General features: G+C 48.4%; 44 protein-coding genes and 2 tRNA genes. 36 read left to right on the top strand and 10 right to left on the bottom strand.

Annotated features, from left to right (window positions below; genetic code table 11):
* Positions 1–31: 31 nt before the first annotated feature.
* A tRNA-Lys gene (locus KTH89_RS19730) sits at positions 32–104 on the top strand.
* 38 nt (positions 105–142) lie between these two features.
* On the opposite strand, the gene KTH89_RS25260 is transcribed toward KTH89_RS19730, so the two are convergent.
* Positions 143–361, bottom strand: a complete 219-nt coding sequence (locus KTH89_RS25260; RefSeq protein ID WP_408639972.1) for an Abi family protein — start codon at positions 359–361, stop codon at positions 143–145.
* Positions 362–627: 266 nt separating this feature from the next.
* Here KTH89_RS25260 and KTH89_RS19725 point away from each other — a divergent pair, with 266 nt between their 5' ends.
* Both KTH89_RS19725 and KTH89_RS19720 read left to right on the top strand, forming a co-directional pair.
* Complete coding sequence (locus KTH89_RS19725) at positions 628–5,997, top strand: fibronectin type III domain-containing protein (RefSeq protein WP_238722838.1); 5,370 nt, start codon at positions 628–630, stop codon at positions 5,995–5,997.
* 17 nt (positions 5,998–6,014) lie between these two features.
* Positions 6,015–6,827 carry a hypothetical protein gene (locus KTH89_RS19720; protein ID WP_238722837.1) on the top strand — a complete coding sequence of 271 codons (813 nt, stop codon included), beginning with the start codon at positions 6,015–6,017 and terminating at the stop codon, positions 6,825–6,827.
* Between the two features lie 132 nt (positions 6,828–6,959).
* Here KTH89_RS19720 and KTH89_RS19715 read toward each other — a convergent pair whose 3' ends face one another.
* Positions 6,960–7,904: a DUF4397 domain-containing protein gene (locus KTH89_RS19715; protein WP_158345755.1), complete on the bottom strand. Its 945-nt coding sequence runs from the start codon at positions 7,902–7,904 to the stop codon at positions 6,960–6,962.
* Between the two features lie 202 nt (positions 7,905–8,106).
* Between KTH89_RS19715 and KTH89_RS19710 the strand changes: the two genes are divergently transcribed.
* Together KTH89_RS19710 and KTH89_RS19705 are read left to right on the top strand one after the other, a co-directional pair.
* Entirely contained in the window at positions 8,107–8,688 is a 582-nt protein-coding gene (locus tag KTH89_RS19710; RefSeq protein WP_238722836.1) for an HdeD family acid-resistance protein, read from the top strand.
* A gap of 141 nt (positions 8,689–8,829) precedes the next feature.
* Positions 8,830–8,909, top strand: a tRNA-Leu gene (locus KTH89_RS19705).
* 103 nt (positions 8,910–9,012) lie between these two features.
* Here the strand turns inward: KTH89_RS19705 and KTH89_RS19700 are convergent.
* Positions 9,013–10,857 carry an EAL domain-containing protein gene (locus KTH89_RS19700; RefSeq protein WP_330656725.1) on the bottom strand — a complete coding sequence of 615 codons (1,845 nt, stop codon included), beginning with the start codon at positions 10,855–10,857 and terminating at the stop codon, positions 9,013–9,015.
* 288 nt (positions 10,858–11,145) lie between these two features.
* Between KTH89_RS19700 and KTH89_RS19695 the strand changes: the two genes are divergently transcribed.
* From KTH89_RS19695 to KTH89_RS19680, 4 genes are all read left to right on the top strand, one after another.
* Positions 11,146–11,496, top strand: coding sequence for an Hpt domain-containing protein (locus tag KTH89_RS19695; RefSeq protein WP_158345758.1), 351 nt, complete (start codon positions 11,146–11,148; stop codon positions 11,494–11,496).
* 14 nt (positions 11,497–11,510) lie between these two features.
* Entirely contained in the window at positions 11,511–13,655 is a 2,145-nt protein-coding gene (locus KTH89_RS19690) for a diguanylate cyclase (RefSeq protein WP_158345759.1), read from the top strand.
* A gap of 556 nt (positions 13,656–14,211) precedes the next feature.
* Positions 14,212–14,622, top strand: coding sequence for a DUF2871 domain-containing protein (locus KTH89_RS19685; protein ID WP_275061815.1), 411 nt, complete (start codon positions 14,212–14,214; stop codon positions 14,620–14,622).
* Positions 14,612–15,061, top strand: a complete 450-nt coding sequence (locus KTH89_RS19680) for a hypothetical protein (protein ID WP_158347585.1) — start codon at positions 14,612–14,614, stop codon at positions 15,059–15,061. Before KTH89_RS19685 ends, KTH89_RS19680 begins: the two co-directional genes overlap by 11 nt.
* Here the strand turns inward: KTH89_RS19680 and KTH89_RS19675 are convergent.
* A complete protein-coding gene (locus KTH89_RS19675) occupies positions 15,039–15,716 on the bottom strand; it encodes an LrgB family protein (protein ID WP_238722833.1) in 678 nt (225 codons plus the stop codon). The two genes, KTH89_RS19680 and KTH89_RS19675, sit on opposite strands and share 23 nt — an antisense overlap.
* A gap of 3 nt (positions 15,717–15,719) precedes the next feature.
* Entirely contained in the window at positions 15,720–16,139 is a 420-nt protein-coding gene (locus KTH89_RS19670; protein WP_158347589.1) for a CidA/LrgA family protein, read from the bottom strand.
* Positions 16,140–16,329: 190 nt separating this feature from the next.
* On the opposite strand from KTH89_RS19670, the gene rpe reads away from it, so the two are divergent.
* Positions 16,330–17,001: a ribulose-phosphate 3-epimerase gene (gene rpe, locus KTH89_RS19665; RefSeq protein ID WP_158347591.1), complete on the top strand. Its 672-nt coding sequence runs from the start codon at positions 16,330–16,332 to the stop codon at positions 16,999–17,001.
* 50 nt (positions 17,002–17,051) lie between these two features.
* Here the strand turns inward: rpe and KTH89_RS19660 are convergent, their stop codons facing one another.
* The gene (locus tag KTH89_RS19660) at positions 17,052–17,942 is read right to left on the bottom strand and encodes a VIT1/CCC1 transporter family protein (RefSeq protein ID WP_158347593.1); all 891 of its coding nucleotides are present in this window, start codon (positions 17,940–17,942) and stop codon (positions 17,052–17,054) included.
* Positions 17,943–18,149: 207 nt separating this feature from the next.
* Between KTH89_RS19660 and dhaS the strand changes: the two genes are divergently transcribed.
* Positions 18,150–18,710: a dihydroxyacetone kinase transcriptional activator DhaS gene (gene dhaS / locus KTH89_RS19655; protein ID WP_158347595.1), complete on the top strand. Its 561-nt coding sequence runs from the start codon at positions 18,150–18,152 to the stop codon at positions 18,708–18,710.
* On the opposite strand, the gene KTH89_RS19650 is transcribed toward dhaS, so the two are convergent.
* Entirely contained in the window at positions 18,695–18,943 is a 249-nt protein-coding gene (locus KTH89_RS19650) for a hypothetical protein (RefSeq protein WP_238722832.1), read from the bottom strand. The genes dhaS and KTH89_RS19650 overlap by 16 nt on opposite strands.
* Positions 18,944–19,151: 208 nt before the next feature.
* On the opposite strand from KTH89_RS19650, the gene KTH89_RS19645 reads away from it, so the two are divergent.
* Both KTH89_RS19645 and KTH89_RS19640 read left to right on the top strand, forming a co-directional pair.
* Entirely contained in the window at positions 19,152–20,870 is a 1,719-nt protein-coding gene (locus tag KTH89_RS19645) for an oleate hydratase (protein WP_158347600.1), read from the top strand.
* Positions 20,871–20,982: 112 nt separating this feature from the next.
* On the top strand, positions 20,983–21,570 hold the full coding sequence (locus KTH89_RS19640) for a manganese efflux pump (RefSeq protein ID WP_158347602.1): 588 nt from the start codon (positions 20,983–20,985) through the stop codon (positions 21,568–21,570).
* Between the two features lie 123 nt (positions 21,571–21,693).
* Here KTH89_RS19640 and KTH89_RS19635 read toward each other — a convergent pair whose 3' ends face one another.
* On the bottom strand, positions 21,694–22,113 hold the full coding sequence (locus KTH89_RS19635) for a helix-turn-helix domain-containing protein (RefSeq protein WP_238722831.1): 420 nt from the start codon (positions 22,111–22,113) through the stop codon (positions 21,694–21,696).
* A gap of 138 nt (positions 22,114–22,251) precedes the next feature.
* Positions 22,252–22,722 carry a CYTH domain-containing protein gene (locus KTH89_RS19630; RefSeq protein ID WP_238722830.1) on the bottom strand — a complete coding sequence of 157 codons (471 nt, stop codon included), beginning with the start codon at positions 22,720–22,722 and terminating at the stop codon, positions 22,252–22,254.
* Between the two features lie 169 nt (positions 22,723–22,891).
* On the opposite strand from KTH89_RS19630, the gene KTH89_RS19625 reads away from it, so the two are divergent.
* The 13 genes from KTH89_RS19625 (at position 22,892) to pfkB (ending at position 36,155) form a co-directional block, all read left to right on the top strand.
* Positions 22,892–23,443, top strand: coding sequence for a DJ-1 family glyoxalase III (locus tag KTH89_RS19625; RefSeq protein ID WP_238722829.1), 552 nt, complete (start codon positions 22,892–22,894; stop codon positions 23,441–23,443).
* 21 nt (positions 23,444–23,464) lie between these two features.
* Positions 23,465–24,208 carry a DUF975 family protein gene (locus KTH89_RS19620; protein WP_238722828.1) on the top strand — a complete coding sequence of 248 codons (744 nt, stop codon included), beginning with the start codon at positions 23,465–23,467 and terminating at the stop codon, positions 24,206–24,208.
* Positions 24,209–24,303: 95 nt separating this feature from the next.
* Positions 24,304–24,522, top strand: coding sequence for an alpha/beta-type small acid-soluble spore protein (locus KTH89_RS19615; protein ID WP_238722827.1), 219 nt, complete (start codon positions 24,304–24,306; stop codon positions 24,520–24,522).
* 352 nt (positions 24,523–24,874) lie between these two features.
* On the top strand, positions 24,875–26,167 hold the full coding sequence (gene tig, locus KTH89_RS19610) for a trigger factor (protein ID WP_238722826.1): 1,293 nt from the start codon (positions 24,875–24,877) through the stop codon (positions 26,165–26,167).
* A gap of 35 nt (positions 26,168–26,202) precedes the next feature.
* Positions 26,203–26,784, top strand: coding sequence for an ATP-dependent Clp endopeptidase proteolytic subunit ClpP (gene clpP / locus KTH89_RS19605; protein WP_158347616.1), 582 nt, complete (start codon positions 26,203–26,205; stop codon positions 26,782–26,784).
* Positions 26,785–26,943: 159 nt separating this feature from the next.
* Complete coding sequence (gene clpX / locus KTH89_RS19600) at positions 26,944–28,254, top strand: ATP-dependent Clp protease ATP-binding subunit ClpX (RefSeq protein WP_238722825.1); 1,311 nt, start codon at positions 26,944–26,946, stop codon at positions 28,252–28,254.
* Between the two features lie 35 nt (positions 28,255–28,289).
* A complete protein-coding gene (gene lon, locus KTH89_RS19595) occupies positions 28,290–30,608 on the top strand; it encodes an endopeptidase La (protein ID WP_238722824.1) in 2,319 nt (772 codons plus the stop codon).
* Between the two features lie 12 nt (positions 30,609–30,620).
* Complete coding sequence (gene yihA / locus KTH89_RS19590) at positions 30,621–31,211, top strand: ribosome biogenesis GTP-binding protein YihA/YsxC (protein WP_238722823.1); 591 nt, start codon at positions 30,621–30,623, stop codon at positions 31,209–31,211.
* A complete protein-coding gene (locus KTH89_RS19585; RefSeq protein WP_238722822.1) occupies positions 31,201–32,151 on the top strand; it encodes a metal ABC transporter substrate-binding protein in 951 nt (316 codons plus the stop codon). The genes yihA and KTH89_RS19585 overlap by 11 nt, the downstream gene beginning before the upstream one ends.
* Positions 32,152–32,154: 3 nt before the next feature.
* Positions 32,155–32,919, top strand: coding sequence for a metal ABC transporter ATP-binding protein (locus KTH89_RS19580; RefSeq protein ID WP_238722821.1), 765 nt, complete (start codon positions 32,155–32,157; stop codon positions 32,917–32,919).
* On the top strand, positions 32,916–33,749 hold the full coding sequence (locus KTH89_RS19575; protein ID WP_158347626.1) for a metal ABC transporter permease: 834 nt from the start codon (positions 32,916–32,918) through the stop codon (positions 33,747–33,749). The genes KTH89_RS19580 and KTH89_RS19575 overlap by 4 nt, the downstream gene beginning before the upstream one ends.
* A 167-nt stretch (positions 33,750–33,916) precedes the next feature.
* Entirely contained in the window at positions 33,917–35,038 is a 1,122-nt protein-coding gene (ytvI, locus tag KTH89_RS19570) for a sporulation integral membrane protein YtvI (RefSeq protein WP_238722820.1), read from the top strand.
* A gap of 124 nt (positions 35,039–35,162) precedes the next feature.
* Complete coding sequence (pfkB, locus tag KTH89_RS19565) at positions 35,163–36,155, top strand: 1-phosphofructokinase (protein WP_238722819.1); 993 nt, start codon at positions 35,163–35,165, stop codon at positions 36,153–36,155.
* Here pfkB and KTH89_RS19560 read toward each other — a convergent pair.
* A complete protein-coding gene (locus KTH89_RS19560; RefSeq protein ID WP_238722818.1) occupies positions 36,097–37,896 on the bottom strand; it encodes a glycoside hydrolase family 2 protein in 1,800 nt (599 codons plus the stop codon). The two genes, pfkB and KTH89_RS19560, sit on opposite strands and share 59 nt — an antisense overlap.
* Positions 37,897–38,169: 273 nt before the next feature.
* Between KTH89_RS19560 and KTH89_RS19555 the strand changes: the two genes are divergently transcribed.
* The 10 genes from KTH89_RS19555 to putP all read left to right on the top strand — a co-directional run bounded on the left by KTH89_RS19555 (position 38,170) and on the right by putP (position 50,925).
* A complete protein-coding gene (locus KTH89_RS19555) occupies positions 38,170–41,571 on the top strand; it encodes a DUF4214 domain-containing protein (protein WP_238722817.1) in 3,402 nt (1,133 codons plus the stop codon).
* Positions 41,572–41,845: 274 nt separating this feature from the next.
* Positions 41,846–42,568, top strand: coding sequence for a WecB/TagA/CpsF family glycosyltransferase (locus tag KTH89_RS19550; RefSeq protein WP_158347633.1), 723 nt, complete (start codon positions 41,846–41,848; stop codon positions 42,566–42,568).
* Complete coding sequence (locus KTH89_RS19545; protein WP_158347635.1) at positions 42,565–43,428, top strand: YitT family protein; 864 nt, start codon at positions 42,565–42,567, stop codon at positions 43,426–43,428. The genes KTH89_RS19550 and KTH89_RS19545 overlap by 4 nt, the downstream gene beginning before the upstream one ends.
* Before the next feature lie 187 nt (positions 43,429–43,615).
* Positions 43,616–44,704, top strand: coding sequence for a PucR family transcriptional regulator (locus KTH89_RS19540; protein WP_158347658.1), 1,089 nt, complete (start codon positions 43,616–43,618; stop codon positions 44,702–44,704).
* An 18-nt stretch (positions 44,705–44,722) separates the two neighbouring features.
* Entirely contained in the window at positions 44,723–45,415 is a 693-nt protein-coding gene (ftsE, locus tag KTH89_RS19535) for a cell division ATP-binding protein FtsE (RefSeq protein WP_158347637.1), read from the top strand.
* The gene (gene ftsX / locus KTH89_RS19530; protein ID WP_158347639.1) at positions 45,405–46,313 is read left to right on the top strand and encodes a permease-like cell division protein FtsX; all 909 of its coding nucleotides are present in this window, start codon (positions 45,405–45,407) and stop codon (positions 46,311–46,313) included. The genes ftsE and ftsX overlap by 11 nt, the downstream gene beginning before the upstream one ends.
* Positions 46,314–46,322: 9 nt before the next feature.
* Positions 46,323–47,492 carry a murein hydrolase activator EnvC family protein gene (locus KTH89_RS19525; RefSeq protein ID WP_158347641.1) on the top strand — a complete coding sequence of 390 codons (1,170 nt, stop codon included), beginning with the start codon at positions 46,323–46,325 and terminating at the stop codon, positions 47,490–47,492.
* A gap of 64 nt (positions 47,493–47,556) precedes the next feature.
* On the top strand, positions 47,557–48,882 hold the full coding sequence (locus KTH89_RS19520; RefSeq protein ID WP_238722816.1) for a S41 family peptidase: 1,326 nt from the start codon (positions 47,557–47,559) through the stop codon (positions 48,880–48,882).
* A gap of 28 nt (positions 48,883–48,910) precedes the next feature.
* Complete coding sequence (locus tag KTH89_RS19515) at positions 48,911–49,273, top strand: ArsR/SmtB family transcription factor (RefSeq protein ID WP_158347645.1); 363 nt, start codon at positions 48,911–48,913, stop codon at positions 49,271–49,273.
* 95 nt (positions 49,274–49,368) lie between these two features.
* The gene (gene putP / locus KTH89_RS19510) at positions 49,369–50,925 is read left to right on the top strand and encodes a sodium/proline symporter PutP (protein WP_158347647.1); all 1,557 of its coding nucleotides are present in this window, start codon (positions 49,369–49,371) and stop codon (positions 50,923–50,925) included.
* Positions 50,926–51,282: the final 357 nt, after the last annotated feature.

Genomic DNA, 51,282 nt, shown 5'->3' with positions numbered 1-51,282 from the left:
TAGCGGAAGATCCGCTTATATAGGGCATTGTGGGATATTAGCTCAGTTGGTAGAGCACTTGACTTTTAATCAAGTTGTCCGGGGTTCGAATCCCCGATGCCTCAGTTGTTAAAAAAGCTGTGACCGCAGTATATATGCGGGTTCACAGCTTTTTGTTATTCTGAGAAAAGAACATATATTCGTCTTGGTTATTGCCGTCAAAATGTCGTATCTCAATCCACAGGGCTACAAGACTCTGACACCACATCTTAATCATAAGAACGCGAAGTTTCTGATCAAAGTAGTAAATCTGCTCTAGACGCTCAAAGGTTGTACCATCAAAACATTTATCTGTCTGTCTTTTTATCCATAAATGGTAGATAGTATGCAGAGAAACGATAGTAACTTACCTGTTCAAGAAATTTTTGGCAGCTCAGATGGTCTTTAATTATGAGGAGTTAGGGGAGTTGAAGGGCCGAAGGTCTTTGTTCTTTCGATAGTAAAGAGCAGCACGCAAAAAGTGTGACTGCCGTGTGATTATTCATTGACAGTTATTGTAAAAAAATGGTAGTATAGATCGTATAAACAGTGTTCATTAGAATACTGTTTTTTCGTTTTATAAGTAAATGAGGGAAAGGAATGAGGGATTTGAGGAAATTAATAGCCTGGATGCTGGTGCTGCAATGTTCGTTGCAGTTATTCGCCGCTCCACCCGCTTATGCGTCTGTGGCGCCGGAGACGCCGGGAACGCATACCGAAGCGGGGCAGGACGGTTTGAACAATGTGCTGCCCAGCGAGACGCCGGCGGGAGCACAGACAAATCAGGGGCCGGAGAGCACACCGGCTGTCACGCCAACTGCCACGCCTACAGTCACGCCGGCTGTATCGCCTGCAGTGACGCCTACTGCCACACCGGCTGCCGCACCGGAAGGCGGATCACCAGCGGTGACGCCGGAAGGAACAGCCTCTAATGGGGCGGTTACCAGTGAAATGCGGCCAGCTGCGCCGGAGGAACAAAAGACAGGAGATACCGGAAATAATAAGAATACAAAGGTTGACAATACCTGTGCATTAACAGTGGAAATAGGTTTCCTGCTGCCGGAGGCGAAAAAAGAGCTGCATGTCTCTATACAGCCTGGGCAGGGGGAAGCGCTGGTGAAGACATTGGCCCCGATTACCGCCGAAGGCACAATCAATAAGCAGGCGGCAGTATTCGAGCAATTGCCGACGGGAAAATACAGTTTAAAACTGTGGGGTCCCGGGTATGAAACTTATACCCAGCAGCTTTCGTTAGACACAGAGGGGCTGTCCTACCGGGCCGTGTTCATGAACAGCCACGAGATGGACGAGTCCTACCGGGCGCAGGAAGCGCATCCCGGAGTGATCGGATATGGGGACGTGAACGGCGACGGGAAGATCGATGATTCGGACAAGGACAAGCTGATAGCGGCTTTGAAAGGGCAGGAAGCCGGCGGCTCCTGTGACCTGAACGAGGACCAGCAGGTGGATCTGGCGGATCTTCAGTATTTTACCGCCAACTATCAGGCGGCTCCCCTGGAAGCCGTGCCGTATCGGACGGTTCTAACTTCCGGGATGCAGGTGCAGGTTACTGAGCCGAACGTGACGGTTCATGGGGAACTAAAGGATATCCTGGAGGATAACGGATCCTACGTAAGCATGGGACTTGGCGCAGATCAAGATATTACTCCGGAACAGCCGGTTCAGCTTGAGATTGAGACCGGTTCTGTTGTCATGGAAGGATTTGCGATACATCCGCCGGTAAACTCGGATAACCGGATTCAGGAGGCAGAGATTACGCTTACGCTGGAGGACGGCAGTACGCTTAACTGTCCCGTACGGACTAAGGCGGCCTATTTCCGGGCCAGATCGTTAGGGCCTGAAGCGGTTATCGAAGCGGACGGAACGATTGTTGTAAATCTGGGTAATCAGATCGCGGTGAAAAAAATCACGATCAAAGTGACAGATACCAGCAGCAAGAAGCTGGCGGATATCGCTCAGGTGGAATTTTTGAACCAGATGGAAGACCGGATTCCGGCGCCCCAGATGAATATTCCGAAGAATCTGACTGCAGAACCGGGCAGCCGGGAGATTACGGTCAAATGGAGCCGTGAGACCAATGTGACCGGGTATGAGGTGAAAGTGACCAGCGGGGATAATACCCAGATCTTTTTCACTGCACAGAACAGTCTGAAGATCACCACTTTGAATAATGAGAAGCTTGAAAATAAAGTGGCTTATGAGATCAGCGTCCAGTCTGTCAATGATGAGTGGCGAAGCGGCTACTCCGAATCCATTGAAGCGGTTCCGGTGGCCACCAAAGTGCCGGACCCTCCCGAAAATGTCTCGGTAGCCAGTCTGTACAGAGGATTAAAGATTTCGTGGAAGAATATGAAAGATACGGACTCCTATACCCTGTACTACAAGAAAGACGGAGAGAGCCAGTATCAGGAGGTTTCCGGAATAAAAACAGTCACTTATAATCTGGAGGGGCTTAATAACAATACAAAGTATTATATTTATCTGACCGGCACCAATGAGGTGGGGACCAGCAAGGCGTCTGCCATTTACACGGGAACCACGAAGAACAGCCAGGTCAAGGTTACCAGGTACCAGCTGATTAACCGTCAGAAAGAGGGAAGCCCGCTGACGGATCATATCGAAAGCGTCACCACGGACGGATATCTGCAGGGCCAGTACCCGGACGGGTTTGATCCGGCCTGGGTGGTGGACGGCGATTATGACACCTATTATTATTCCAACTCCAATGCACAGCTGGCGGGAGTGACGGTTACTTTTGACCGGGAATATACGATGGATCATCTGATCCTTTCCGCTTATCAGGGGGAAGGATACGGTTCATTTGCAAAATGGCAGATCACTGTATGGGATGCGCAGGGGGCCGAGAACGTGTATGGCAGCGGGGATATCGGTAAGGGTGTTACGACTGCAGGCGTGTCCGGGGCGTCGAATACCATTCAGGTAAACTTCCCGAAATCAGAGGTGAAGAAGATCCGGGTACGCTATACCAGGTATTACGCAGATCCCGTCACCATATCGGAACTGAACTTCTATGAATACAGCCCGTTGGAAGACGAGATCAACGCCCTCTGGCAGGATGATCTGCATATGATACTGAAAGATTCGGTTACGCTTGACGGCCTGAACGATCTGAGAGACCGGGTGAGCGCGCCTGACGCGGTGAGCGGCGATCCGCACCCGAAGAAAGACCTGCTTCTGCGGGAGTTGGATAATGCGGTGGCGGTTCTGAACGATACCGGTCTGGACGCGCCGTTGTCCATCGATACAGCCGTTTCCTCCGCGTATGACGGCCAGACGGGATTTGCCGGCGGATTGAATTCCGGGCAGTCCCTTGGGGTTGTGGCCAGAAGCGGGGAAGTGCTGAATGTCTATGTGGGAAGCGCCGGTAAGAAAACAGGAGATAACACGAATCTGCGTCTGGTAGCCACTCAGTACCATGCGGAGGCCAGCGCCTGGAGCAAGACCGTGGTTGAAACCCTGAAAGTGGGTATGAACGAAGTGGCAATTCCCCAGATCTCCAGCCTTAATATGGAACTGGGCGGTTCCTTGTACATAGAATATAAGGGGAACAACGCGAACGAAAAATACAGCGTCCGGGTAAGCGGAGGAACAGCCATACCGGTACTGGATCTGTCGAAAACAGCAGAAAGTGACCGGATGGCGAAGATCACGGCATATGTGGAGAAGTTAAATTCCTACACGGACGGATTGGAACAAAGACATCAGCAGGAGCATGAAAAAGAAGGTACGAACTGTAACTTTGCTTACCGGCCTCAGGATTGTATCAATAATGAGACGGAAATCGTTCTGGACCGGGTGCTTTTGTCCGTGCCGGCCACACAGATTCTGGCAGGGCTTGGAACAGGCACGATAAATGAGCAGGCGCAGCAGTTGAACCGTTCCATGGACGCCATGGAACGTATGGTGGACCTTTTTTATCAGCATAAAGGACTGGGTACCTATACCCAGGAGCAGAAGAACAATCCGGACTTTATGGCGGCCTATGGCAATAAGAATAACCTTCCGGTCACCAGACTGAATATCCGTTACATGAGAATGTTCAGCGGCGCGTTTATGTACGCCGGAGGAAAACATATCGGAATAGAGTTCGGCTCTGTCAGCGGCCTGTCCGCTTCCCCTTCCCTGGTCAGTGAGGAAAACGGGAAATGGTCCGAGGGCAGATTCTTCGGCTGGGGAATCGCTCATGAGATCGGACATGAAATCAATCAGAGCCAATACGCCATAGCTGAGATTACCAACAATTATTTCTCGGTGCTGTCCCAGGCTCATGATACCAACGACAGCGTCCGCTTCCGGTACGAGGATGTCTATGAGAAAGTGACTTCCGGCACGGCGGGAAGGGCGTCCAATGTATTTACGGCGTTGGGTATGTACTGGCAGCTGCATCTGGCTTACGATAAGGATTATAACTATAAGACGTATGAGGATTACGAGGAACAGTTCAAAAACCTGTTTTTTGCCCGGGTTGACGCGTACGCCCGGAATACGGCTATTGCCCCGGCACCCGATGGTGTGAAGCTCACTCTGGAAGGAAAAGACGTGGATAATAATCTGATGCGTCTGTCCTGCGCGGCCGCCCAGAAGGATCTGCTTTCCTTCTTTGAACACTGGGGAATGACGCCCAATGAGACGACCCGGGCTTATGCCGCCCAGTTTGAGAAGGAATCCAGGCCGATCTGGTATATCAACGATGAGGCCAGAGCCTACACCATCGAAGGAAATGCCTCCACAGCCGCTCAGGCGTCGGTACAGGCATCTTTGGAGCATCAGGGCAATGCAACTCAGGTGAAACTGAATCTCAGTCTACAGGGCGCGGATAAGTCGTCCATGCTGGGGTATGAAATCAGCCGCAATGGAAAAGCGGTGGCATTTGTCACAGCCGATCAGGATCAGTATACGGATACCATTGCAACGGTGAATAACCGGGTATTTACCTATGAAGTGACGGCCTATGATAAGTGGCTGAATGCCGCGAAGCCGGTAACGCTTGAACCGGTTAAGATCTCCCACGACGGAAGTCTGGACAAGACGAACTGGATCGCGCAGACGAATATGTCCTCCGAGGAAGATACGGCAGAAGTGGGAAGCGATGACAATCCGGAGCCCGGAGTGGTTTCGGCTGTCGATAAAATTATCGACCAGGATTATGAGAATGTGTATTCCGGATCGGTGAAAAGCGGCAACGCTGTGATAACGCTTAATTTCCAGGAACTGCTTACGGTTGCCGGCTTCAAGTACACAGCCGGAGCAACCGGAACTCCGATTAAAGATTATGAGATTCAGGTAAGCGCGGATAACCAAAATTGGGAAACGGTGAAGACCGGAACCTTTGTTCTGGATGAAAACCGGACGGCGTTGGTTTATTTTAACAAGGAGAATGACAGCTGGCTCTATACCTATGACGCCTCTTATCTGCGCCTGACGGCAAAGAATCAGAAACAGGTATCCGTATCCGAAGTGGACGTATTAGGGCCCTCCGGTGATAATGTGGAGTTGACAGAGGAAGGAATCGGGATATTAAAATCCGATTACGTGCTGGATCAAAGTACAGGAGACAAAATCCCGAAGGGGTCCCTGATCTTCACCGGCGGCTATAAAGGAAATCCGGCCTACAATGCGCTGAAGCTGTATAACCAAAAAGATGAGCTGATCGAAGGAGTACAGGTAATCTTTGCGGATGTACCGGCCCATGGCGAACTTGGAGAGACGGAAAACGGTTATTGGGTTTATTATATAGAGCCGGATCAGCTGAATAATGTCATGACGGAAGGAATCAGCAAGATCCGGGCCGAACTCTACCGTGTGGACGACGCCAACACGAATCTGGGTGAAAGACTGGTAAGCGACACGCTGTGGACTACCATGCCGGTTAATCTGCCCGATATCGAACTGAATGGGACCGGGTCCCGGTATCAAATGGAGGATCAAACGAAATGAAGGGAAGGAGAATATCAATGAAAAATAGAATGATCATGATGTTGGTGCTTCTTCTCGTACTGACAATCACAGCGCCGGTAACCGCCTATGCGGATGCCGGCGGGACAGGCCCATTACAATACGAGGTAACCAACCGAAATGAAATCCATATAAACCTGCAGAACCTCACAGATGAAACGATGCGGTCTTTGGATATAGAATTGAAACTGGAGGCGGCTACAGGGAGCGCGGGAGAAATAAAATTCGACTATTCCAACCAGATTAAAAGCCGCGCCCTTGTATATGAAGCGGCTTATGATGAGCAGACCGGTCTGCTGCATCTGATCGTATCCGGCAGAGAGTACCTGTTGGATGAAGGCCAGACAGTGCTGGAGTTAGGAATCATTACGGTGGCCGATGAGAATCAGGCCGGAGTAAATCTAAAGATAACTCCGGAAAAATTAAATACTGCGGGAAATACCCGTGAGGTTCAGAAGCTGGCGGCTGAGCAGATGCCTGGGGCATCGACGGTTGTGATACCTTCCGCCGATGATCAAAAGCCAGGTGAAAGCCCGGCTCCAACGGCAAGCCCCGCTCCGACCGAAGCGCCTCAGGTGACGGCAAGTCCGTCCCCCACGCCGGTTCCGACCGTAACACCCCAGACAACGCCGACGGTAACAGAAAATCCGAAGCAGAACTCTACCGCATCCGGCAGTAATTCCACGGATCAAACACGTACGGTCAGCGCGGCAACCACAGGAGACTATAACCCGATCGCCATATATATCGTGATCGGAGTGCTGGCCATCGCCGCGATTGCTGCCGTGATTGTCATGCGCAGAAAGAAATAATACAGCATACATAGGATGCACCCCGGCGCGCAGGTAACGATAGCGGCCGGGGTGCATTTTATTTATCCCATTGAAAAGTGCGCCTATGGAATAAAAGCCATCAGGGTTAAGATTTTACGGAAGGCGTCCTTCCTAATTCTGGACCATCACAATCCTTAAGTTGAACGCAGACCAGGTATTCCCAATCACATATGCGGTATACATTTCACCCGCGTTGATAGTAGTCACAAAGGACAGCAGAGGTTCGCCGGAATTAAAGGGCGGCCGGGCATTCGTGATTATGATGACCGGTATTTCCCGCAGCACGTTTCCGTAGCGGGCCGTGTTCGTCATATAGAATTCATATTCACCGGGCCTTGCCTGTTTAAACGGCGTAACTTCTTTGAAGCGCACGTCGGTAAACACCACGTCCCCGCCGTACAGCATCAGATCATAGGCCGAATTATTGTAGGACATATTGGCCATGCGGAAACAGCCGGTGTTGCGCGGCATATTCTGGCAGCCCAGGTCCGATACGCGGACCAGATCCAGACCGTTAGAAGAGTCGATCACTACCATAGTGATCTTTTCCCCTGCGACAAAAGGCAGCGTCTGATTGTAGAAAACCATGCGGGGGCCTACCGCGCTGACGATAGTGACAGGACGGAAGCCATCGGAAATCGTTTCGTAAGAAGAGATGTTTCCGAAGCGCAGGTTACTGGCGGCCATACGGTTGCCAATGGATATGTTCAGGGGCAGGTTATTGGTTGCGGCATTCAGGAAACGTACCTGACAGGTACCCGGGCGGTTCGGGCGAATCGGTCCGGGGAAGCTGGGAAATGGGCCGGGGGCTACCGGTCTGCCGCCTTCCGGCGCGATCGGAGTCTCAGGGATATTCTCCCACGGGTTATCCGGGAACGTGAAACCGGGATCAACGGGCCTTCCTCCTTCCGGGGCAATGGGGGGTACAGGGATATTGGCGTCCGGGCCGGGATATACAGGGGCGCCGCCCTCAGGAGCGATCGGCGGAACCGGCCGGTCGACTCTGCGTTCTTCTTCGTTCTGCATCTCTTCTTCGTAATTCATATTCTCTTCCATCAAAATAGACTCCTTATAATAGTATTCTTATTATCATATGAGAAAAGAGATAATTGGTTCCAGGCCCGGTGCAAATAATTCATAGGAAAGTGCCCGGACTGTTGGGCAAATGGTTGATGTTTGACACAAAAAAGAGTATGATGAACCCAAAGAAAGAACACTGGGCGCATGCCGCCGGGGGAACTCGTGAAGGAGGAAATGTATGGAGATTTTAAATGATTTTAAAAAGCATTTTGTTCTGGTTTCAATATTATATATTGTATTGGGAATCGTGCTGATCATCTGGCCATCCCTGTCTCTAAAACTGGTCTGCTACTTTTTCGGAATTATGACCGTTCTTTATGGGGTGGTTCAGCTGTTCCGGTATTTCAGCATCAATAAAGAATTCCGCACCTTCCAGCTGGATTTGTTTGTCGGAATCGTCTGCCTGGTGTTCGGTATCTTCGCGTTGGCGAAGCCGGCGATCGTAGCTTCCATCCTGCCGGTTATCGTTGGAATCTTTTTCCTGATGGAGGCCGTGATCAAGATCCAGAATGCGCTGGGGCTCAAAAAAGGCGGTTATGACCAGTGGTGGACTGCGTTGGTTGTGTCCGTTCTGGTAGCTGTGCTGGGGATTCTGCTTCTGATCAATCCGTTTGGCGCTATGAAGACCTTCGTGATTGTGATCGGAATCTGTCTGATCGCTGATGGGGCGGCCAGCTTCTGGAGCGTCTATTGTGTGTCTAAGCGGGTGAAGGAATATAAGAAGATGGAAGACGTCATGAACGATATGCTGAACCAGTGAGCTGCGCTTTGAAAAAATAGATTTGAAAAAATAGGATTTGAAAAAATAGAATAAAACATATGAAAATAGCTCTTGAAATATGCCGGGGCGGGATGGTATAATATCCGGGTAGCGCTATTCGTTATCCGGATAGCATTTTGCGCGGGCATGGCGGAATTGGCAGACGCGCTAGATTTAGGTTCTAGTGGGAGACCGTGCAGGTTCAAGTCCTGTTGCCCGCATAATTGTGAGAGTCACATCATATGTGTACAAAATAAGGGAGTCCGATTTTCGGACTCCCTTATTGATAGCTAATTTTAGGATAGCGATATGACAAATTTACTTTTAGGAAGGACAGGACGAAGAACGCAGGAATTCCTCTGTCTCATCCGCGGTGATCGGGCGGGCATAGAGATAACCCTGGATCATATGAATACCGCAGTCCCGGACAAAAGCGTCCTGTTCGGGAGTTTCCACGCCCTCAGCCAGCACCTTCATACCTAGCTCCAGGAAAGTATTGGTGATATTTCTTACCATGATTGCCGACTTCTCCTGCTCCGTGGCAGACCAGACCAGGCTCTTATCCAGTTTAATGGTGTCGAATGGAATATGTACGACAGTATCCAGATTGGAATATCCCACGCCAAAATCATCCAGGCCCAGCCGGATTCCCAACTGGTGCATCTCATCCACAAAATGGGAAACCACCTGAGGGTTGTCCGCAATGGCGCTCTCCGTAAATTCAATTTTAATTTTAGAGTAGGGCGTCCCGTTTCTTTGGATCGTCTCACAAACCCGCTCGATCAGATCGGGCTGTGAGAACTGAATTGCTGAAAAATTAACATGAATTCGTTCTATATCGATATGCTGCTCCGCCAGACGATTGATAAATTTGCACACCTTATCCAGAATGTGATAGGTGAGTTCCACGATCAGACCGGATTCTTCCGCCAAAGGAATGAATTCGGAGGGATAAATCGGCCCCAGCGGCGTATGATTGAGCCGCATCAGGGACTCGGCGAACAGATAGCGGCCGGTCGAGACATCCAGGATCGGCTGGTAATACAGTTCAAAACTATTGTTGGCACAAACCTCTTTCAGAATTTCGACAATCTGATGTTTCCGTTGAATTTCATCCAGCATCTTCTGATCACAATAACAGATACCGTCTTTATTTGCCGACTTTGCTCTGGACACCGCATACTCAATACCATGGATCAGCCCTTCCAGATTCTTCGAACTGTCCGGATAGCGTGCGATTCCGATGGCCACGGGGATGATACACCGGCAGCCGGGAATTTCCCAGGGCAGCTTCATTCGGTCCTGAATGACAGAGGTAAGCTGGACAAGCTTTTCCCTGGAAGAATCTTTTGACAAAATAGCAAACTCATCTCCGTTAAAACGGTAGAGTGTTCTGGGTTCCGAAACAGAGGTCAAATACAAGCAGATAGCTCGCAGAAACTGATCCCCGTTTTGCTGGCCGTACGTGTCATTGATATGCTTGAAATCGCGCAGAGAAATTACAATAATAGCAAAAGACGGCCGAATGGGCCGACGCAGCAACAATTCGATCATATGCAGGAGTTCCTGCCGGTTCGGAATATTGGTCAGATAGTCGATGGAAATTTGTTTGTTCTGCAGATACAGGTAAATGATCAAAAGAGCGCAGGTAGCCGCAGAGCCGGACAAAATGATAGAAGGAAAAAACTGCTGAAAAATAATGACCAGAACAGCGATCAGGGGAAATACCACCAGAATCCGGTAAATCGACTGATTCAGCCACTTCCCTTTGATAAGAACCAGAATCACGCAGAAGATACAATACATATAAAACAGGATATAAGTAATAGAAATCAAAGGCCCCTGTACATAGCCCTGCTCCCTGTTAATATCAAACAAATTCTTTGTAATAGGATTCAAAAAGACCAAAAAAAGATAAATAAAACTCGGGATACCGGTCAGCACCAACACCCTGGGCAGTCCTTTCCGGTTCTCATAAATAACGGCAGCCGTATAATAAAAATAGACCAACCCCATCAAGGGCGTAAAAACAAAATATACGGTAGTAACCAGCCAAATCATCCACAACGGAACGGCCAGATAACTCTTCAACATAAGGGTTGATATAATATTCGTAATCATGGCACAAAATGTGATCAAAAAACAAGCTTGAAAACAACGATTTTTCAAGCTGGGGACCAAACTCCCTTTTCTGGAATACCCCCATATAATACTCAAAAAAACAATCGAAATACTTTCTGCTGCTATATTCCAGGTCAAAATGATTCCCCCCGCACCAATGGAACGGTGCCATCCATAATGTACTTATTATAATATGAATCACCATAAAACACAATCCTTTTGCCTCCCAAAGCGCCCAAAGCCCCCAAAGCCCTAAAGATGTTAGGAATATGTTTTACTTTTATATAAAAGTGAGGTAAAATAGAACCAGACTATCCAGGGAAAGGAGCAGAAAACATGGAATTAAAAGAGATTTTGGTAGAAGCCGGCTTCCCTTATGATGAGATATTATATCGTTTTTCCGGGAATGAAGGATTGTTGAAAAAGTATTTGTTGAAGTTTCCTCAGGATCCGACCTTTCAGGAATTAAAGCATAATGTGGAAATGGGAGATTATGTAAGTGTAGAAACCAGCGCGCATACCCTCAAAGGAGTCAGCGCGAATCTGGGATTTGAAAAACTGAGTGAAATATGTGCACAGATGGTTATGGCGGTCAGAGAAGGGGAAAATGAAAAAATTACTCCGCTGTTTCATATTGCGCAGGAGGAATATGACGCTGTCCTGCAGTGTCTGAAGCAGATCGATTAACAGGAGGTGGAGTAATGACTGGGGTATATCCGAGGGGACCGATAAAACCCAAACTCCTGATCGTTGACGACGTTGAACTCAACAGAGCGATATTAAGCGAGCTTTTTTGCGGAGAGTATGATGTTCTGGAAGCGGAAAACGGAAAAAAAGCGATCGAAATACTGGAGATTTACGCGGATTCTCTGGCTGTAATACTACTGGATATCGTGATGCCTGTTATGGATGGCTTTGGTGTATTGCGGGAAATGGTAAAGCGGCATTGGAGCGGCCGGATACCGGTTGTCATGATTACCGCGGAGACTTCTGACTCGGTAATGCAAAAAGGTTACGAGATGGGCGCCGCCGATATTATCAGTAAACCTTTCAACCCAAATATAATCCGGCAGCGTATCAGCAATATTATAGAGCAGTATACTTATAAGCTGCATTTGGAAAAGCTGGTGGCGGAACAGACGGAGACTCTGCGGCGACAGTCTCAGAAATTGCGGGAAAACAGCGCGCAGATGATCGATACGCTGAGTGCTATCATCGAATTTAAAAATACGGAATCGGTGCAGCATATTGCCAATATCCGTACGATTACCAGAATGCTGCTGAACCAGTTGAAAAAGCGTCATGAGGAATACGGTTTGACGGATGAGATGGTTGAGAACATTTCAGAAGCGGCCGCCATGCATGATATAGGCAAGATTGCCATACCGGATCAGATTCTGAATAAACCAGGAAAACTAACTCCTGAGGAGTTTGAGGTCATGAAAACCCATACGGTCAAAGGCTGTGAGATCCTGGAAAAACTGGTCAGTGTGCAGAGTCTGACGTATTACGATTACTGTTACGAGATTTGCCGCCATCATCACGAGCGCTGGGACGGAAAAGGATATCCGGACGGTCTGGTGGGTGATGAAACGCCCATATGGGCCCAGGCGGTGTCTTTAGCGGATGTGTACGATGCGCTTAGCAGCAAGCGGGTGTACAAGGAAGCCTATTCCAGCGATACCGCCGTACAGATGATCTTAAACGGCGAGTGTGGAGTGTTTAATCCGGTTCTGCTGGAATGCTTTTTGGAGATTGTATCTACATTCAAAGACGGGATAGACCAGGCCCAGATGGAGCGGGAACAGCAGAAAAACCGGCCCCAGGAGGCTAAGGAGGAACACTTGCAGGAAGCATCGGATCTGAAGATGCAGGAAGGGGACCTTTCGTACCGCACACTGCGGCTTCTGGAGCTGGAACGTCAGAAGTACCGTGTGATGTCAGAGCTTTCAGGAGAGATTCTGTTTGAATATGAAATAAAGACGGACAAGCTGGTATTCTCAGAAAAATATCAGACACTGACCGGTAACGATCTGATTATAAAAAATCTGACTCAGGCTATCACAGATCCGGAGTATATCCGTCCGAAAGATTTGGTCCGGCTGCGGGAGAAAATATCCGGTATTACCTCTTCATCGCCGGCCTGCAAGCTGGAGATGGAGATCAATCTTGAAGGCAATGGATTCGAATGGTATGAAGTCTACCTCTATCCGATCTGGGACGCCGGATATGATGTGGAATGTTTGGGATATATTGGAAAGTTAATTAATATTGAAGAACAGAAACGCATGAATCTGAAACTCCAAAAGGAGGCGGACAGCGATCCGCTGACCGGAGTGCTGAACCGAAAGGCCATTCAGGAGCAGATCAGCAAGATCCTGAGCGACGGCAAAACAAGACATGCGGCTCTTTGTTTTATCGATATCGATAATTTCAAATCGGTCAATGATGATTTTGGCCATCTGTTCGGGGACAATGTGCTGAAGCACGTAGTGTCGGTTCTCTTGTCCAACAGCCGCAACACAGATCTCGTGGGCAGAATCGGAGGGGACGAGTTTGTGATTTTCCTAAGGGATATTTCCTCCGACGAGGCACTGGAGAAGAAGCTGCAGAGCATCTGCGATCATTTGAGCAGAAATTGCGACGGCTGCCAGTTGTCCGGAAGCCTTGGAGTATCCAGGTATCCCGAGGATGGTGATGATTACGGTACGCTCCTGCATAAAGCGGATCAGGCGCTGTATCTTTCCAAGAGATTAGGTAAAAACGGTTATCAGATTTATCATGATGACTGCGGAAGATTTCCATTTCAGACTATGCTATCCGGCGTGGATGAGTATGTGGAGTAAGTGAAATAACGAGAATAACCCGGCGGCAGATATTCTGGTTCTTCCCCGGGTTTGGGTTCACCCGCTGTTTCAGACTGGGGACAGAGGCGGTATCCGGGGAAACTCCCGGCCGCCGGGTTCTTTTGTGTCTCCCCGGGAGCGCGGAGGGCTAGCGCTGGAATACGCTAAGTGAAATCGAAAAGCCGGGTTCAGGAACCGAGCCTATTCACCAGGAACACGTGATGTGTTCCCGGTTCAGAGGCTCTTTGCCCGTCGGATGTGAAGTCCGCCGTGCATCCTGAACCCGGCTTTCCGATTTCACTAAGCGTATTCACAGCCGCCCTATGCGCTCACGGGGAGACACAAAAGAACCCGGAGGCCGGGAGCCTCCCCGGATACCGCCTCTGTCCCTAGTCTGAAACAGCGGGCGTACCCAAACCCGGGGAAGAACCAGAATATCTGCCGCCGGGTTATTCTCTTTTCAGCCAGCTTGACAAAAAGAGATCATTGCACTATAATGAACAATGTTCATGTTGAAATGTTTTAAAATCATAAGGAGGTAACGCTTGTGAGAAAAATGATTAATACAGCATTTGCCTATGCGATAGCCGCTATGGCCGGCGGGGTGTTTTACCGTGAATTTACGAAGTTCCAGGGCTTTGAGGGCAGAACCAGTCTTGCTTTTGTACATACGCATCTGTTCCTGCTGGGGATGGTTATGTTCCTGGTGATCGGGCTTTTTGCAGCCCGGTTTGATCTGAACAGCCGGAAACAGTTTCGGGTTTTCTACGTATTATACAATGCGGGAGTGATTCTGACGTCCATCATGCTGCTGATCCGCGGAGTGGTGCAGGTGACGGAACCGGAGATTTCCCGGGGGATGGACGCGGCGATCTCCGGTGTGGCCGGTATCGGGCACATATTGACCGGGATCGGGATTATATTATTATTTTTAAGTTTGAGGAGTTGGACACGGAATGACGGATAGAAAGTTTTATCATATACCCAAAAACTACCTGCTTTTGGTGGCGGGTCTGGTCTGGTCCGCCGCCGGGGTGAATATTATCCGGATCGGCATTACCGCTACGCACCGTAACTGGAGCTTCCTTCTGGCGGCAGCCGCCCTGGCGGTTTTTGGGTTGTTTTACGGTCTGATTTTCCACCGGCTGATCCGGAAGCATACGGTTCGGATTACCGGTTACGATCAGGAGAGAATACACATTTTGCGTTTCTTTGATATAAAAAGTTATTGCATCATGGCAGGTATGATGACGTTTGGAATTTTACTGCGGCGGTCGAATCTTTGGCCGGCTTATTGTATCCGGACTTTTTATACCGGGCTTGGAGCCTCGCTTTTAATGGCGGGCGCCGGTTTCCTGGTGAATTTTATTCTGGAGCAAAGGGCTACAGGAAAAGTGAGTAGATAACGGTGATGATACCGGACATTACCAGGCTGATGCTGCTCATGGCCCCCTCTATTTCCCCCAGCTCCACGGCTTTTGAGGTGCCGATTACATGGCTGCTGGTGCCGATGGCGACGCCGGCGGTCACGGGATTCTTGATCCGGCAGACACGGATCAGGAGGGGACTGATGATGGCTCCCAGAATACCGGTCAGTACCACGGCGGCCACGGTTACCGGAACGATCCCGTTTTGTGCGCGGGAGATTTCCATGGCGATGGGGGTGGTGACGGACTTGGGAATCAGGGAGACATGGAATACCTGATCCAGCCGGAACAGATAACAAAGCCCGATGACGGTCAGGATAGACGCGGCGGAACCCACGGCCGTACCAACCAGAATCGGTAATACATTGGCTTTTAAAATACGCACCTGCCGGTAGACGGTAACCGCAAGGCAGATCGTGGCAGGCCCCAGGAAGATGGAGATTAATTTTCCTCCTTCCTCATAATCTTCATATGGAATGTGGAAAATCTGAAGCACCGCAATGACCAGGACAATGGCGATGAGCAGCGGATTGGCCGCGGGATTTTTACATTTTTTCTGTATCAGCTTACCAAGCTCAAATGCGCCCAGGCTTAACCCAAGGCCAAACAGGGCCATAGAAGTCAGTTCCCCCATAGATTACATCTCCTCCCTTTTTGAGCCGGCAGGCTCTGAAACGCCGGCTTCCGGCGCGGCATATGACCGGCCGCGGCGCGCCATGAACCGGATCATCAGCTGTGTCGTAAAAGCTGTGACTAAAAAAGTAACGATCGTGCTGATGAGAATGATAGCCAGCAGCGCAGGCCATACACTCCTTATCTCATCGAAATAATTGATAATTGAGACACCGGCCGGAATAAAGAGCACGGCCATATTGCCCAGAAGAAAATCGGAAACCTCCCGGATCTGTGTTTCCCTAAACCATCCGGTCAGCAGCAGTAGAAATAACAGGACCATGCTGATGATGCTGGCGGGCAGGGGGACCGGAAGCAGCAAAGCAACCGCTTCGCCGATAAAACAAATCAGCAGCAGATAAAAACACTGCTTCAATATATTCATAATCACTCGCTCCTTTAGAAATCTCTTTTCCAATCATACCGTGTTTTGGACCAAATCTCAAGATTTTTTGCGCCGGTGTTTTCATGTATTTCGGGGTGGCAAAGAAAAGGGGATTATGATAGTATAAATAAGAGAATAAGAAGTTGTACGATTAAGAAACTTATATCACAAATAGCAGGAGGAGTGTAAGATGAAGAAAAAAATATCCCCTTCCATGATGTGTTCCGGTGTGTTGGAGATTGGCACGTATCTGAGCGCGTTTGAAAAGAACGGAATCGAATATCTACATATTGATGTGATGGACGGAGAGTTTGTGCCGAACCTGATGCTGGGGACGGATTATGTGAAGAGCCTTCGGAAAGCCAGCGATATACCGCTGGACGTACATCTGATGATCTATAATCCGGAAAATAAGATCGATTGGTTTGATTTTCAGCCCGGCGAATATGTGGCGGTACACGCCGAGAGCACAGCCCACGTGCAGCGGGCGCTCCAGAAGATCAATGCCACCGGGGCGAAAGCAATGCTGGCCATCAATCCGGCCACCCCGATCTCTGCTTTGGACTATGTGATCGATGATATTCAGGCGGTCCTGGTGATGACGGTCAATCCGGGATTCGCGGGCCAGAAGCTGATTCCGCAGACTCTTCAGAAGATTACGGATGTACGCAGATATCTGGATGACAAGGGCCGCTATGATGTGGAAATCGAAGTGGACGGCAATGTCAGCTTTGAAAATGCCCGGAAGATGTCGGCGGCCGGCGGTGATATTTTTGTAGCCGGTACCTCCAGCTTCTTTAATAAAAACATCGATCTGGATCTGGGAATTCAGAAACTCAGAGAAGCCATCGAACTACGGTAAAAAAAATATTGGCGGCCCATAAGTTATCATATAACTTGGGCCGCCTTATTTTACATATCAACACCCAGCACGTTCTTAACGATCAGGCCCACGGCGAAGGAGAGCACCGCGACGCCCAGGCTGATGCAGGCCATTTCTCCAAAACGGCGCTTGAAGGACAGGTCCTTGGCCACGGCAATGTAGTAGTTAAACGCGGCAATGATGACGACCACGGTAACCAGCATGGTGGCCAATGCCCAGATCCAGGCCTGCGGCGGGAAAATCAGATAGGGCAGGATCAGCAGCGTGACGGTAATCAGATAGGCGATACCTGTGTATATACAAGATTTCAGGGCATTCTCATTCCCCTCGCTTTTGGCGGAGAGAAATTCCGAAGAAGCCATGGACAAGGTGGCGGATATGCCGGTAATCAGACCCGACAGGGCGATGATCCGGGTATTCTGCATGGCCAGGGATAGGCCCGCCAGCGTCCCGGTCAGTTCCACCAGCGCGTCATTCATGCCGAGAACCATGGAACCCACATATTGGAGACGCTCCTCATCCAGCATGGACATCAGGGCATTTTCATGGGCGTTTTCCTGATCCTGGATCAAGGCGCTTTCGGGAACCTCATTTTCCAGCTCCTCATAGGTTACCTGGGCGCCTTCCTCCCCTTTTTCCATTAATTTTATGACAAAGGTAAAGCCTAAGAGGATAGTCAGGAGCTTTCGCCACCAGACCTTGAAGCGCTGCGGCTTCATCTCGACGCCGGTATATTTTTTCCAGAGCTCGTAATGGCGTTTCTCCTCAGCGGCTAACCGAAGCAGTACATCCTTGTTCTTACTGTCTTTCATTCTGGACGCGATGGCGCGATAGGTTTCGCTCTCCGTCAGCTCATTTTGCTGCATGGTTTTCAGAGCGGCCATCGCTTTTGGGGAAATATTTTGGGTATTCTGTGACATGATAAACCTCCTCCTATGTATCTTATACGGGGCGCCGGCAGTTATACTTTGCGGGCCTCACATGAAACTTCGCTAAGGTGTATCTTACCACAACCCGGCCCGGATTTCTACAGAAAGCAAGGGGGAGAAATAAGAAAAAGTCGTTGCATATTAAAGGGCGTGACGTTAAAATAAGGAATATACGGTAGAAAAGGGGAGGACTTCCCGATGTCAGAGGCACTGATTACGAAGAAGGCCATCGCTCAGGGGTTGAAGGACCTGACCCTGGCCAAACCGTTCGGGAAAATCTCGATCGGCGATATCACCTCGGCCTGCGGATTAAACAGGCAGACCTTTTATTATCATTTTCAGGACAAGTATGAGCTGCTCAGCTGGATTTATTATAACGAGGGATTTATCTATGTAATGGATGGAATCACGCTGGAGAACTGGCACGAGAAGCTGAAAGACCTGCTGGACACAATGAAAGCGGACCAGGAATTTTACCGGAACACCATAAAGAACGATGACAGCTATTTCAAAGAATATCTGCTGGAAATCGTCTCCACCTTATTTTATGAAGCCATCGACAAACTGGATGAGGATAAGAGCCTGTCGGATGAGGACAAGAAATTCTATTCCCAGTTTTATGCCTACGGGATCTGCGGCGTGGTGGTGTCCTGGGTGGAGTCCGGTATGAAAGAAGATACCAAAAAACTGTCCGATAAGCTCAAAGGGCTGGCTCAGGGCAGTGAAAAACTGGGATACGAGATCTATACAAACAGGTGAAACTGCTGAATCATCCAGTCTTTGACCAGAGACTGTTTGCCCTGGGACAGCATCTGATAGAGTTCCTCGTAAAGAGCCCCTGCTTCCTTTTCCGGAAGATGCTGTCCGGACAGGGTGCAGCCCAGCTCCAGGATATTTCTGGCATCCCGGTCCAGAGATTTTTTACTGTTATTCAGCATAAACTTAAGTGCCGTGTCTAACGTGGCGCTTTTTATTTTATTATCCAGACGCATATTCGTCATCTCCAATATGAATTACTTCTATCTTAATCAGTATGATTCCATATTTGTATAGACAAAATCGTATAATTGTCTAAAAACTGTACAGTATTTGAAAAGTGTCAGGATTTGCGACAGCTCAAAAAAACTGTATGATGACGAACATCGGAAAATGGAATATACTGTGACCATCGGTTGAAAACAAAACAAAGGAGAGATAGATATGGATAAAAAATTAAAGAAAGCAATTCTGGCCGCAGGTGCGGTGGCAGGAGCGACAGCAGTGGCGATAAAAGCCAAGAAGGAAAAAGAGAACATCGAAAATGAGAAGGCCAGAACAGAAATGCAGCTGCGTGACTACAACGGGCAGCATGCCTGGTTCATCGGCGGCGGGCTGGCCAGCATGGCAGGGGCCGCTTACCTGGTGCGGGACTGCAACTATCCGGGAGATCAGATCACCATATTTGAAGGAATGAAGATCCTGGGCGGCAGCAACGACGGCGCGGGAGATCCCGGCCAGGGCTTTGTGTGCAGAGGTGGACGGATGCTCAACGAGGAGACCTATGAGAATTTCTGGGAGCTCTTTTCTTCCATCCCGTCCCTGGAAAAGCCTAATATGAGCGTGACCCAGGAAATCTTAAATTTCGACCATCTGCATCCCACTCACGCCCAGGCCCGCCTGATCGACAAGGATGGCGTCATTCAGGACGTATCCGGCATGGGATTCAACAATGATGACCGCCTGGCGCTGGGCAAACTGATGCTGACTCCGGAAGAAGATCTGGATGACATGACGATCCAAGAATGGTTTGAAGAGACCCCCCACTTCTTTGAAACCAACTTCTGGTATATGTGGCAGACCACTTTCGCTTTCCAGAAATGGTCCAGCCTGTTTGAGTTCAAACGCTATATGGAACGGATGATTTTCGAATTTTCCAGAATCGAGACGCTGGAAGGAGTGACCAGAACCCCCTATAACCAGTACGAATCTGTTATCCTGCCTTTGAAGACCTGGCTCACAGAACAGGGTGTTCATTTTGTGACCGACGCTGTCGTCACGGATTTGGATTTTGCCCAGGGAAGCCAGATTACAGTGAATGCGATCCATCTTCAAAAAGAGTCCAAAGAAGAGGTCGTCACGGTTAACGAAGGCGATATCTGTATTATGACCAACGGATGCATGACAGACTGCGCCACTCTGGGCGATCTGCACACCCCGGCCTCCTATGAACCGGAAAATCCCATCTCCGGCAATCTGTGGGCGAAAGTGGCGGAAAAGAAAGAGGGACTGGGCAACCCGGCGCCTTTCTTCGGTAAGCCGGAAGAAACCAACTGGGAGAGCTTCACTGTCACCATGAAAGGCAACAAGCTCCTGAAGATGATCGAGGACTATTCCGGCAACATTCCAGGTTCCGGCGCCCTTATGACTTTTAAAGATTCCAGCTGGCTGATGAGCATCGTGGTAGCCGCCCAGCCGCATTTTAGAAACCAGCCCATCGATACCACCATTTTCTGGGGCTACGGCCTTTACACGGAAAATGTCGGGGATTATGTCAAGAAACCTATGCGGGAATGTACCGGAGAAGAGATGCTGACCGAACTTCTGCATCACCTGCATATGGAGGATCAGATGGACGAGATTATGGAATCCGTAGTCAATGTCATTCCCTGCATGATGCCCTATATCGATTCCCAGTTCCAGCCCAGGAAGATGTCCGACCGCCCCAAGGTAGTCCCGGAAGGTTCCACGAACTTTGCCATGATCAGCCAGTTTGTAGAGATTCCGGAGGATATGGTATTCACCGAAGAATATTCGGTACGCGCGGCCAGAATCGCCGTTTACACCCTGATGAATGTAACCCATAAAAAAATCTGCCCCGTAACGCCTTATAAAAAGAACCCGAAGGTATTGGCCGAGGCGCTGAAAACTTCCTACCGGTAGGGCAGCCCGCCGGTAGCTAAGAGCAAAGGAACAGTAAGGAATGCTTGTACTTTAAACACCCCTTGAGGATTCAGACATATAATAGAATAAATTGGATTTTCAGGATGTGTTTATGGAGCTATTTATTTCAATCGCTGTTCTGGTTATATCGGCGAATATTGATACGTTTGTGCTAATGCTTCCTTTTGGCGTCAGCCATGTACGGATCTGTGCCAAGAATATTTTTCTGATTGCAGGAATTACCAGTGCATTTACTTATATGTCGATGAAAGTGGGAACCGCTTTTTCCCAGATGATCAGCCTTCAGGCTGCCAATCTGGTCGGGGGATTGACCCTGGTTTTGATCGGTCTGTATTTTGTCTTGAAGTTTTGCGTCCATCAGAAGAAAAAGGAGCAGGAGGATTCCGGTAACGTATCCGGTCTGCAGATGCAGGAGGAACGGGTGATGTCGACGGTGGAGGCGGTCGTGCTGGCGCTGGTGCTGTCCATCAACAATGCGGGGATCGGCATAGCGGCAGGGATCGCTTATATCAGTGCATTTTATGTATCCGTGGCCACATTTCTATGTACGTGGATCTGCATCAAACTGGGGCTGCTGGCCGGGAAAAGCCTGATGGGAAGATTGGTGACCAAATATTCGGTGTTCCTTTCCGGAATTCTATTGCTGGCGCTGGGCGTTTATGAGTGCCTGGGATTCTGAAAATGCCGTCTATCCATAAATTATATGCGGCGCCTGTCATTGATAGAAGTAGCGCTTAGAAAAATATTTGATAAGTTTCCAAAAAGAAAACCGGAACAGATACCTGTAAAAGGTCTGTTCCGGTTAATTCTTTTCTTTGCCGGTATTATTTTCATGGAGCTTGAAACGGACGAATTCGATCAGTTCCTTCTGCTGATCCGGGTGCAGTTCCCGGAATAAACTGACCAGTACCTGTTCGGAACCGGACAGCAGAGCGGTTTCATATACCGGATGTGTATCGGAACCATACGTGGTCTCTTCCTGAATTATGTAAGGAAGGGAAAGCCTGCCATAATTTAACAGCTGATCAATCAGTATTCTATACTTACATGCCAAAGCATAAATAATACTCAGATCCGGACAGCGCTCGTTGTTTTCGTAATTCGTGTAGGTCTGGCGCGCAATGTTCAGATACTCAGAAACCTCTTTCTGCGTGAATTTGTTCTGTTTTCTGATGTACCTGAGAGAATCGCCGATATCTAAATCAGTCTTCTTTTTTGCCAAGAAAAAACCTCCCTGATCAATAATGTAGATATTATAACAATTACATTGAAATAATATTCACATGGCTACAGGTAGAAGCCTATCCCAGGCTAAAAGTCTCGATATGAATCTTTTATAACAAACACAAAATGTAATATATTAATTGTTCTTATAAACAGACTTGTATTCCTGACGGCTCAGCGCGCTGTTGTGGTATCTGCTGTCAAAAGTTACGTCCTGGCCGAACCAGGACGGCGGGTCAAAATTAAGAGCCATCTCTTCAGTGGGAAATTCTACCTCCGCCATCATAAGGGGGGCAAAAGGGGGATCAAAGATATCCAATTCGATGGTCAGCTGTTCCGTAAGAGGGATAAGGAACCTTTTTTTCGAAATGAGATTGCCGTCTGTTTTCGTGCGTAGATGCAGATAGGCGTCCCTAGTCAGCGGAAGATTGTATTCTTCCCGTACCATCAGGCCTTTCGATTTGTAGGTGAGATAGTAATCCTCATCCTGCCTTCGGATCCGCACCACTGGTTCCGTACATAGATAACCCTGTTCGATCCTATGATAAGGATATTGTTCCAAGGAATCAGGCAGGCGGGTGACCAGATATTTTCGTTCAATTTCCATTTGCATTCATCTCTTTCTTTAAGATTCGAGCGTAACTACTTGTAATAATAGTATTTTTTTGGACAGAACGTCAATAGATATGTTATATTAGGATAAGATTATACTTCCTGTGGTTTTAATTTTATTCAGAAAGATTATACAGATGAAAAATAGAAAGGAGTTGTTTGTTATGAGTAAAGTATGTGTGTTTTTGGCAGAAGGCTGTGAAGAGGTAGAGGCTTTGATGGTGGTGGATCTGCTTCGCAGGGCCGGAATTGAAACCTTCATGGTTTCTGTCACCTCCAGTTTACAGGTGACGGGTTCCCACGGAATCCAGGTCAAAGCGGACCGGTTATTCGAGGAGATGTTCTATTCGGATATCGACGCGCTGGTGCTTCCGGGTGGAATACCGGGAACGCCGAACCTGGCAAACCATCTGGGACTGGTCGAATTGCTGAAAGAATTTTACCAAAAAGATAAAATGCTGGCGGCTATCTGCGCGGCGCCCAGTGTGCTGGGCGATCTGGGGCTGCTGGCCGGTAAAAAAGCAACCTGCCATCCGGGATTTGAATCCCATCTGCTAAAAGCGCAGGTGGTGGAGGATGAGGTGGCTGCCGATGGAAATGTGGTGACCAGCCGGGGCCTTGGGACCGCGATTCCTTTTGGGCTTCAGTTAATCCGCTGTCTGGAAGACGAGGAAACCGCGCAAAAGGTGCAGGATGCTATCGTATACCGAAAATGAAAATCGAGGAGGGGCTAAGAGATGTGGACGAGAAGTGACCTGAAGAACCGGGCAAAAGACCGACTGAGGATCAACTATTGGATGGGGTTCCTGATCTGTCTGATACTTGGATTCCTGGGAGGTGATAACAGCGGCGGAGCATCGCAGACGGTCAGCAGAGGTGTGACCGGCGCTGCCAATTATGCCACGCCGATGGGACACGGCGCCCAGTACATCGCTCTGCTGTTCGTGACGGTGTTCGCTGTGGCTGCGGTTGCATCCGTGATCGTGGTGGCGGTTGTAGTATTTATTACGAATCCGCTGATGGTAGGTGGAAAAAGATTCTTCCTGGTGGGCCGGGAGGTAAAAGCGGCGTTTGGAGAACTGGGCTATGCTTTTTCCGATTCCTATATGAATGTAGTGGGAATTATGTTTTTGAGAGATCTGTTCACGTTTCTGTGGACGCTGGTATTTATTATCCCGGGTATAGTCAAGAGCTACGAATACCGTATGATTTCGTATATACTGGCTGAGAATCCGTCGGTCAGCCGGCAGCGCGCGTTTGAGCTGAGCCGGGAAATGACTATGGGCCATAAGTGGGATATGTTTGTGCTGGACCTGTCGTTTCTTCTCTGGTACTTAGGCGGCGCCATGCTGTGCGGAATCGGAACGCTATTTGTAAATCCCTACCCGGCGGCTACGGAAGCGGAGTTGTATGCAGTCCTTCGAAACAACGTGATCAGCCAGGGAATTACCAACACCTATGAGCTTCCCGGAGTATTTTAATATACATTTTTTTCCAGTTATAGTTTTACCTTACATGTACATAATAGGAGTACAGACAAGTTACTTGTCTAAGACAAACATGGAGGTGAAACACAATGAATAATTCTTCTAACACAAATCAGATGGCAGTACCCGAAGCAAAAGAGGCTATGAAACGTTTCCGTAACGAAGTAGCCAGCGAATTAGGAGTACCGTTGAAAGATGGTTACAATGGAGATTTAACATCCAGACAGGCTGGTTCCATCGGTGGTGAAATGGTTAAAAAAATGATCATGAAACAGGAACAGCAGATGTCTTCCGGATCAAATCTGTAATCTATGATAATAGGAAGAATAATCTTTCTATTAATCGCATAGCGGGCATAGCCCAATAGACCAGCTGGAAATAGTCCCAAGAAAATCTTAGACTATTTCCGGCTGGTCTATTTTGTGCACAAATGCTTGGACGTTGAAATTACATAGAAGAAGCGTTAAAAGATATTGGTACTTTTGAAGCAGAGTTCTGGGCAAGGTATCTAACCCCAGTCCCACGGCGGGATACGTGGAATTTTTTCTTGTGTTTTGGAAAACGTTATGCTATACTCATATAATGACTGTAAGAATGGATATTTTTAGGAACGTCCGAAAAATTTTTTCATATAACGTTTAAGGAGGAAATCAAAAGAAGATGAGTTTAAAAGTAGAGAACCTGGAAAAGAATATGGCGAAACTGACGCTGGAAGCAACCGCCGAGGAATTAGAGGGAGCGCTTCAGAAAGCATATCTGAAGCAGAAAGGTAACATCAGTGTTCCCGGATTCCGCAAAGGCAAAGTGCCTCGCCAGATGATAGAGAAGATGTACGGCCCGGAGATCTTCTACGAAGATGCGGCCAATATCCTGATTCCCGATGTATATGGAAAAGAAACCGAGGAGTGCGATTTAGAGATCGTGTCCCAGCCGTCGATCGACGTTGTGCAGCTGGAAAAAGGGAAACCTTTTATCTTTACCGCTGAAGTGGCTCTGAAACCGGAGGTTACCCTTGGCGAGTATAAGGGAATCGAAGTGGAAGCGGTAAGCACGGAAGTTACGGACGAGGAGATCAGTGCGGAACTGGATAAAGAGAGAGAGAACAATGCCAGAACCATTACCGTGGATGACAGGGCGGTGCAGGACGGCGATATGACTACCATCGATTTTGAGGGCTTTGTGGACGGCGTACCGTTTGACGGCGGAAAAGGCACGGATTACCCTCTTGTAATCGGATCTCATTCCTTTATCGATACCTTCGAGGAGCAGCTGATTGGAAAGAATATCGGGGAAGAAGTAGAAGTAAATGTTACTTTCCCGGAAGAGTATCAGGCGAAGGAACTGGCGGGACAGCCGGCCCTGTTCAAAGTGACAGTCAAGGAAATCAAAGTGAAAGAGCTTCCGGAAGCGGATGATGATTTTGCTCAGGATGTTTCCGAATTTGATACATTAGATGAATACAAAGCCGATATCAAGGCGAAACTTCAGGAGAAAAAGGAAAAAGACGCCAAGACCGCCAAGGAAGACGCGGTTATCGATAAGATTGTGGAAAACGCGACCATGGAAATCCCGGATGCGATGATTGAGACGCAGACACGCCAGATGGTGGAAGATTTCGCGCGCAGAATCCAGATGCAGGGACTGTCCATGGAGCAGTACATGCAGTTTACCGGTACCACTCCGGATCAGATGCTGGAGCAGATGAAACCGCAGGCTCTGAAGAGAATCCAGACCAGACTGGTTCTGGAAGCGATCACCGAGGCGGAGAAGATCGAAGCTACAGAAGAAGAATTACAAAAAGAAATCGAGAAGATGGCGGAAATGTACAAGATGGAAGCCGATAAATTAAACGAAGTGCTCTCTGATTATGAGAGAACTTCCATGAAGAAAGACATTGCCGTTCAGAAGGCAGTGGATTTCGTAGCGGAAGCGGCCGTTGAAACAGCAAAATAAACGGTCAATTTTAAGGAAAGGCAGGAGGATAAGCCATGAGTTTAGTACCTTATGTCATTGAACAGACCAGCAGAGGCGAGCGGTCCTATGACATTTACTCCCGGCTGCTCAAAGAGAGAATTATTTTTCTGGGAGAGGAAGTCAATGACACGACAGCAAGCCTGATCGTTGCGCAGATGTTATTTCTGGAAGCGGAGGATCCGGGAAAGGATATCCATTTATATATCAACAGCCCGGGCGGAAGCGTCACAGCCGGAATGGCTATTTACGATACGATGAACTATATCAAATGTGATGTATCTACGATCTGCGTAGGTATGGCGGCCAGTATGGGAGCATTCCTGCTGTCCGGCGGTGCGAAGGGCAAACGTTTTGCGCTTCCCAACGCGGAAATCATGATTCATCAGCCCTCCGGCGGAGCAAAAGGCCAGGCGACTGAGATCAAGATCGTGGCAGATATGATTCTCAAGACGAGAAAGAAGTTAAATGAAATTCTGGCGGCAAATACAGGCCAGCCTCTGGAAGTAATTGAACGGGATACCGAAAGAGACAACTATATGGACGCGCAAGAGGCCAAGGCATATGGTTTGATCGACGATGTATTTGTTAGACGCTAATGATATGCTCTGTGGATATTGCGGCATGTAGTGCCGTCGGGTCCGCAGGGATCACAAGACTCCTGTGATTCACGCAGGAGTCTTTAAAAATCAAAAGGAAAATGATGGAAGGTATTCCTTTATATAAGCCGCAGCAAACGCGGCACAGGAGGTAAATATATGGCAAATAAAAATAATGATGATAAAATCAGATGTTCTTTCTGCGGCAAACCCCAGGAACAGGTTAACCGTCTGATCGCAGGCCCCAACGGCACCTATATCTGCGACAGCTGCGTGGATATCTGCTCGGAGATCCTGGAAGAGGAATTCGAGGACGAAGATTTTGAAGATGAAAATTTAAATGATATCAACCTGCTGAAACCCGAGGAGATAAAGGCGTTTCTGGATGAGTATGTCATCGGGCAGGAGGAAGCGAAGAAGGTGCTTTCCGTAGCCGTGTACAACCATTATAAGCGGATTATGGCGGAGAAGGACCTGGATGTGGAGATCCAGAAAAGTAATATTCTCATGCTGGGCCCCACAGGCTCCGGTAAGACTCTGCTGGCGCAGACACTGGCAAAACTCCTGAACGTGCCGTTTGCCATCGCGGATGCCACCTCCCTGACTGAGGCCGGTTACGTTGGCGAAGATGTGGAGAATATTCTGCTGAAAATCATTCAGGCCGCGGATTATGACATGAAGCGGGCGGAAGTCGGCATCATCTATATCGACGAGATCGATAAGATCACGAGAAAATCGGAGAATGCTTCCATCACCCGGGATGTGTCCGGCGAGGGAGTACAGCAGGCTCTGCTTAAAATTATCGAGGGTACCGTGGCTTCGGTTCCTCCCCAGGGCGGCAGAAAGCATCCCCACCAGGAACTGATACAGATCGATACCAGTAACATCCTGTTCATCTGCGGCGGCGCTTTTGACGGGCTGGATAAGATTATCGAGACGAGAATGGATCAGAAGTCCATCGGATTTAACGTGGAAATCGCCAGCCGACGGGAGAAAAATGTGGGCGAGGTCTTAAAGCATGTTCTGCCGGAAGACCTTATAAAATACGGCCTGATTCCGGAATTCATCGGCCGGCTGCCGGTTGTGGTATCCCTGGATTCCCTGGATAAGGGCGCGCTGGTCAAAATTCTGACCGAACCGAAGAATTCCCTGATCAAGCAGTACCGCAAGCTTTTTGAGCTGGACGGCGTAAAGCTGCTGATCGATGACGAAGCCATCGAGATGATCGCGGAAAAATCCATCAAGAGAAAAACAGGCGCCAGAGGACTGCGTTCTATTATGGAAAAATCCATGATGGATCTTATGTTCAAAGTGCCTTCCGATGATAACATCGTGGAATGCAGGCTGACGAAGGAAGCGGTGGAAGGGACACAGGAACCGGAAATCGTCCGCAGGCAGGCAATAGAGGCGGGAACGCAGACACGTTCCCAGAAAAGAAAGCTGTTCGGCAAGGCGGATGAAATCGCCTGAGCCGGTGAAATATTAGGAACGAAGGAGGAAGCGGTATGAGTGAGCTTATTCGACATTTACCGGCGATTGCACTCAGGGGAATGACAATTCTTCCGGATATGATAGTACATTTTGATGTAAGCAGAGACAAATCGATCAAGGCTACGGAAGCTGCCATGCTTCAGGACCAGAATATTTTCCTGATCGCGCAGAGGGACGCGGAAGCGGAGGAGCCTCAGCAGGATCAGCTCTATAGAATCGGGATCATCGCGGTGATCAAACAGATCATCAAGCTGCCCAACAATATACTGCGGGTGCTGGTGGAAGGGATCGAACGCGCGGAGCTGTCGTATCTGGAAACAGACGGGGAATATCTGAAAGCTGAGGTAATCCGGTTTGACACGGAGGAGATGGAAGAGATTCCCGAAAACAGCCGGGAAGCCATGATCCGGAATTTAAAAGAGATCTTCGGCCAGTATGCGCTGGAAAATCCAAAGATTGGAAAAGAACTGATCAAGCAGCTGCTGGAGATAGCGGATTTGAAGCGGCTGGTAGATCAGATTGCCATCAATATCCCGTTATATTACGAGGAAAAACAGAAGATTCTGGAAGCGGTCAACCTGACGGCCAGATATGAGCTGCTGAGTGTGATTCTGAGCAATGAGGTGGAGATCAGTAAGATTAAGAACGATCTTCAGCAAAAGGTAAAGGAACGCATAGATAAAAATCAAAGAGATTATATCCTTCGGGAGCAGTTAAAACTGATCCGGGAGGAACTGGGCGAAGATAACACGGTATCCGACGCGGACCGCTTCGCCGAGGAACTGGAGACATTAACGGCCCGGGATTCCGTCAAGGAGAAGATCCAAAAGGAAATCCAGCGCTTTAAAAACAGCGGGCAGAATTCATCGGAGTCCGCGGTTCAGCGGGCATACATTGAGACCCTGTTAGAAATGCCCTGGGATAAGAAGTCCCAGGACAAAGAAGATATCAAAAATGCGAAACAGATTCTGGAAGAGGATCACTATGGCCTGGAGAAGGTCAAAGAGCGGGTGCTGGAATTCCTGGCGGTCCGCAAGCTGACCCAAAAGGGCGACAGCCCGATTCTGTGCCTGGTGGGCCCTCCCGGGACCGGTAAGACATCCATCGCCAGATCTGTGGCCAGAGCGCTGGACAAGCAGTATGTCCGGATCTGCCTGGGCGGCGTGAGGGATGAGGCTGAGATACGCGGACACCGCCGTACCTATATCGGAGCCATGCCGGGCAGAATCGCCGCCGGTCTTCGGCAGGCGGGAGTGAAGAACCCGCTGATGCTCTTAGACGAGATCGACAAGGTGAGCAGTGACTATAAAGGAGACACGTCCTCCGCGCTTTTGGAGGTGCTGGATTCGGAGCAGAACTGCCATTTCCGGGATCACTATGTGGAAATCCCCATCGACTTGTCCGAAGTGCTGTTTATCGCCACGGCCAACGACGTAAACGCGATCCCAAGACCTCTGCTGGACCGTATGGAACTGATCGAGGTGGGCAGCTATACGGAAAATGAAAAGCTGCATATCGCGAAAGAACATCTGTACCGGAAGCAGTTGGAGAAACACGGCCTGACCCCGGAGCTTTTAACGATCAGCGACGGAGCCTACAGCAAGATGGCCCGCGGCTATACCAGAGAAGCCGGCGTGCGTAACCTGGAACGGAAAATCGGCGAGATCTGCCGGAAAGCGGCCAGGGAGATCATGGAAGATCACAAAAAGATGGTCCGGATCACGGAAAATAATCTGGGCAAGTACTTAGGAAAAGAGCGGTACGTCTTCGACATGGCCAACGAAACCGACGAGATCGGTATCGCCAGAGGCTTAGCCTGGACCAGCGTGGGCGGAGACACCCTCCAGATCGAGGTCAATATCATGCCGGGCAAAGGAGAATTCCGTCTGACCGGCCAGATGGGGGACGTGATGAAGGAATCCGCCCAGGCGGGAATCAGTTTCCTGCGCTCCATCAGCAAAGAATATAAAATACAGGATGATTTCTTTAAGAAAAACGATATTCACATACATATCCCGGAAGGGGCGGTTCCCAAGGACGGTCCCTCCGCGGGTATTACCATGGCAACCGCCATGCTCTCCGCCATGACGAAGATTCCGGTCCGGGCGGATGTGGCTATGACCGGCGAGATTACGCTGCGGGGCCGTGTGCTCCCGGTGGGCGGGCTCAAGGAGAAGATCCTGGCCGCGAAAAATGCCGGGATTAAGATGGTTATGGTGCCGGCTAAGAACAAACGGGATATCGCGGAGATCTCCCAGGAAATCAAAAAGGGCATCGACATCCGGTATGTGGAAAATATGACGGAAGTATTGGAGAATGCCCTGGCAAAGTAGGTGAGACAGCCCATGATCATAAAAAATGTAAGTTTGGAAACCGTCTGCGGAATCACCAGCAAGCTGCCGGAAACGGACAAGCCGGAGATCGCCTTCGCGGGCAAATCTAATGTGGGGAAATCCTCCCTGATTAACGGCCTGATGAACCGGAAGGCCCTGGCCAGAACATCTTCTTCGCCGGGAAAGACGCAGACCATTAATTTTTATAATATTAACGATCAGATGTACCTGGTGGATCTGCCGGGCTATGGTTACGCGAAGGTATCTAAGTCGGAGCAGGAAAAATGGGGGAAGATGATCGAGCGTTACCTGCATGGATCGAAGCAGCTAAAAGCCGTGTTCCTGCTGATCGATATCCGCCACGATCCGTCCGCCAATGACCGGATGATGTACGACTGGATCAACCATCAGGGGTTCCGGCCCATTATCATTGCCACGAAATTGGATAAGATCAAGAGAAGCCAGCTGCAAAAACAGGTCAAACTGATCCGCACCGGTCTCGGGATGCCGGCGCAGGCGCCGGTTCTGCCTTATTCCGCATTGACCAAACAGGGCAGGGAAGAGATCTGGGAGTATATGGAGCAATTCATCAATGAAGAATAAATATGTATTTACAGGAATCCTGCTGGCGGTGATCACTGCGATCAGCGCCGCGGTGATTCATTTTGTCACAATTACAGAAGAACCGCATGAGGAAAGGGAGGGAACACTTGAAGTGGTCACCTCCTTTTATCCTATGTATATCGCGGCCGAGAACGTCATCGGGGATATCCCCGGCGTACAGCTTACCAATATGACCGGACCCCAGACCGGTTGTCTTCACGACTATCAGCTGTCTCCGGAAGATATGCAGACCTTGTCCGGCGCGGATGTATTTATCATCAACGGCGGCGGGATCGAGAGCTTCCTTGACACAGTGCTGAAAAATTATCCCGGTCTGCCGGTGATTACAGCCAGTGACGGGATCTCTATGCTGGAGATGAAAACGTTTGGCGCAGGTCATGAGGAAGACGGCCATGAAGGGCATGACCATGGGGATGAGAATCCCCATGTGTGGATGGATGTCTCCAAATATATGCAGGAAGTGGATAACATTGCCGGGGGACTTGCATCCCTTGATCCGGTTCATGCGGAACAGTACCGCCAAAACGCGGAGGCGTACCGCAAAAAGCTGGAGCCGCTCCGGGTGGAAGCAAGTAAGATCACCGGGAAAACCGGACAGGCCAATATTATTATTTTCCATGACTCCTTCGCCTACTTTGCGGACGCGTGCGGGCTTCAGGTGGCGGAGGTTATCGAGATCGAGGAGGATAATACTCTGAGCGCCGGCCAACTGGCCCATCTGATGCAGGTGATCAAAGAAAAAGAGGTTCAGTTGCTGTTTGTGGAAAAACAGTACAGTACGAAGGTGGCCGAAGCGGTTGCAAAAGAAAGCGGAGCCAAGGTATACATCCTGGATTCCCTGGTCACCGGTGACGGGGATCCCGACAGCTATATCCGGGGAATGGAAGAAAATCTGGCAGTATTGAGGGAGGCGCTGTAGCTTATGGGAATACACACAGAGCCCTGCGGCCTGCACTGTATAAAGATGAATCATATCGGTGTGGTCCGGGGAGGAAAAGTGATCCTGGAAGATATCAATATCCATATTCACTGCGGAAAATTAAATGTCATAATCGGCAAAAACGGCGCGGGCAAATCCACACTGGTGAAAGCAATGTTAGGAGAGATCCCCCACACCGGGGAGATCGTCTTTACGAACCAGGAAAACGGTCAGGTGCAGAGCCTGCACATCGGTTATGTACCCCAGAGTATAAATATCGATAAGAACACCCCCACCAGCGTATATGATCTGATCGCCGGTTTTTCCAGCCGTGTCCCCGTTTTCTTAAAAAAGAGCCGGAGAGAGTACGAAAAAATCCGGGAGCAGCTGTCTTATTTTCAGGTGGAGCATCTGATCGACGAGCAGGTCAGCAACCTGTCCGGCGGTGAACTTCAGCGTGTGCTTTTGTCCCTGGCGACTATCCAGGAGCCGGATCTTCTGATTCTGGACGAGCCTGCCTCCGGCATCGACCAAAACGGCATGGCCAAATTCTACCGTACGATCTATGACTACAAAAATAATCATGATCTGGCTATTATTCTGATTTCCCATGATCTGGAATACGTGGCCGAATATGCGGATGAGGTAATCCTTCTGGACACCAGGATTTTAAAGGACGGCCCGCCTGCAAAAGTCTTTGAAAGCGAGGAGTTCCGGAGCGTATTCGGCTCCGTCCGCTATCCATTAGAACAGGAGGGAGCGAAATGATCTATGAACTGCTGGAATCCGTCCTGCCATTTTCCTGGGTACAATACGATTTTATGAAACAGGCCTTTCTGGCCATTCTGCTGATCACACCGCTGTTCGGAATCCTGGGCACCATGATTGTGAATCACAAAATGGCCTTTTTTTCCGACGCCCTGGGACACTCCGCCCTGACCGGCGTAGCCGTCGGCGTCCTGTTCGGCATCCCGGACACGAACCTTTCCATGCTGATTTTCGCGGTGCTTTTTGCCCTTGCCCTGAACCAGATCAAAGGCCGGAACCTGATGGCCACCGATACGGTCATCTCCGTGTTCTCCTCGTTCAGCATCGCTGTCGGATTGGTTATCCTGGCCCAGGGAGGTAATTTCAGCAAATATTCGAGCCTGTTGGTCGGCGATATCCTTAGCATTACCCCGCGGGAAATCCTCTACCTGGTCCTTCTGCTCATAGGAACGTTTATCTTCTGGATTCTGTGTTCCAACCAGCTGAATTCCATCAGCATTAACCGCTCCCTTGCCGCCAGCCGGGGAATCCGGGTGAAGCTGATCGAAAACCTCTTCGCGGTCTGCATCGCGGTGATCGTCATGCTCTCCATCAAGTGGGTGGGAATCCTGATTATCAACGCGCTTTTAATTCTGCCCGCAGCTTCCGCCAGGAACATATCCGAGAACATGCGGGAGTACCATTTCTTCTCTATTCTGTTCTCCCTGTTCTCGGGCATTGTAGGCCTCATTATATCCTATTATGTTAACACGGCCACCGGTCCTACCATTGTCATCATTGCGTCGGTGATCTTCTTCGCTACGTACTTTTATTCAAGGCATGGGAAGTAGAGGACAGCTTTTCCTGCGGCAGCTTCCTCTTGTAGCGTCCACAGTTCTTTGATAAAATAAAATCAGGTAGAAGAATCGTCCCATAACAGTTCTAAAACTCTGGACTTAGAAATATAACTTACAAGATAGACAAGCCTAAAAAATTGGAGTGGGGAAGGACAAGGGTTATGAATAAGGCCACGAAATACTTGAAGACGATATTGAATCTGCTGATCTGGATTGTAGGATTAGTGCTGCTATGCTATTTCGCTCCGAGACTGATCGTATTCTTCATGCCGCTGGTCATAGGATGGATCATTGCGATGATCGCGAATCCTCTGGTGCGGCTGTTGGAGCGCAGGTTAAAAATCGTGCGCAAGCATGGCTCCATGCTGATTATTATCGGGACACTGGCGCTGGTGGTGCTGGCTGGGTATCTGGCTATATCCAAAATTATCACCGAGCTGGGGAGCTTTGTAGGAAATCTGCCGGAAATGTACGAGTCCGTATCCATGGATTTTGCGCAGGCGGGGCAGAAGCTTTCCATTTTCTTCCAAAAATTGCCTCAGGGCGTGCAGGATTGGTGGGCGGAGGTGTCCGCTGATTTTGGCAGTTACGTCAGCGGGATTATGCAGGGAATCGGCAAGCCGACCGTGGCAGCGGCCGGTAACATCGCGCGGAACCTTCCGTCCGTGCTGATTTCAATTATATTCGCTGTTTTATCCGCTTACTTCTTTATCGCCGACCGGGAGAGAATCCTGGCGTTCTTCCGGCGTCACACGCCACAGGGAATCCAGAAGAAAGTGGACATGATTACCGGAGATTTTAAGCATATTCTGGGAGGATATTTCAAAGCGCAGTTCAAAATCATGGGGATCGTAGCGCTGATCCTGTTTATCGGATTTGTCTTTTTGGGCGTGAACTATGCGGTTATCTTCGCGATTCTCATTGCGATCCTTGATTTTCTGCCTTTTTTTGGGACAGGAACCGCCTTGATCCCATGGGCGCTGTTTAAAATATTGACGTCGGATTACCGGATGGCCATCGGCCTGATGATTATCTATGGCGTAAGCCAGCTGGTGCGCCAGCTGATCCAACCGAAGATGGTGGGGGATTCCGTGGGACTGGATCCTTTGATGACTCTGCTGTTCATGTTCCTGGGATACCGGATCGACGGTGTGCTTGGGATGATTCTGGCGGTCCCGCTGGGCCTGATTATCCTGAATCTGTACAAAGCAGGTATTTTTGACGATATCATTCGGGATGTAAAAAGCCTTGTGGATGATTTTAATTCGTTCCGTAAAAATTAAAAGATAGATCTAAAGTTAAAACCAGAAGATATATAACAGATGATATATAACAAAATATAAATACTAAAAGATAAAATCTCCAAATAACTACTATAAGAAATCCAAATGATTAGGAGAAGGCGCAATGATATACACCGTAACGTTCAATCCATCCTTAGATTATATCGTATGGGTTCCGAAACTGACAGACGGAGCCACCAACCGGTCTGAAGCGCAGGCCTTGTATCCGGGGGGGAAGGGAATCAATGTGTCGATTATGCTGTCAAATCTGGGATATGCCAGCAAGGCGCTTGGATTTTCGGCAGGATTTACAGGAAGAGAAATAGAAAGACTGCTGGAAGAAAACGGCTGCGATGCGGAATTCATCCCGCTGCACCAGGGAAATTCCAGAATCAACATAAAAATCAAGTCTGCGCAAGAGACCGAAATCAACGCGCCGGGTCCCCATATTCCATCGGAAGCTCTGAACGAGCTGTTTCAAAGGCTGGATGCCTGCGGCCCGGAGGATATCCTTGTATTGGCCGGAAGCATCCCGAAATCCCTGCCCTCCGATATCTATGAACAAATCATGTTAAGACTCCGGGGACACAAAACGCGCATAGTGGTAGACGCCACCGGCGACTTATTAAAAAACGCGTTAAAATACCATCCATTCCTGGTAAAACCAAATGCCGCGGAGCTGGAAGAACTCTACGGCATCCGGTGTGACACGATGGACAAAATAAAGCAGGGCGCGATGCGGGTACGGCAGGACGGCGCTCTGAACGTGCTGGTATCCCTGGGAAAAGACGGCGCCCTTCTGATAGACCAGCATGGCCGGCTGCATACCTCACCGGCCCCTTCGGGCACATTGGTAAACTCTGTGGGTTCCGGCGACTCGATGGTGGCCGGATTTCTGGCCGGATACTTAAAGGAGCAGGACTATGCCGTAGCGTTTCGCATGGGAATCGCCGCGGGCAGCGCCACCGCCTTCCAGGAATGGCTTGCCACAAAAGCCCAGGTTCTCAAGGAGTATCAGGCGCTCAAAGAGTATCAGCCGCTCAAAGAGTATCAGCCGCTCAAAGAGTATCAGCCGCTGCAGACGCCTTCTCAAACATCTCCTGAATTTCCCGGTTGATCCTGCGGACCGTCTCCTTATTTATCTTGAGCACCGCGCGGTCATAGGTGAACAGGCCGTTGATCTCATCCTCCACATCGCTGACCTGAGTATACACGGCCGCGCTCAGCCCATGTTCCACGTTTCCCAGCACTTCCTCCCGGTAAAGCTTCTCATAAACTTCCGTCAATTCTTCCCGGCTTTTTAGAATCCGGTATCCAAACAAACGCCTGGAGACCATATGTTTCCGTGAGGGACAGCTATACCCCCCGAATTCCGTCAGCGCCTGAATTCGTCCGCAGGGATCCTTCTTCATTCGGAACCTCCTATTATATACATGATAGCTGCGGATATCCCCGGCGCCCTGGTCATACCAGCCGCTGGCATGATCGATCAGCCTGGTGGGATCCAGTTTGTGCAGTGTCTGTGCGATCCGCACCGCGTCAAACTGTCCCCAGCCCTCGTTAAAAGGAACCCAGACGGCCAGACTTACCACATTATATAATGCCTTGACCGTATCCCTCATATTTTTCTCAAATATCCTGCGCCCTAGAGGATCTCTTCTCCCGAGCAGCTTATACCGGTCATCCTTCACCTCCACTCCCAGAAAAGGAAGATTCTGAGTCATCCAGATATTAAACGGCCCTCCGCCGCTGACAAAATCCTGCCACACAAAAATTCCCAGCCGGTCACAGTGATAATACCACCGCATCGGCTCGATCTTAATATGCTTGCGCAGCATATTAAACCCCAGCGCCTTCACCCGGCTCAGTTCTTCCACAATCGCCTCATCCGAAGGCGCCGTATAAAGCCCGTCGCTAAAATACCCCTGATCCAGCAGCCCATTGTGAAAAACCGGCCGTCCATTCAATGCCAGCCTGGGATAACCGTGCGCATCCATCATCATGCCGAACTTACGCATACCAAAATAACTCTCCACGCAGTCCTCCCCAACCGTTAAAATCACACGATAAAGAAATGGGGACTCCGGGCTCCAGCTCTTAAACTCCGGAACTACCGCCCGGATCCTGTTACCCTGAAACTTTTCCCGCACCACAGCCGTATCCCCGTCAAAAATCTCCAACAGCACCTCCGAAGGCGGCAGCTGCCCCTGAAAAAACAGGGTAAAATCCACACATCCCTCATCATAATGAGGAGTAATCTTCAGATCCCGGATATAGACCTCCGGCACATACTCCACCCAAACCGTCTGCCAGATCCCGCTCTGGGGAGTATACCAGATTCCGCCCCGCTCCATTCGCTGTTTCCCGTAAGCCTGCAGTCCGCCGTCCGATTCATCCGTCACCGCCAGCTGGATCAGATTCTCCCCCTCCTTCACAAACTCCGTAATATCCAAGGAAAACGGCCAATAACCACCCTCATGCCTGCCTGCGGTATTCCCATTACAATACACCGTGCAGCACTGATCCACCGCGCCAAAATGAAGCAAAACCCGTTCCCCTTCCCCCGCATCAAAGCGCACCTTTCTCGAATACCACAAAGTCTGTCCCGGTTCCAGCCTCCTGCCCACGCCCGACAAAGCGCTCTCCGGAGAAAACGGCACCACGATCTCCCCGTCAAAACGCGCGGGAATCCTCCCCGGCACCCCCTCCAGAATCGCGTACTCCCAAACTCCGTTCAGGTTCTCCCAATGCTTACGCATCAGCTGCGGCCGGGGATGCTCCGGCAACGGACACTCCCTGTCCAACTTTTTTCCCCACTTAGTATATAATTGCTTTAACGATATTGTAGTTTCTTTCATCTGCTACACACCTTTCAATATTTCATATTAATAATATCTTATAATAATAACGTACAATACACAAGATACCATCACAAGATGTATAATCAATAAGGTAGAATAAGATTTGTACAGTGAAAAATCCTGATTATATGATTATAACTGTAACATGTCATACTGGTCCTTTTGTTAATAATATGCTAGAGTATAAATTAAGCGGGCGTAAACAAATAATGAAACAATGACGAGATATGGTATAAGAACACCGGCTAATATTTATATTAGGAGGAAGATATGAGAAAGTTACTAAGTTATTTTTGGAAGATAGCTATTTGTATGTGTTTTGTGCTTTTAATACAAATGCCAGTTTATGCAGATGAGGTCATTGACGAAGATCAAATTGATCCGCAAGACCTTCTGAACATAGAATTTGACCATTATGAGAATGAAAGCAATCCACATCCATACTCAAATCTACCTTTCACTAAAATAGATAATATTGTTATATTTGTTAGATTTCAGGACAGTAGTGAGTATGTAAATTCTACGACGGCCGGATATGCAGATATGACATATAATAGTGATGAGACCTCGTTAAAAAACTATTTAAAGCGTATTACTTATAACGAGCTTACTATTACAACATCTTTTTACCCCAATACTGCTGGTTCCTATTCATCGGTAAAAGTTTCACATAATTCGACTTATTATAAAAGACAATACGTGGATTCCTCGACCGGTTTGGTAACAGATGGATATACAAATGAAGCAGAAAGATATTCCAGAGAAGTAGAATTGATTACAGAAATCATGACAATTGTGAAACCACAGCTTGAAAATAGTGGATTAAATCTGGATTATGATAATGATGGTTCCATTGACGGAATTTCCTTTCTTTTTCCAACTTATGCGGCAGGCAGCCTGGATCATATTGAACATAACGATTTGCTTTGGCCGCATAAGATAACGATGAGTCCCGGTGAAATTCCAGTAGAGGTGAATGGAAAATACGTCTGCACCTATAATGTTCTAAATAAAGGAAGTATGAGTACTGGGATTATGGGTAGTAATCTGCGCTTATCCCGTGTTATTGTACATGAATTTATGCATACGCTAGGACTTCCAGACTTATACCGCTATTATGATATGGATGCCAAACCACTTGGACCATGGGATATCATGGATGGGGGGGCCACTTATCCGGCAAATTTAACAGCTTATTATCAACGGGAATATTTGGGCTATGGTTCAAAACTGAAAATTTATAAAGAAACTACAGAGAATATTACTTTACAGGCCGCAGAGTATCTTGATCCCAATGAAAACTATGCGATTATAGTTGAATCAGATCGTAATCCAAAAGAGAGATTTGTAATAGAAAATCGGCAGATAGAAGATGGTAATCAAGATACTCAAAAATGCAGTGGTTTATTGGTCTATAGAATTATGAATGATCCGAACGGACCGTATGATTCTGAGGGGAATAAAAGTGGTTCAGATTTTATATTTGCCTTCCGGCCCAATGAAAGTAATGTGAATGTGGGGGATGGTGATATTGGATATGCGCCTGTTTCGCCAACTAATGAAAAGGGCTTTACTACACTTGGCAAGACGTTGGGAACCGAAAATCAGGGATATGATAATAAAACCATCTATTATAAAGATGGGAGTAACAGTGGTATCATTATCGATAATATCCGTATAAATACGAATAACTCTATTACTTTTGATTTATCTATGCCGGAAAGCTTAAAGGGGGAGGGGACCCAAAACAATCCCTACGAGATTTATACACCTAATGATTTAAGAATGGTAACAGCTGGTACAGCGAATACCTATTACCAGTTAATGAAAGATTTAGACCTATCTTCTGTCAATTTTACAACGTTAGATCATTTTGCAGGTGTTTTAGAAGGGAATGGAAGAATAATCAAAAATCTGTCTGTAACAGGTGCGTTTGGCGCTGGATTGATTGACAGAGTAGAAGCAGGAGCTGCAATTAGAAATCTAAATTTTGAAAATCCGATAATTCATGCTGAAAATGGCTATGCCGGTATCTTTTCGGATGTGTCTGGATTATTACAAAATATTGCAGTATATGGAGGCAATATCTCGTCAAAGTCGCGTGCCGGAGGTTTGGCAGGAATATTGAATGAAGGAAAAATAATAGATTCTTACACATCTGCTACTGTAACTGCTAACCATGCCGGCGGATTAATATCATATTTAAACGGCGGTGAAATAGACAGCTGTTTTGTTCAGGGGGCTGTAAATGGTTCAGGGCAGAATCCAGTAACAGGTGCTATATTTTCCTATTGGGTGGAGTCACTGAAGAGTAAAGTTTATAATACTTATTGGGATATGCTAAAAACCGGACAATCAGCTAATGGAAAAATATTTGGTAATAATAAACCGAGTACACTGGCAGGTAGTTATGGTTTACAGATTAAAACCGATACAAAGTTCAACGTTGGAGATATTGGTTACCCATCTCTTATATGTTCAGACCATGGAGTGGTACCCTCCGGATCATGGTCAGTAGAAGATCCGAAGGTTCTAAAATGTAATACATCAACAGGCGTATTTACCTGTTTAGCAGCTGGAACGTCATTGATCACGTATAAATTTGATATCGCTGGACGAATGTGTCAGCTGAATCAAAATATTATAATAGAAAGTATTCCAGTATCAGCTATCAAATTAAATAACAATAAAATTACTTTAACAAAAATTGGAGAAAGTTATAAACTTATAGCTTCGATTCAACCGTCTGATGCTACTGATAAAACGGTCATATGGAAAAGTAGTGCTCCTGCAACAGTTTCAGTTAGCAGTTCAGGGACAATCACTGCAAAAGGGAAGGGTAAGGCTTTGATAACTGCTACAACGCGAGATGGTAATAAAGTAGCCGAATGTGATGTTCTGGTTGAGGTACCTTCACCGCCGGTAACTCCACCGGTTAAATATACTCCTGTAGAGCAGTTTGTAATTCGTCTTTATCAAAAGATAATGGATAGAAATTTTGATGCAGACGGTTTGAGTTATTGGACAAACCGATTGCTGAACCAACAGAACACGGCGGCACAGGTTGTGGAAAGGTTCATGGCCAGTGATGAATTTAAACAAAAAAATCTTACCAATAAAGAATACATTGAAATTTTATATGATGTTTGTTTAAATCGTAAATATGATTCTGACGGATTGGTGTATTGGAATAAATTTTTAGAAAATGGTGCATCGCGGAATTATGTTCTGAACGGATTTATTCGTTCTCCAGAGTTTGCCGGAATCTGTAAGAACTATGGTATTGAACGTGGAACCATAACACTTACGGAACCAAGAGATCAGAGTATTAATTTAACTATGTTTGTCAGTAGACTTTATCGGGAAGGATTAGGGCGGAAGATCGATGTGGAAGGTTTGAATTATCATATAAACGAAATTCTATCAAAACGTGTGTCACCAGTTCAAACCGCACGGAATTTTATCCTGTCACAAGAGTTTGTAAACAAACAGCTCTCAGATGATGACTACATCAAAGTATTGTATCGTACTTATATGGGAAGGGATTTTGATCAGGACGGATTGGACTATCACAAAAAACGGCTTCATTCTGGAATTAGCCGGGAAACCTTATTGATCAATTTTTCTGATTCGCCAGAGTTTAAACAAATTATGAGCCAGTTTAATTTATAGTTTTTCTGTCTCAATATAACTTAATGCCCTATCTAAAAAGATGGCACCCTGACAGCACAAAATTCCCACTTGCAAAGTAAAAGTCGGTTTGATATACTGGGTACGTATATCTGGTTATAAATGAAATAAGCGGGGGCCCCCTCCCGCGATTTTCGGGTCTAAGATCTCAAATTTATTGAGTGTGGAATGTTCAAAAAGACAAGCGCCGGTCCCAGATAACTGGCGTACACACTGATTGGACTGCCTGCGTTTGATAGGCAAGAAATCTGGAAAGATGAAGGCAGACAAACTGCCGGGTGATAAGATGAGTCAGGTTATGAATATTTTGGGATTGCAGATTATGGACTACAGCGCACAGGAAGCATTGGAGCTGGTAAAAGAATATCTGGAAAATGACTGTCTGAACAGCCTGGAGCTATTGACACCGGAGCTTTTCGTGGCGGCGGATGAAGATCCGGAGTTAAAAGAGGCGATCCGGTCTATGGATCTTTGTATGGCCAGAGAAAAAGAGATTCTCAGTATACTGGAGATGCCGGACCCGCAGCGGGTGCAGGAAATTGAAGACAACGTATTCCTGCGGGAATTGATGAAAATGCTGCAAAGCGAGCGTAAAAGTCTGTTTTTACTGACGAATACGGAATTGGAACTTGAAAAATTCCACGAATATATGACGGAACATCATCCTATGGTTCCAATCGTTGGCAGCTGCGCCACGGAAACAAATACCGGGGATGAGGATGTCATTGTGAATGAGATTAACAGTGTTGTGCCGGATGTGGTATTGGCGGCCTTAACTACTCCGTTTCAGGAAGAATTCGTGATCCGGAATAAGCAGAAGATCAACGCGAAAGTATGGATTGGTTTGGGAAAAAACCAGAAAGGGATGAGTGATACAGGAATAAAAACCAGCTGGCTGAGCAAACTGATTGAGAAGAACATTTTTAAAAGAAGGGTCACAAAGTACCGAGATCAGGAAAAGGAGAATCAGGAAGAATGAATAAGAGAAGTGCCTGGGTGGATTATCTGCTGATCCTGGCAGGTACGGGGCTTATGGCAGTGGCGATCAATGTGATCTATGATCCCAACGGCCTGGTTACCGGCGGATTCACAGGTATCGCCATTATAGCCAAGGAGATGACGGGGACGTTGCTAAAAGGCGGTATCCCGCTTTGGCTTACGAACCTCTGTCTGAATATTCCGGTATTTTTGCTGGCGGCCAAGATAAAAGGAATCCGCTATATAGGCAGAACTCTTTTCGCTACCGTCGCTCTCTCCGCATGGCTATATGTGATTCCGGTGTTCAGCCTGATGATCGATGACCTGGTTCTGGCGTCTTTGTTCGGCGGCGTGATCAGCGGAATCGGAATGGGCCTGGTGTTCCTGGCCAGAGCCACCACAGGCGGGACCGATATGGTGGCGGCCCTGATCCAGCACTATCTGCCGCATTATACGATCGCCCAGATTATGCAGGTGGTGGACGCTCTGGTCGTGCTGGTGGGCGCGTATGTATTCGGAATCAGCAAGGCATTGTATGCGGTAATCGCGATTTTTGTGGTTTCCAGAATGTCGGATGGAATTATAGAAGGATTAAAATTCTCAAAAGCGGCATTTATTATAACAGAACATCAAAAAGAGGTCTCAGATATGATTATGAGCGAGCTGGACAGAGGACTGACCGGTGTTCCGGCCAAGGGGATGTACTCCGGGGCGGACAAGCTGATGTTATTCTGCGTGGTTTCCAAGAAAGAGATCGTACAGCTCAAGCAAATCGTAGTCAAAACGGACCCAAACGCCTTCGTAATTGTGACAGATGCCCGGGAAGTTCTGGGCGAAGGGTTCCTGGAAGTGCATTTGTGAACTGTGTATACCACAAAAAAACAGTTTTACCATAAAAAAGTTGAGGAAATGCATAAAAAAATTCGTATTTCCTCTTTCTTTTTTTGTAATATTGCATTAATATATATGTTAGGTTACTTTTGAATCGCGGGGAATCTTGTGGGCGCTTTGTGAAAAATAACTATATCATGTAGAAGGAGTGAAGCAGATGATATCCAACCAGATACTTCAGAACACAATTGAAGGGTTGAAAGCCATTACCAGAATTGATTTATGCATCGTAGATACGGAGGGGAAGCCGTTGGCCACGACGTTTGCGGGAGCGGAGGTCTATGAGAACGCTGTGCTCGCGTTTGTGGAATCCCCGGCGGATGCCCAGGTAGTACAAGGGTGCCAGTTTTTCAAGGTCTTTGACGACCAGCAGTTGGAGTACATATTACTTGCAAACGGCGGCAGCGACGACGTATATATGGTTGGAAAAATTGCTGCATTCCAGATTCAAAACCTCTTGGTAGCCTACAAGGAACGCTTTGACAAGGATAACTTCATCAAAAACCTGCTGTTGGATAATCTGCTGTTAGTAGATATCTATAACCGGGCCAAGAAGCTGCACATTGAGACGGACGTGCGCAGAGTGGTCTTTATCGTGGAAACAGACCATGAGAAGGACAATAACGTCATGGAAAATATCCGCGGCCTGTTCGGAACGAAATCCAAGGACTTCGTAACGGCTGTGGATGAAAAAAATGTAATCGTAGTGAAAGAAGTGGCCTTAAACGAAGGATACGAGGATCTGGATAAAACCGCGAAGATGATCCTGGACCTGCTGACCGCGCAGGGCGAGACCGACGTGCACATCGCCTATGGTACTGTGGTCAATGAACTCAAAGAGGTATCCCGTTCGTACAAGGAAGCGAGGATGGCCCTGGATGTGGGCAAGATTTTCTTTGACGAGAAGGATATTATCGCATACAGCGCGCTGGGGATCGGCCGTCTGATCTATCAGCTGCCCATTCCGCTTTGCAAGATGTTTATCAAAGAAATATTTGACGGAAAATCGCCGGATGATTTTGATGAAGAGACATTGACGACCATCAACAAGTTCTTCGAGAACAGCCTGAATGTGTCCGAGACATCCAGACAGCTGTATATCCACCGGAATACGCTGGTATACCGCCTGGATAAGCTGCAGAAGAGCACCGGACTGGACCTTCGGGTGTTTGAGGATGCCATTACCTTTAAGATCGCATTGATGGTTGTAAAATACATGAAGTATATGGAGTCGATAAATTACTAATCAGATACAGGAGGTAACATGATCGAATTAAAGAACGTAAGCAAATCCTATTCCACCGGCTCTCCGGCTGTGAAGAACGTAAGCTTACATATCGATAAGGGGGAATTTGTGTTCGTCGTCGGCAACAGCGGTTCGGGTAAGTCGACGTTGATCAAGCTGCTGTTAAAAGAGCTTGAACCCACGGAAGGCAGGATTATTGTGGGGAATAAAGTGCTGGGGGATCTGAAGCGGCGTCAGATCCCAAGATACCGCAGGAATATCGGCACGGTATTCCAGGATTTCCGGCTGCTGAAGGACCGCAATGTCTATGAAAATATTGCGTTCGCGCAGCGGGTGATCGAGACACCGACCAGAAGAATCCGCAAGCAGGTTCCGGCGATGCTATCGCTGGTCGGGCTTGCTGAAAAATATAAGTCATATCCGAAGCAGCTCTCCGGAGGGGAACAGCAGAGAGTGGCGTTAGCCAGGGCGCTGGTAAATGGTCCGGCTATTTTGTTATGTGACGAGCCCACCGGTAATCTGGACCCGAAGAATTCCTGGGATATCATGCAGCTGTTAAGCGAGATCAATGAGCGCAGGGGAACCACCATTCTCGTGGTCACTCACAACCGTGAGATTGTGGATGCCATGCAGAAAAGGGTCGTAACTATGAACAAGGGCGTTATTATCAGCGACGAACAAAAAGGCGGGTATAACAATTATGAGGCTTAGTACAATTGTCTACAGTCTCAAACAGGGACTGAAAAATATATATAGAAATAAAATGTTCTCGCTGGCATCGATTGCCACGATGTCAGCCTGTATTTTTCTCTTCGGACTTTTCTTCGCTATAGTGATGAACTTTCAGAGTATGATCAAAGATATAGAGGCCGGGGTCGCGGTCACCGTGTTCTTTAAGGACAATGTAACGGAAGAGCAGATCCTGGATGTCAAGGGCAAGATCGAAAAGCGGGATGAGGTTTCCAATGTGATCTATGTCTCCGCGGATGAAGCGTGGGAGATATTTTCCAAGGATTATCTGAAGGATGCCGGGGAACTGGCGGAAGGTTTTGAGCAGGACAACCCTCTTGCCAAGGCAGCCAACCTGGAAGTTTATATGAATGATGTGTCCAAGCAGAAAACGCTGGTGTCTTATATCACTTCGTTAGATGAGGTACAGAAAGTAAACCAGTCTGAGATAACGGCCAATACCCTGAGTGATTTTAATATGCTGATCGGGTACGTATCGGTTACCATTATCTTTATCCTGCTGGCGGTGGCCGTATTCCTTATTAGTAATACGGTTACGATCGGTATCGCGGTCCGGAAGGAAGAAATTGCGATTATGAAATTAATCGGCGCGACGGACTTTTTCGTGCGCGCGCCGTTCGTGGTAGAAGGCCTGCTGATCGGCCTGATCGGCTCGGCGATTCCTCTGGGAATCATTTACTACCTTTACAGTAAGCTGGTGGAATATGTGCAGACCCAGTTTATGACCCTTGCAAGACTGTTTGTATTCCTGCCGGCGGAGGAAGTGTTCCATTCCCTGCTTCCGGTTGGGCTGATTTTAGGAGTCGGAATCGGGTTCCTGGGTAGTTTCTTTACGATTCGTAAGCATTTGAGAGTATAGGTGTTGTCCATGACGAAGCGAATATTAGGGGTTCTGTTGTCCGGGGCGCTGATTACAGCCATGGCGGCGCCCGCTTTTGCCACCTCTCTTCAGGATGCGAAGAAGGAAAAAAGCGGAATCGAATCCAATATAAAAGAAGTTGAACAACAGATAAAGGATATGAAGGTGACAAAGGGAAACCTGGAGGATTACATCAAAAAGCTGGATTCCTCCCTGAACCAGATCGTGGATGATCTGGGTTCCCTGGAAGAACAGCTGGCCGCGAAGGAACAGCAGATCTCCGATACACAGGAGGCCCTGGAACTTGCCAAAGAACAGGAGGCCGGCCAATATGAGGCCATGAAGCTGCGCATTCTGTATATGTATGAGAACAGCACGGGTTCCCAGCTCTCGATGCTTTTGGAGGCGGGCAGTATTTCGGAATTGCTCAAGCGGGTGGAGTATATGAGCGCCATGTCTGAGTACGACCGGAAAATGTTGGTGAAGTTTCAGGAGACCAAGGAATATATTGAAGAGACGGAAGAAAAACTGACCCAGGAAAAGACAGAGTTAGAAGAGATGAAGTCTGAGGTTGAGGACCGCAAATCCAGCGTGGAGTCCGCGATCAGGAAAAAGAACGACGAAATCGAGCGGTACGAAAATGACATTGCAGACGCGGAACAGTTAAAAGAGGAGTATGAGCAGGAATTAGCCCAGATGACCCAGGTTATGAAACGGCTGGAGGAGGAAGAGAAAAAACGCCAGCAGGAATTGAGTAACAGCGGGCAAACAGGGCAGACTTATGATAACGGACAGTTCGCCTGGCCGTGTCCGGCCAGCACCAGGATTACCAGCGATTATGGAACCAGGTACCATCCGACCCTTGGATACGAGAAGTTCCACAACGGGATTGATATCGGAGCGCCATCCGGCTCCTCGATACTGGCGGCTTATGACGGCGAAGTTGTCAGCGCCGCATACGATTCGGTCATGGGAAATTATGTGATGATCAATCACGGCAGCGGGTTATATACGATCTATATGCATGCTTCCGCTCTGTACGTATCCTCCGGTCAGAAAGTGTCCAGGGGGGAACAGATCGCGGCAGTAGGTTCTACCGGACGCTCTACCGGCCCCCATCTGCATTTTACGGTCCGGTTGAACGGAAGCTACGTCAGTCCATGGAATTATGTCAGTTAACTGAGAACAGGCAAATTAAGAAGGGCTGTCTTCGGACAGCTCTGCTTCGCTTATAGGAGGCAAGATGCAGGAAAAAAGAGAATGGAATCAGGAAAATGTGCAGGACAAAAATGAGGAGCTAGAGCCGGAAGAGACCCGGTTGAAGGACCCGGGAAACAATCATGGCGTCTTAAAAGGTTTTCTGGGAGGAGTTCTGGTCACCTTGTGTGTCCTGGCCATCGTATTATTTGTTAAAAGTCTGGAGCCAAAACGGTTAGGTACAACGCCTTCCCAGACACCTGATCATACCGCTGCCGGACAGCAGCTTGATACGGAAGCGATTGACCTGAAACTGGAAAAGCTCAAGTCTTTGATCGACTCGAAGTATATGGGGGACGTGGATGAGGAGAAGCTGATAGAAACCCTGTATTATGGCTATGTGGCAGGACTTGGCGATCCCTATTCGGTGTATTTTACAAAAGAGGATTACGTCACCATGATGGAATCCACTACCGGCATCTATAATGGGATAGGCATCCTCATGTCCCAGAATATGAAGACCGGCGTGATTACTGTGTTAAGAGTGTTCCGGGATTCTCCCGCCGAGGAGGTGGGGCTGCAAAGAGGCGATATCCTTTACAAAGTCGCCGGGCAGGAAGTGACCGGCATGGACCTGCAAAGTGTGGTATCGATTGTAAAAACCAGCAACGACGGCGTGGGAACGGTAGAGGTGGAGGTGGTCCGGGAGGATGAGACAGAACCGCTTAAGTTCGACGTGGAACGCCGGGAAGTGACGGTTTCCACGGTAGAGCATGAGATGCTGGATGATGGGATCGGCTATCTGCTGATTACCCAGTTCGACGATCTGGTAACCCAGAAGCAGTTTGCGGAAGCCATGGAGGACCTTAAAAATCAGGGGATGACGTCTCTGATTATCGATGTAAGGGATAATCCGGGCGGGGTGCTGGATTCCGTCTGCAAAACACTGGAGCAGATCCTTCCGGCCGGACTGATCGTCTATACGGAAGATAAATACGGCAACCGCGAGGAGATCAGCGGTGAAGGAAAAACCCCGTTAGATATTCCACTGGCGGTCCTGGTTAACGGTAACAGCGCCAGCGCGGCGGAGATCTTCGCCGGAGCGGTAAAAGACTACGGGATCGGCACCTTGGTGGGAACCACTACCTATGGAAAAGGAATTGTCCAGAAAATCTTTGACCTGGGTGATGATACTGCGGTGAAGTTAACCGTGTCGAAATATTTTACGCCGAAAGGGAATTATATTCACGAGGTGGGAATTAAGCCGGATGTGGAAATTGATTTAAACGACGATCTGAAAAAGATGGCGATCATCCCGATGGATCAGGATAATCAGCTGCAGAAGGCAATCGAGATACTGAAAGGCCAGTGAGCGGCAACACGCGTGCAAGGAGGTAACAATGAGCAATCACAGTGGTGTGGAACGCTGCGAGTATATCCATGTGCATGAGGATATCGTGGAAAAGGTAAAAAACCGAATACCGCCGGAGCAGGAGTTGTATGATCTGGCCGATTTTTTCAAGGTATTTGGCGACAGCACGAGGATTAAAATCCTATATGTTTTGTTCCAGTCGGAAATGTGTGTCTGCGATATCGCGCAGCTGCTTGGTATGACACAGTCAGCCATCTCGCACCAACTGCGCGTGTTGAAGCAGATGAAGCTGGTAAAATTCAGACGGGATGGAAAGACGATCTTCTATTCCCTGGCGGATGATCACATCCAGACGATCATGAACCAGGGGTTGGAGCATATAGAAGAATAAAAGGTGTCCCGCTGACGCTTGGTGTGGGGGATACGGTAAGACACAGCGACAGGAAACTGTTCAGAAAAAAAGAGAAGTGAGGAGAAGAGGAGAGAATGAGTAAAACAGATTTAGTATGGGTTCTGGTGGCATTTGCGGTCTATATGCTGGGAATGCTTCTGATTGGATTTAGTTTTATGCGCAAGACAAAGAATACGGAGGACTACTTCCTGGGGGGCCGTGGTCTCGGTAAATGGGTAGCTGCACTGTCGGCCCAGGCGTCCGATATGAGCGGCTGGCTGCTGATGGGACTTCCCGGCACAGTCTACGCGCTGGGAACCGGTCAGTCCTGGATCGCGATTGGATTATTCCTGGGAACCGTGTGTAACTGGCTTTTTATTTCCACCAGGCTCAGACGGTATACGATCCGTGCAAATAACTCGCTGACACTGCCGGAATATTTTGAAAACCGCTTCCATGACAAGAGAAGGATTCTGCTGATCGCATCCTCTATTGTGATCGTCATCTTTTTCGTTGTCTATACGGCATCCGCCTTTGCGGCCGGCGGCAAGATGTTCAATATTGTATTTGGAGTGGACTATCACATCGCACTTACCATCGGCGTTGTGGTTATACTGGGCTATACCTTCATGGGCGGCTTCATGGCCGTGTGCACCACGGACTTTATCCAGGGGCTTTTGATGCTGGTGGGGTTGATGACGGTTCCGATTCTCTGCTATGCGTTCGTGGGGCCGGCGAATCTAACCGATATTCTGGCTCAGACCAACGTGGCGGGAGGTGTGGATTCCTATCTGAACATCTTCCATAACGGAGGAAAACCGTTTGGATTCATTGATATCATCTCCCAGATCGGCTGGGGGCTTGGCTACTGCGGAATGCCTCATATATTAGTCAGATTCATGGCGGTTAAGAGCGAGAAAGAACTCAAACAGTCCAGAATTATAGCGATTATATGGGTGGCGGTTTCCCTGTTCTTCGGATGCTTTATCGGCATCATCGGAAGAGCATATCTGTTCCCCACGATCCTTGGCACGGAGACCACAGGATCCGCAGAGAACGTATTTATCAATATGATTGTTCAATTGTTTACAAAAGATATCCGTATTCCGTTTATCGGCGGCATCTTTCTGTGCGGCATCCTGGCGGCGATCATGTCCACGGCGGATTCCCAGCTGCTGGTAGCGGCGTCCTCCGCATCGGAAGATCTCTATAAGGGCGTAATCAATCCAAAAGCCAAGGACAAGAATGTTCTCATGTTAAGCCGGATCATCGTGGTCTGCATCGCAGCTATCGCTTATCTCATCGCCTGGAATCCCAACAGCAGCATCATGGGGCTGGTATCCAACGCATGGGCAGGCTTGGGAGCCGCCTTCGGCCCTACGGTTTTACTGTCCCTGTACTGGAAACGGGCGAATCTGGGCGGCGCTATCGCGGGTATTGTCTCCGGAGGCCTGACCGTCATTGTCTGGGATTACATACCTCTTGTAAATGGTCAGACGCTGGGAGCGGTGACCGGCCTGTATTCCCTGGTCATCGGCTTCGCCATCAGCCTGGTTCTGATTGTGGTGGTCAGCCTGCTGACCAAGGCTCCTTCCGCTGAAATGCTTCAGGAGTTTGAGGATGTCAGAAGCGGGAAAATGGAATTGGAATAATTAGGTAGAGCGGCGGTATCCGGGGATGTTCCGGGCGGCCGGGTTCAGGATGACCCGCGGACTTCACGTCCGGCGGGCATGAGCCTCTGAACCGGTGGGCTGTCGCACCAACTTAGCGTTCTTCCTCGGGCTTCCTATGCCTGCTGCTTAGGGCTTGGAACTGTGGGCGGTATCCGGGGACACTCCGGGCGGCCGGGTTCTTTTGTATCTCCCTGGGGGCGCGGAGGGCTAACGCTGCGTATCCGCTAAGTGAAATCGAAAAGCCGGGTTCAGGAACCGAGCCTATTCACCAGGAACACATGATGTGTTCCCGGTTCAGAGGCTCTTGCCCGTCGGACGTGAAGTCCGCCGTGCATC

The organism is Diplocloster agilis (assembly GCF_019042275.1).
GTDB classification, from domain to species: domain Bacteria; phylum Bacillota; class Clostridia; order Lachnospirales; family Lachnospiraceae; genus Diplocloster; species Diplocloster agilis.
This window is presented reverse-complemented; position numbering and strand designations above follow the sequence as displayed.

Coding starts and splice junctions, on each gene's coding strand:
- KTH89_RS19720 (WP_238722837.1), top strand. CDS start 6,015: ATGAAAAATAGAATGATCATGATGTTGGTGCTTCTTCTCGTACTGACA.
- KTH89_RS19715 (WP_158345755.1), bottom strand. CDS start 7,904: ATGGAAGAGAATATGAATTACGAAGAAGAGATGCAGAACGAAGAAGAA.
- KTH89_RS19710 (WP_238722836.1), top strand. CDS start 8,107: ATGGAGATTTTAAATGATTTTAAAAAGCATTTTGTTCTGGTTTCAATA.
- KTH89_RS19695 (WP_158345758.1), top strand. CDS start 11,146: ATGGAATTAAAAGAGATTTTGGTAGAAGCCGGCTTCCCTTATGATGAG.
- KTH89_RS19690 (WP_158345759.1), top strand. CDS start 11,511: ATGACTGGGGTATATCCGAGGGGACCGATAAAACCCAAACTCCTGATC.
- KTH89_RS19685 (WP_275061815.1), top strand. CDS start 14,212: ATGATTAATACAGCATTTGCCTATGCGATAGCCGCTATGGCCGGCGGG.
- KTH89_RS19680 (WP_158347585.1), top strand. CDS start 14,612: ATGACGGATAGAAAGTTTTATCATATACCCAAAAACTACCTGCTTTTG.
- KTH89_RS19675 (WP_238722833.1), bottom strand. CDS start 15,716: ATGGGGGAACTGACTTCTATGGCCCTGTTTGGCCTTGGGTTAAGCCTG.
- KTH89_RS19670 (WP_158347589.1), bottom strand. CDS start 16,139: ATGAATATATTGAAGCAGTGTTTTTATCTGCTGCTGATTTGTTTTATC.
- rpe (WP_158347591.1), top strand. CDS start 16,330: ATGAAGAAAAAAATATCCCCTTCCATGATGTGTTCCGGTGTGTTGGAG.
- KTH89_RS19660 (WP_158347593.1), bottom strand. CDS start 17,942: ATGTCACAGAATACCCAAAATATTTCCCCAAAAGCGATGGCCGCTCTG.
- dhaS (WP_158347595.1), top strand. CDS start 18,150: ATGTCAGAGGCACTGATTACGAAGAAGGCCATCGCTCAGGGGTTGAAG.
- KTH89_RS19650 (WP_238722832.1), bottom strand. CDS start 18,943: ATGCGTCTGGATAATAAAATAAAAAGCGCCACGTTAGACACGGCACTT.
- KTH89_RS19645 (WP_158347600.1), top strand. CDS start 19,152: ATGGATAAAAAATTAAAGAAAGCAATTCTGGCCGCAGGTGCGGTGGCA.
- KTH89_RS19640 (WP_158347602.1), top strand. CDS start 20,983: ATGGAGCTATTTATTTCAATCGCTGTTCTGGTTATATCGGCGAATATT.
- KTH89_RS19630 (WP_238722830.1), bottom strand. CDS start 22,722: ATGGAAATTGAACGAAAATATCTGGTCACCCGCCTGCCTGATTCCTTG.
- KTH89_RS19625 (WP_238722829.1), top strand. CDS start 22,892: ATGAGTAAAGTATGTGTGTTTTTGGCAGAAGGCTGTGAAGAGGTAGAG.
- KTH89_RS19620 (WP_238722828.1), top strand. CDS start 23,465: ATGTGGACGAGAAGTGACCTGAAGAACCGGGCAAAAGACCGACTGAGG.
- KTH89_RS19615 (WP_238722827.1), top strand. CDS start 24,304: ATGAATAATTCTTCTAACACAAATCAGATGGCAGTACCCGAAGCAAAA.
- tig (WP_238722826.1), top strand. CDS start 24,875: ATGAGTTTAAAAGTAGAGAACCTGGAAAAGAATATGGCGAAACTGACG.
- clpP (WP_158347616.1), top strand. CDS start 26,203: ATGAGTTTAGTACCTTATGTCATTGAACAGACCAGCAGAGGCGAGCGG.
- clpX (WP_238722825.1), top strand. CDS start 26,944: ATGGCAAATAAAAATAATGATGATAAAATCAGATGTTCTTTCTGCGGC.
- lon (WP_238722824.1), top strand. CDS start 28,290: ATGAGTGAGCTTATTCGACATTTACCGGCGATTGCACTCAGGGGAATG.
- yihA (WP_238722823.1), top strand. CDS start 30,621: ATGATCATAAAAAATGTAAGTTTGGAAACCGTCTGCGGAATCACCAGC.
- KTH89_RS19585 (WP_238722822.1), top strand. CDS start 31,201: ATGAAGAATAAATATGTATTTACAGGAATCCTGCTGGCGGTGATCACT.
- KTH89_RS19580 (WP_238722821.1), top strand. CDS start 32,155: ATGGGAATACACACAGAGCCCTGCGGCCTGCACTGTATAAAGATGAAT.
- KTH89_RS19575 (WP_158347626.1), top strand. CDS start 32,916: ATGATCTATGAACTGCTGGAATCCGTCCTGCCATTTTCCTGGGTACAA.
- ytvI (WP_238722820.1), top strand. CDS start 33,917: ATGAATAAGGCCACGAAATACTTGAAGACGATATTGAATCTGCTGATC.
- pfkB (WP_238722819.1), top strand. CDS start 35,163: ATGATATACACCGTAACGTTCAATCCATCCTTAGATTATATCGTATGG.
- KTH89_RS19560 (WP_238722818.1), bottom strand. CDS start 37,896: ATGAAAGAAACTACAATATCGTTAAAGCAATTATATACTAAGTGGGGA.
- KTH89_RS19555 (WP_238722817.1), top strand. CDS start 38,170: ATGAGAAAGTTACTAAGTTATTTTTGGAAGATAGCTATTTGTATGTGT.
- KTH89_RS19550 (WP_158347633.1), top strand. CDS start 41,846: ATGAAGGCAGACAAACTGCCGGGTGATAAGATGAGTCAGGTTATGAAT.
- KTH89_RS19545 (WP_158347635.1), top strand. CDS start 42,565: ATGAATAAGAGAAGTGCCTGGGTGGATTATCTGCTGATCCTGGCAGGT.
- KTH89_RS19540 (WP_158347658.1), top strand. CDS start 43,616: ATGATATCCAACCAGATACTTCAGAACACAATTGAAGGGTTGAAAGCC.
- ftsE (WP_158347637.1), top strand. CDS start 44,723: ATGATCGAATTAAAGAACGTAAGCAAATCCTATTCCACCGGCTCTCCG.
- ftsX (WP_158347639.1), top strand. CDS start 45,405: ATGAGGCTTAGTACAATTGTCTACAGTCTCAAACAGGGACTGAAAAAT.
- KTH89_RS19525 (WP_158347641.1), top strand. CDS start 46,323: ATGACGAAGCGAATATTAGGGGTTCTGTTGTCCGGGGCGCTGATTACA.
- KTH89_RS19520 (WP_238722816.1), top strand. CDS start 47,557: ATGCAGGAAAAAAGAGAATGGAATCAGGAAAATGTGCAGGACAAAAAT.
- KTH89_RS19515 (WP_158347645.1), top strand. CDS start 48,911: ATGAGCAATCACAGTGGTGTGGAACGCTGCGAGTATATCCATGTGCAT.
- putP (WP_158347647.1), top strand. CDS start 49,369: ATGAGTAAAACAGATTTAGTATGGGTTCTGGTGGCATTTGCGGTCTAT.